Consider the following 56,187-nt stretch of genomic DNA (forward strand, 5'->3'; position numbering starts at 1 on the left):
CCACGGCGACTTCGACGAGTACTTCGCCCTGCGGGTCGCCATCGCCGACCGGGAGCGGGCCATCGCCCGGCAGGGGCAGAGTCAGCGCCGGGCGGCAGCGGTGACGGCCCTGGAGCGGCTGCGGGTGGGCGACGTGATCCGGGTGCCGTCCGGGCGTCGGGCCGGCCTGGCCGTGGTGCTCGACCCGGCGGCCGGAGGGTTCAGCGAGCCGCGCCCGCTGGTGCTCACCCAGGACCGCTGGGCCGGCCGGATCAGTCCCGCCGACTTCACCACGCCGGCCGAGGTGCTGGCCCGCATCCGGGTGCCCAAGCACTTCAACCACCGCAATCCGGCGGCCCGGCGTGACCTGGCGGCGCAGGTGAGCGGCACCGGACTGGACCGACACTCCCGCCGGGGGGCCCGGGGCCGGCAGTCCGGGGAGGACCACCAGCTCAGCCAGCTGCGTACCGAGCTGCGCCGGCATCCCTGCCACGCCTGCCCGGAGCGGGAGGAACACGCCCGCTGGGCCGAGCGTCGTCGCCGGCTGGAGCGCGACACCGAGGAGCTGCGGCAGCGGGTCGCCGGTCGGACGGGGTCGTTGGCGCGTACCTTCGACCGGATCGTCGCGCTGCTCACCGGGCGCGGCTACCTCGCCGCCGACGGCGCCGTCACCGACGCCGGCCGGATGCTCGGGCGGATCTGGACGGAGGCGGACCTGCTCGTGGCGGAATGCCTCCGGCGCGGCGTCTGGGACGGGCTGTCGCCCGCCGAACTGGCCGCCGCGGTCTCGGTGGTGGTCTTCGAGGCCCGCCGCGACGTCGACGAACGAGCCTCGCTGCCCCGCGGCGCGGTGGCCGAGGCGGTCGACGCGACCCTGAAGCTGTGGAGCGAGATCGAGGCTGAGGAGGCGTCACGCGGGCTGGCCGTCACCCGCGAGCCGGATCTCGGTTTCGCCTGGCCGGTCTACCGCTGGGCCCGGGGTGAGGCGCTGGCGAAGGTGCTGGCCAGCGGGCACGAGCTTGACGGCGAGATGCCCGCCGGGGACTTCGTCCGATGGGCCCGGCAGGTGGTGGATCTGCTCGGCCAGCTCGCCGACTCCGGTGGTGCCTCGACCGAGCTGCGGGCCACCGCACGGCAGGCGATCAGCGCCGTCAACCGGGGTGTGCTGGCGTACCATTCACCGGCCTGAATCGGTCCGGCGGGCGCCGGGCGACCGTCGGAATCGACGCATCGCTGTGTTACCGCAGCGGTACCCCGAGAATTGCCCGGGGGGCCTGTTGTGCCTGGTGAGAGCGTCCCCGATCATGTCATCGGCGCGTGCGCTACGCGCCGGTAACAGCTCTGGGGGGAGCCCACGTGGCGGACATCAATCACTTTGAGTACGGCTGGATCACACCGGCGCTGAGCTACGCGCTGTCGGTGCTCGGTTCCATCCTCGGCCTGGTCTGTGCCGGCCGCATCCGGACCGCCGCCAGCACCGGCCAGAAGCTCTGGTGGGGGACCCTGGCCGCCTGGGCGCTCGGTGGCACGGCGATCTGGACGATGCACTTCATGGCGATGCTGGGCTTCGCGGTGACCGGGTCGCGGATCCGCTACGACGTGCCGATCACCGTGGGCAGCGCGCTGCTCGCGGTGATCGCGGTCGGCATCGGGCTGGCGATCGTGGGCACCGGCCGGCTCTCGGCGGGACGGATCCTCGGTGGCGGCCTGTTCACCGGCGCCGGAGTGGCGGCGATGCACTACACGGGCATGGCGGCGATGCGGCTGGACGGTCGGCTGCTCTACGACAACCTCCGGGTGGGGTTGTCGGTGTTGATCGCCGTGGTCGCGGCCACCGTCGCGCTCTGGCTCGCGGTGACCGTACGCAAGGGGGTGGCGATCTTCGCCTCGGCGCTGGTGATGGGGGTGGCGGTCAACGGCATGCACTTCACCGGGATGAGCGCCCTGTCGGTGCACCTGCACGAGGAACGCGGCGAGATCAGCGGGGCCGGTGTCGGTACGTTGCTCATCCCGATCGTGCTGCTGGTCATCTTCGGCGTGGTCGGTCTGGTGTACGCGTTGCTCGCCGCACCCACCGACGAGGACCGCGCCGCGCTCGCCTACCTGGACGCGCGGCGACCGCAGCCGTCCACGGCCAGCGCGACGCCGGATGCCGACGCACCCGATCCGGTGGGGCTGCGCGCCCGGTCGACGCTGGCCCGCCCCGGCGCCCAGTTTCCGTCCCGCCGGGACCATCCGTCGCGCTGACCGTCGCGGAAAGTGTCGTACCCGGCACCGACCATGTATTCATGGCTGTCCCCGCCCTCACTCCGCGAAACGCCCCGGCGCGCTCGCTGCCCCTTCGCGAGGCGCGCACCCGACTCAGCCAACTCGTCGCCATGGCCGAACTGACCGACTCGGTCACGGTGGTCACCCGCGACGGCGATCCCCGGCCGGTCGCCGCGATCGTGCCGGCGGCGGCCGCCCGCACCGTCGCCGAGGCGCGCGCCGACGCCGGGCGCCTGGCCGAGGTCACCGCCGGCTGGTCCCGACGCCTGGACGCTCAGCGGCAGCAGAGCGGGCGCCGGCACGCCGCCGAGCTGCGGGCGGTGACCACGGCGCTCGCCGAGGTCTGGGCCGAACTGGATCGACGTTTCCCGCCGGGAAGTGATCCCGCGCTGACCCGGTTACGCGCGGCCCACGCCCAGCTGCTCGCCGACTGAGAGACGGTCGGGGACCGCTCCCGAGGTTCCCGACCGTCTCTCAGGTCGCGCCCGCTCCGGCGCGAACCGCCCCGAGGCAGCCACGGTTTCCGGGCTCAGCCTCGACCGGGGCGGCCCTTGAGCCGGCGGCCCAGCTCGCGGGCGATCTCCCGGTTCGCGTCGCGTTCGGCCAGCACCTGCCGTTTGTCGAACGACCGTCGCCCCTTGGCCAGCGCCAGCTCGACCTTTGCCCAGCCGCCGGAGAAGTACATCGACAGCGGCACCAGGGTGATCCCGCCCTCGCGGGTCCGGTCCAGGATCCGGGCGATCTCCACCCGGCGTAGCAGCAGCTTGCGGGTACGCCGGGGCGCGTGGTTGGTCCAGCTGCCGTAGCCGTATTCGGCGATGTGCAGGCCGTACAGCATGATCTCCCCGTCGCGTTCCTGCGCGAAGGCGTCCACCAGCGAGACGCGTCCCGCCCGCAGCGACTTGACCTCGGTGCCGGCGAGCACGATGCCGGCCTCGTACGTCTTGAGCACGGCATAGTCGTGGCGGGCCCGGCGGTTCGACGCGATCACAGTCCGTTCGGCGCTGGGGGAGGTGCCCATCCGGGAAGGATAGCCGCACCGCCGGTCGGCTCAGACCGGCTTGTCGTGGCCACGCAGCCGGCTCGCCAGCTCCGTCACTGCGGTCTCGAAGCGCGGATCGGATTCGCCGGGCCAGTGCCCGACGATCGGGTGCGGGACGCTGTCGCCGGGCGGCGGGACGACGCCGACCGGGTCGCGCAGCCGCCGGTCCACCGTGCCGGCGGCGCCGGACACCGTCGGCGGACGCTCCGGCCGGTGCGGCGAGAAGACCCAGCCCCCGATCGGGTCGGTGTCGCGCCACAGGTTGATCCACCGCCAGTTGACCCGGTCGCCCACGTCGCGGAGCACCTCGTCACTGACGTAGGCGGGGAACAGCCGGGCGTAGAGCCGGCGCAGCGGTGAGCCGTAGGTGAGCAGCGCCAACCGGCCGCACACCTCGGGTGGCAGTTGCAGGATCGTGGCCGCGAGCAGCACCGAACCGTGACTGTGCCCGGTGAGCAGCACTCCGTGACCCTGGTCGGTGAGGTGCGCGATCCGTCGACTCAGTTCCGGCACCGCGCGCTCGGCGTAGCAGGGTGGTGCGAAGGGGTGCGCCACCCGTGGCCAGAACGTCCCCAGGTCCCACAGCACGCCCACGTACCTGCGGAACCGGGACGTGCGGTACGCGAAGACGCCGCCGACGAGCAGCGCGAACACCACCGCCGCGATGAGGAAGCTGCCCATCTGGATACCGAAGTTGGTCGCCGCGGCCGGAATGCCGGTCAGCTGCTGCACCGTGGGGCCCGGCGCCAGCCCCAGCATGCCGAGCAGACTGCTGGGCATGCCCACCCCGACGACAGAGGCGTACACCACCGCGAGTGACTCCACCCGTTCGGTGAACCGCGCCCGGGCGATCATGCGCTCGACCTCGTGCAGGCGGTACCGGGCGGCCGGCGGTGCGTCGGGAAAGTCGTGCGCGACGGTGGCCCGGGCGGTGCGCATCCGGGGGATACGACTGGCCAGCACGATGATCAGCGCCGCCAGCAGGGTGGCTGCCGCCGCCACCAGGAACACGAAGATGGCCCACTTGTAGCCCAGCGGCGGGCTGATCGCCCGTTCCCCGTCGGCGTCGGCACGGCGGTTGAGGAAATCGGCAACCCGGTAGACCAGGTCCGCGGAGATCGCCACCGCCAGCCCGGTGGCGCTGGCCGCGATCACGGGAGCACCCAGCCCGCGTAGCGGTCCGGCGCCGAGCCCGTTACGGCCGAATCCGCGACGCGCCTCGTCGGGCTCGACACTTGGTGCGGGCGCCGCACCGCGGCCGGCGTCGCCACGGTCGAACGATTCGCCGCTGCCGGTGGTGTCGGCGGTGTTGTGCCGTCGTCGGCTCCGGGCGATCAGCGCGCCCGCGCCGAGCAGGAACAGCAGCACCGCCTGGGAGGAGATGACCAGCCCGACGGCGGTGGCGTAGCCGGGCAGCCCGTCCCGGATCCGCCACGGAGTGGGGTCGACCGACACCGCCACCAGCACCACAGCGATCAGCGCGAAGGCCAGGTTGCGCAGCCCGCGCGCTATCCGGTCCCCGTACGAGCCGGTTGGCAGCAGGTCGACGAACGGGTGCGCGCAGACCAGCACGATGCTGGCCAACAGCACCGCCCCGCTGACGACGGCCAGGATCACGCTGAGCGGCGACGGACCCGAGCCGATCCGGGCGGCCAGTAGACCGAGACCCAGGGTCATCAGGCCGGCGGCGCCGTGCAGTGAACAGAGCCGGTCCACGGTCGGCGCGCTGTCCCACTGGCCCACCGCGCTGAGCTGGTGGCCCCCCGAGGTGGTGATCGGGGTGTGGAAGGCGGCGAAGTTGCGGCCGGGGCGGACACCGAGCAGCCAGACCAGCATGAGCGCGCTGAAGGGCAGGAGCGCGAAGACGGCCAGGGTGAGCCCGGGAGGTCGGTCGCTGATCCAGGACAGCCACGGCCGCCCGGCCAGACAGGACGGGTTCGGCACGCACCGCCAGGCGATCAGGTCCAGCGCCACGCCCATCGCCGCCAGGACGTACAGCATGGTGAGGCTGAGGGCGAGCAGCCGGCACAACGCCTTCACCCCGGAATCGGACTTGTGGCCTGGGGGCGGTCGCATCCAGATCGCGACGTTGCACAGCATGAACGGCAGCAGGAACATCAGCGACAGCGTGCGGACGGTGGTGCCGGAGGGCAGTTCGCCCCAGCGATACGCCTCCAGCGTCACGCCCGACGGGCCCCTGGTGTCCGGATAGCCCGGGCGCGGCCGGTAGAACCCGCCGCTACGGTCCCCGGCGACCTGGTGACTGTGCGGGCGGTCGAGAATCTGCTCGGCGTCGGCACCGGACACCCCGTGCACCCGTAGCTCGATGACGTCGTCCGACGTCCCCGGTTCGCTGGTCATCGGCCCCCCGGAACGTGTGCACCGACCCGACCCGACCCGACCCGGCACGGGCCCGGCGTCCCGGTGCGGTCTCCCCGTCTACCCGCCGAGCCGTCGACCACGCCTGCTCGCGGCGTCCGGCTGGTCAGGCGACCCGGCTGGTCAGACGGCCCGGCTGGTCATGCGGGCCGGCGGTCAGGCGGGCCGGCGGGCGAGGAAGTCGGCCAGCACCTCGGTGTGGGTGGAGAAGGCCAGCTCGGCCGGCTCAGTCAGCACCAGCCACTCGGTGGCCTCGGCGGTCGGCACCGAGGGCGGAAGATCCTCGGCGGGTCGTACCGGCAGTTCCCCGAAGATCAGCATGGTGCCGCCGGCCGGCGCGCTCTGCACGGTGACCAGCCTGGCACCGGCCGCGTCGGCATGCAGGCCGGTCTCCTCGCGCAGCTCGCGGACCAGCGCGTCCTCCCACCGTTCGCCGTGCTCGATGAACCCACCGGGCAGCGCGAGCAGCCCTCGGGCGGGTTCGATGTCCCGCCGGACGACGACCACGCCGAGACCGGTGGCGGTCAGCACCGGCTGTACGGCAACCGCCACCGGCAGCGGGTTTCGCCAGACCTGTTGACCACAGCTCGCGCAGAGCCGGGGCCAGCCGACCGGCGGCGGGTAGGCCGCGCCGCAGTACGAACAATGCGAGTACGCCACGCCAGTCATGCCGCAGCACGTTACCTGGCATGCGGCCGGGCACCGCCGGCAGCGGAGCCTGGGGACGCCCCGCCACCGCCCGACCAGCTGCGCAGCGCGATCGACCTGGTCGTCGTCAGCGTGGTGCTGGCGGACCGTAGGTCCGGGCGTTGCCGATCGCGTCCTTACGACCCCAGCGTCCCGGGATGTTCAGCAGCTCGATCCGGCCGAAGCGCGGCGGGATCTCCGGATGCACCACCAGGTGGTCGCCGTACGGCTCCAGGCCGAGCAGGGCGCGCAGCAGCAGGAAGGTGGCACCCGTGGCGGATGCCTGGGGACTGTTCGCGGCCGGGTACGGCACCGGAAAGCGGGTCAGCTCGCGGTCGTAGCCGGCGAAGGCCTCCGGCATCCGCCCGGCGAAATGCTGGGACGCCTCGACGACGGATTCGGCGATGATCCCCGCCTCCTTGACGAACCCGTAGTGGCGCAGCCCGCAGGCGATCAGCGAGTTGTCGAACGGCCACACCGTACCGACGTGGTAGCCAAGCGGGTTGTAGCTGGCCTGCCCGGTGGCCAGCGTCCGCACCCCCCAGCCGGAGAAGAGTCGGGGCCCGAGCAGGTGATCGGCGACTGCGGCGGCCCGGGAGGGGTCCACGATGCCACTCCACAACAGGTGCCCCATGTTCGACGCCAGCGCGTCCACCCGGTCGCCGTCGGGGCCGAGCGCCAGCGCGAAGTACTCACCCCCATCGATCCAGAAGTCCCTGTTGAATCGCTGCTTGAGCTGCTCGGCCTGCCGTTCCAGGCGTTCGGCGTACGCCGGGTCGCCCCAGAACTCGCGAGCCAGCCGGGCCCCGCGCCGTTTGGCGTCGTACACGTATCCCTGCAACTCGCAGGTGGCGCGGGGCAGCCCCGGCAGCCGGCCGTCGCGGTAGCAGATCGCCTCCGGCGAGTCCTTCCAGCAGTGGTTCTGTGCCCCGCTCTCGTCGTTGCGCGGCTGGTACCAGAGGTAGCCGTCGCCGCGCAGGTCGCCGTACTCGTCGATCCAGTGCAACGCCGCGCGGGCGGCATCTTCCAGGTCCCGCACCAGCGCGGCGTCGCCGGTCCAGCGCTCGTACTCGTCGAGCAGCACGACGAACAGCGGCGTCACGTCCGCTCCGCCGTAGTACGGCGACTGGGGACGATGTTCGAAGGCGGCCATCTCCCCGTACCGGAACTCGTTGAGCATCTTGCCGGGTTCCTCGTCGCGGAAGTCGTCGAGCACCGTGCCCTGGTCGATGGCGAGCAGGCGCAGGGTGGTCGCCGCCATCCGGGGCACGAACGGCAGAGTCTGGTAGCAGGTGAGCAGGTTGTCGCGGCCGATGATGGTGGCCGACCAGGGCAACCCGGCGGCGAGCATGGTCTCGTGCGGCAGCGCCAGCGGAGAGAAGCGCAGGCCGGCCAGGTCCATCAGCCCGCGCTGGTAGGTGGTGCACAACGACTTCCAGTCGCAGTACAACTTAGGGGCTTCGGCGACCCAGTCGCTGAGGTCCTGGCGCAGTTCGGCGCCCACCTTGCCGCGCGGATGCCGCAGGCGTTCCCGCATGTCGGCTCCGTCCGGACGCAGCACCAGCCCTTGCACCCGCAGGGTCGTGGTCCACCGGCCCTGCGGGTCCACCCGGATCCGAAAGGTCAACCCACGCTCGTCGAACTCGGCCGGTTCGCTCGTCGAGACGTCGGTGACCCGATGGAACTTCTCCCGCCGGTAACCGAGCCGCAGACCGTCTCCCGACACCTCGCGGTAGCCGCGAAGTGTCGAGGCGTGCGGCCAGACCACGTTGTAGACCGGCGCGAAGTCGCTGTCGGCGTCGATGCGCAGCACGTAGTCCACGGGGCCGTTGGTGTGGTTGAGCACGGTGAGGTGCTCGATGAAGGCGCTGTCGGAGATCCACCGGTCGCGGATCACCGAGACCTTCGCGTCGACGTAGTGGGTCGGGTGACCGGGAACCAGGAAAAACCGGATCTTGTAGTAGCTCGGATCGTGCACGGCCAGCGGGTGCAGCCGTTCCCCGTCCAGACGCAGCCGCCAGGTGGACAGGAAGCGGGTGTCAAAGGCGAAGAACCCGCTCGGGTTGGTGGGGCTGAAGTCCATGTCGCCGTTGTCGTCGCTCAGCGCGAAGATGTTGCCGTCGAGGATGCGGACCAGCTTCCTCACCGCGGCTCCCCGTCGCCGGCCGGGGGCGCCGCCGCGTCCGGCGACGGCCGTCGGTACGCGGCCAGCGCCCGGGCGGCCACCTCACGGGGGTGGTGGGCGTCGGGCGGTGGTGCGAACAGCCGCTCCAACATGACGACGAAACGGAACTCGCCGTCGGCGGTGAAGTCGTTGCGCAGCCACGCCGGCAGGGGCTTGACCTCGCCGTGGGCCATCCGCAGGAAGAACTGCGCGTCGGTGTAGATCACCGTGTCCGCGTCCGTCATGTCGCCGCGCGACACCGTGATCCGGCCCTGGTCGATGCTGACCAGCCAGTGGTCGACCCGGTCGGGGTAACCCAGGTCGAATCGCACGGTGCCGCAGACCTGCCGAAGCATCCGCCCCCCACCCTCGGCGAGGCTGTCGAAGAAGTCGCGCACCGCCTCCGACATTCCGGCACCTCCTGGGGGGCGTTGCCGGCCGACGAGGGCTGGCGCCAGGGTGGCCCGAGCCGGCGGCGAAGCGCCGGTCAGACTCCTCCGCCATCGTCACCTTAACGGCTTTGGTCCGCTCTGGTGCTGGTCTTTGTTGGCTGGCCACCTTCAGGTAGATCCGGACGACCCGACCCGCGCCTGGGGAATCGGCATTGGTTTCCTGCTGGCCGCCGCCTATGGTGGTCCGATGCGAACCGCCGCGCCGCTCAACCGCGCCGCCGCCGTCACGGCGGCGGCGGTTGTGCTGCGCGTGCCCGGCGCGGCCACCCCCGCGCCCCGGGTCCGCGGGCGTGCCGGTCACGGCCAGCCGCGTCCCGCGGGTCGCAGCCCTCCGGAAACCGTGCACGGACACGTGACGGCCCAGGGGCGAAGCGCAGAGCTTCGGCCCTTTTTCTTTTCCGGAAGGACCCGACATGAGCGAACGAACCGGCACCTACGACCAGCAGTGGCGCACCGAACTCGAGGCGACGCTGAACCATGAGTTCGAGGCCCAGACGACTCGGCTGACCGAGTTGACGGCCGACACCGGGGATCCGGCGGAGGCACACACGAATGCCGCGCTGATCGCCGCCACCCGGCAGAGCCTCGACCAGATCGCCGGGGCGCTGCGACGCCTCGCCGCCGGTGGCTACGGCAGCTGCGAGCGGTGCGGAACGGACATCCCCCGGGAACGCCTGGAGATCCTGCCGCACGCGCGGTTCTGCGTGTCGTGCCAGCAGAAGCAGAACGGCTGACCAGGTGGACCGGCCGCCGCTCGTCTCACGGGTGCGGCGGCCGGTCCGTGGCCTCGGGCGACCCGGACGGCTCGTCGCGCAGGCTGGCGGTGACGGTCGCGGTCAGACCGTCGGGCCGGCGGGTAAGCGTCAACGCCCCGGTCAGGTGATGGGCGAGCCAGAGACCCCGGCCACCCGGGGTGTTCGTCGCGGGCAGGTTCACCGGCAGGTCGCCACCGCGCTCGTGGCCGTGATCGGTGACCTCGCAGATGAGCAGGTCGGCCCGCCGGAACAGGTCGAGTCGCCCCCGGCCCCCACCGTGCAGCACGGCGTTGGTGACCAGCTCGTGCACGGCCAGGACGAGATCCTCGGCCACATCGCCGGTGAGGCCGGCGGCGGCCACCCGGGCGGTGAGCAGATGCCGTAGCGCCGTCACGGTCTGCGCGGTGAACGACTCGGACAGCAGTGGGGTGGTCTCGCCGCCGCCGGGGGACGGGTCGCGGGAATCCCGGGCGTCCGGCGGGCCGAGGTAGTTCATGCAGGCAGGGTACGTCGTCCGCGAACATCCGCGACCTTTGCCGAGGGGCAACCATCCGGAAGCTACTGGCCACCCTCCACCGACGTCCGACCGAAGGATCGGCCGAGACGGTGTACCTCCGCCTCCAACCGCTCGGATAGTTCCGCGCCGCCGAAGCGGTCGATCAGCCGGTCGGCGAACCCGCTGAGCACCATCGGGCGCAGCGCCTGGACCAGGGCGATGGACCGTGGCACGTAGACCTTGCGTCGCCGACCTTCGATGCCGCGCAGCAGTGCCTCGGCGCACCGCTCGACACTGACCACGGTGTTCAGCGGCCAGGGCAGTTTGCGCTGCGCGGCGTGGAAGGAGGCGAGGTCGTCGCGGAAGTCGCGCACCAGGTCGGTGTCGATCCAGATCGGGTGCGCGGTGCCCACGGTGAGTCCCCGCCGACGGTTCTCCAGCCGCAGCACGTTGCCGAACTGCTCCACCCCGGCCTTCGACGCACAGTACGCGGCCATTCCGGGCATGGCGGCGAAGGCCGCCGCCGACGAGACGATCAGGACGTGGCCGCGGGCGGCGCGTACGTGCGGCAGCGCCGCGCTGACCGTGCGGACCACGCCGGTCAGGTTCACCTCGATGGTGCGTGCCAGGGCGTCGACCGGGCCGGTGGACACGGTGCCGATGTTGGCGATGCCGGCGTTGGCCACCACCACGTCGATGCCGCCGTAGCGCTGCACGGTCGAGGCGACGGCGTCGTCGAGGCCCGCCTGGTCGGTGACGTCGCACTCGTACCAGTGCCCGCCCACCTCGGCGGCGACCTGCCGCAACAGCACCGGTTCCAGGCCGACGACGGCGACCCGGGCGCCCCGGGCCGCGGCGGCCCGGGCCAGTTGAGCGCCGATACCCCGCGCCGCTCCGGTGATCAGGATGGTCCGGTCGCGTAGGTCTAGCCGCATGCTGCGCTCCTGGTCCCGGTCGCCGCCGGCGGCGACCCAGTGGTGGTCTGCCGAACGGTACCGGGCTTGCGTCGGCCGACCCACCCGGTGCCGTCCGCCCGCCGAACCCGACGTCCGCGCCGGCCGTTCGTGGTGAGCGGCGCGGACATCGGGAAGGATCTACCCCGAGGCGGTACCGCAGCGAGGACCAGGAGAAGGAGAACCGCATGGCTGACTTCGTCGGCGCCGTGGACCAGGGCACCACCAGCACCCGGTTCATGATCTTCGACCACGGTGGCAACGAGGTCGGCCGCCACCAGCTCGAACACCAGCAGATCCTGCCGCGCGCCGGCTGGGTCGAGCACAACCCGCTGGAGATCTGGGAACGGACCCAGACGGTCGTGCGTACGGCGCTGAACACGCACAGCCTGGCGGCGGGTGACCTGGCGGCCCTCGGTGTCACCAACCAGCGGGAGACGACTGTGGTGTGGGACCGGCGCACCGGTCGGCCGTACTACAACGCCATCGTCTGGCAGGACACCCGGACCGATCGGATCGCCTCGGCGTTGGAGCGCGACGGGCGCGGCGAGATCATTCGGCGCAAGGCCGGTCTACCGCCGGCGACCTACTTCTCCGGTGGCAAGATCCAGTGGATTCTGGAGCACGTCGACGGGGTGCGCGCGGCCGCGGAACGCGGTGAGGCGATCTTCGGCAACACCGACACCTGGCTGTTGTGGCACCTCACCGGCGGCCCGGACGGCGGCGCCCATGTCACCGACCCCACAAACGCCAGCCGGACCATGTTGATGAACCTGGAAACCCTGGACTGGGACGACGAACTGCTGTCCATCTTCGGCATTCCACGCGCCATGCTGCCCCGGATCGTTCCGTCGTCCGATCCGGACGCCTACGGCGTCACCCTGCCCAGCGGCCCGTTCGCCGGACCGGTTCCGATCACCGCGGATCTTGGTGACCAACAGGCGGCCACCGTCGGTCAGGTCTGCTTCGCCCCGGGCGAGGCGAAGAACACGTACGGTACGGGCAACTTCATGCTGTTGAACACCGGGTCGGAGATCGTCCGCTCCGAGGCCGGGCTGCTCACCACCGTGTGCTATCAGTTCGCCGGCCAGCCGCCGGTCTACGCGCTCGAAGGCTCCATCGCCGTCACCGGTTCGGCAGTGCAGTGGCTCCGCGACCAGCTGAAGATCATCAGCAGTGCGGCGCAGAGCGAGGACCTCGCCCGCCAGGTCGACGACAACGGCGGCGTCTACTTCGTACCGGCCTTCTCCGGCCTGTTCGCCCCGTACTGGCGATCCGACGCCCGGGGCGCGATCGTCGGCCTGTCCCGCTACAACACCGACGCGCACATCGCCCGGGCAACGCTGGAAGCCATCTGCTACCAGAGTCGCGACGTGGCCGAGGCCATGGCGCGGGACTCGGGCGTACCGCTGGAACGCCTCAAGGTCGACGGCGGCGTCACCGTCAACGACCTGTGCATGCAGTTGCAGGCGGACATCCTCGGCGTGCCGGTCAGCCGGCCGGTGGTCGCCGAGACCACTGCCCTCGGCGCGGCCTACGCCGCCGGCCTGGCCGTCGGATTCTGGCGGAACACCGAGGAACTGCGGGAGAACTGGAACGAGAGTCGGCGTTGGCAGCCGACCTGGTCGCCCGAGCAGCGCGCGGCCGGCTACGCCGACTGGCGCAAGGCGGTGCAGCGCACGCTGGACTGGGTCGACGTCGGCTGACGACGTCACCGTGCCCTGTGACGTTTCGGCCAAGTTAACGTCACTGCGTGTCAATGTCGCGGTGCCGGAATGTCCGGTGAGTCTGCCTTAGCATCCCGATGTCCGGCAGCTGCCGGGGGTGGGCACAGGGAGGACATCCATGCGGATCACGCGCGCGATCATGGCGGTCGTGGTCGTACTGTCGGCCGGCGTACTGGCTGGCGCGGCGCACGCGGCGTCACCGTTCACCGTGGTCAACGGCTCGATCCAACCGGCGACGGGCACGCCCCGGCCGCCGTCGGGCACCCACGCCACGCTGTGGCACAACGCCAGCTACGCCAGCATCCCGGTGCGGGGCGCCGGCCGGCTGGTCTTCGGGGCGATCGGCGATCACTGCGACGGCTGGCCGACCCTGCGGGTCAGGGTGGCCGGCGAGGTGATCGGCGAGGTCACCGTGACCAGCGCCACCGACTACGGCAGCTATCCGGTCGGTGAGCAGCTGCCGGAGGGGCGGCACGACGTTCGGATCGAGCTGGTCAACGACAGGTACACCGGCGCGTGCGACCGCAACGCACACCTGGCGTACGTGCGGGTGCAGCCGCCGCCGGCGGTCGACGCCACCTTCACCTTCGCCGTGGTCCCGGACACCCAGGAGGAGGTGCTGTCCGCGGGCGACACCCGGCTGCGTCAGCGCGTCGACTGGCTGGTCGCCCAGCGCGCCACCCTCGACCTGCGTTTCGTCACGCACTCCGGGGATGTGGTGAACTACGACTCTCCCGGCCACGTGCAGTACGAACGGGCCCGGGCCGCGTTGCGTCCACTGGAGACGGCCGGCATGCCGTACACCCTCGCCGTGGGCAACCACGACACCCAGGCCGCCGGGCCGGACGGGGAGTTGCGCAGCCCCGCCGGGCAACTGCTGCGTGACACGACGGTGTTCAACAGGTACTTCACGGCGGGCCGGTTCGGGGCGGTGCGTGGCCAGTTCGAGGCCGGCAAGGTGGACAACGCCTACGCCACCTACACCGCCGGCGGCGTGCGGTGGCTGGTGCTGAGTCTGGAGCTGTGGCCGCGCCGGGCGGCGGTCGCCTGGGCGAAGGCCGTCGTGGCCGCCCATCCCCGGCACAACGTCGTCATCGTCACTCATCACTACCTGGAGAGCGACGCCTCGATCGGCCAGTCGGCCGGCTACGGCTCGACCAGCCCACGGTACCTGTTCGACAACCTCGTGGCGCGATACCCCAACATCCGGTTCGTCTTCTCCGGCCACACCGGTACGGCGGCGTCCCGGGTGGACACCGGCGTGCACGGCAATCGGGTCCACTCCTTCCTACAGACGTTCCACTCGCGCCGGACCAACCCGGTGCGGCTGGTGGAGATCGACACGGCTGCCGACTCGCTGCGTACCTGGATCTACGCGCCGCACACCGACGAGGAGTTTCCGGCGCACGAGCGTACGTACGCCGGGCTCGGCCTGCTGCGGTGACGTGCCGGTGGCGGGGCGCGCCCCGCCACCGGCACCGGACCGGCCGGCCGAGGCTGTCTCGAAACTATCTTAGAACTGTCTCGTTATTGTCGTCCGCGTCGAGGTGGCGGTAGACGGTGGCGCGCGAGACGCCGAACTCGGCGGCGATCTCGTCGGCCGAGTGGGTGCCCGCCAGATGCATCCGCCGGGCGGACCGTACCTGTTCCGGGCTCATCGACCGGGGTCGCCCCGGCCGCCGCCGCCCCACCCGCTCGGGCGTCGCGGAAACGGTGCCGGAGGTCGCCTCGGTCACCGGTGTCGTCAGGTCGGTCGCCGGTGCGGACCGGTCCACCGGCTCCGCCACGTCGGGTGGCGTCTCGCCGAGCAGGCGACAGGCGCCGTCGAGCATGTCGCCGCGCAGCACCGACGCGGGCACGTCGATCATGAACACCACCGGATCGCTGCACATGGCGATGGCCTGGACCGCCCGGACCCGATCCCGGCGTCCGGCGTCCGGTCCGGCGACGATCTCGTTGGCGCGCATGGCGATCTGCATCAGCCGGTGGTACGTGCTGCCCCGGTCGACGAGCGCGAGGTCGTGAAAGAGCATGCCGAGCGGGCCGCGGTGCGCGAGCATGGTGTCCACCCAGCCCTCCAGCAGCGTCCATCTCGCCTGCTGGCCGGGCAGTGCCCCGGCCTTGTCCAGCAGCGCCTCCAGGTCGCGGATCAGCGGCTCGGCCAGTGCGGTGAGCAGATGCGCCTTGCTGGGGAAGTGGTAGAGGATGGCGGCCTTGGTCAGCCGCAACCGTTCGGCGATCTGCCGCAGCGAGGTGCGTTGGTATCCCTGCTCGGCGAAGAGGTCCGATGCGGTGCGCAGGATCCGGCTGCGGGTGCCGTCGGTCTCCTCCCAGCTCATGGGCCAAGCGTAGTGCCTCCTGACCGCCGGGCGGGACGCCTCGCGTCAACCCCTTACCATCGGTCAGTACAGTGGTTCGCTAGACACCGGTACGACGGGAGGCACCATGTCCGTGATCTCCATCGAGAACCTCGTCAAGACCTTCGGCGGCGTACGCGCGCTCGACGGGCTCGACCTGACGGTGGAACCGGGGGAGGTGCACGGATTCCTCGGACCCAACGGCTCGGGCAAGTCCACCACCATCCGGATCCTGCTCGGCCTGCTGCGCCGCGACTCGGGGCAGGTCCGCATCCTCGACGGCGACCCGTGGCGCGACGCGGTCACCCTGCACCGGCGCCTGGCGTACGTGCCGGGCGACGTCAACCTCTGGCCCAACCTCTCCGGCGGTGAGGCGATCGACCTGTTCGGCGCGCTGCGCGGCGGGCTGGACCGGCGTCGGCGCGACGAACTGCTGCGACGCTTCGATCTGGACCCGACGAAGAAGTGCCGCACCTACTCGAAGGGCAACCGGCAGAAGGTCGCCATCGTCGCCGCCTTCGCCTCCGACGTCGAGCTGTACGTGCTGGACGAGCCCACCTCCGGGTTGGACCCGCTGATGGAGGCGGTGTTCCAGGAGGAGGTCCGCCAGCTCACCCAGGCCGGCGCCAGCGTCCTGCTCTCCAGCCACGTGCTGGCCGAGGTCGAGGCGCTCTGCGACCGGGTCAGCATCATTCGGGAGGGCCGGATCGTCGAGTCCGGCACGCTGTCCGAGCTGCGGCACCTGGCGCGTACCACAGTCACCGTCGAGACCGGACGGCCGGTGACCGGCCTCACGGAGCTGCCTGGCGTGCACGAGGTCCGCCCGGTCGACGGTCGCGTCCGGCTGGAGGTCGAGCCCGAACACCTCGACGCGCTCCTGGCCCACCTGGTCCGCTTCGAGGTCCGCGCGCTGACCAGCACACCGCCCACCCTTGAGGAACTGTTCCTGCGGCACTACGGCGAGGCCGTCAACGGTGACCGGCAGGCGAAGACCGGAGGCACCCGATGAGCGCCTTCACCGGCACCGGCCGGCTCACCCGGCTGGCCCTGCGTCGCGACCGGGTCCGGCTGGCCATCTGGACGCTCGGCAGCCCGCTGATCGGCTACGCCCTCGCCGAGAGCGTGGCCAGCATCTACCCCGACGAGCAGAACCGCATCGGGTACGCCGAGGTGGCCAACACAAGTGTCGTCGCCCGCGCCTTCAACGGCCCGGTCGCCAGCACCGACCTCGGTGCCGTGGTGGTCACCGAGACGTACCTCACCCTGGCCGTGCTCGCCGCGCTGCTCAGCACCTTCGCCGTGGTCCGGCACACCCGACAGAACGAGGAGACCGGCCGCGCCGAACTGCTCGGCGCGGCCGCCGTCGGCAGGTACGCGCTGCTCACCGCGGCCCTGGTCGTCGTGGTCGGCGCCAACGTGCTGGCCGGTGCGCTGCTCGCGCTCGCCTTCGTCGGTGCCGGGCTGCCGGCCGCCGGCTCGGTGGCCGCCGCCGCCGCGATCGTCGGGGTCGGCCTCGCCTTCACCGGGGTGGCCGCCGTCACCGCCCAACTCTCGGTGACCTCCCGGGGTGCGAACGCGCTCGCCGCCGCCACGGTCGGGGTGGCGTTCCTGCTGCGGGCCACCGGTGACGTGCTCGGTGAGCGCGCCGCCGACGGGGTACGCCTGGACAGCGCCTGGCCGACCTGGTTGTCGCCGCTGGGCTGGGGCACCCAGATCCGTGCCTTCGGCGGCGAGCGGTGGTGGGTTCTCGCGCTGCCGGTCGCCCTGCTGGCCGTCGGGGTCGCCGGGGCGTACGCGCTCGCCGAACGGCGCGACCTCGGGGCCGGCCTGCTCGCCGCCCGCCGGGGGCCGGCCACCGCCGCCGCCGGCCTGCTCAGCCCGGCCGGACTCACCTGGCGGCTGCACCGCGGCGCGTTGACCGGCTGGGCGGTCGCGGTGGCGGTGCTCGGCCTCGCCATGGGCCTGGCCGGCAACGAGGTCGACGACATGATCGCCGACAACCCGGCCGCCGCCGAGGCGATCGCCCAACTCGGCGGCGGGGCCGAACTGGTCGACGCCTTCCTGGCGGCGATGCTCGCGCTGTTCGCCCTGACCCTCGGGGCGTACGTCGTGCAGGCCCTGCTGCGGGTGCGTGGCGACGAGTCCGACGGCATCCTCGAACCGTTGCTCGCCACCGCCGTCAGCCGCTACCGGTGGTTGGGCACTCAGGTGGCCGGCGCGGTGCTCGGTGCGCTGGCGCTGATGCTGCTGGCCGGCGCCACCACCGGCCTCGGGTACGGGCTGGCGGTCGGTGACCCGGTCGGCTGGACCGTCGAGCTGACCGGTGCGGCGCTGCTGTGGTTGCCGGCCCTGCTTGTCGTCGCCGGGGTGGTGACCGCCCTGTTCGGGGCGCTGCCGCGTCTGTCGGTCGCGTTGAGCTGGGCGGTGCTCATCGTGTTCCTGCTGCTCGGCCAGCTGGGTGCCGCGCTGGACCTGCCGCAGGCGGCGCTGAACCTCTCCCCGTACACCCATGTGCCGTCGGTGCCCGCCGTCGACGTCACCGTCCTGCCCCTGGTGGTGCTCACCGCCGTCGCCGCCGCGCTGCTCGCGCTCGGCCTAACCACCTTCCGCCGCCGCGACACCCCCACCTGAGCCCGCCTGAGCCCGCCTGATCCGTCTTGATCGTTTGCAGACGAGTGACTCGACACGCCGCTGCCACTGTCACTCGACTGCAAACGATCAAGACCCCCATCACAAGCAGCGCTGGGACGACGTGTTGTGCACAGCTTGTCGCGGCGTCCACAGGGGGCTGCGGGGTCGGCGTGGCCTGGGGCAGGCTCGGTCGCCGTGGATGCCGTGCTCCGATCGCTCGTCGAGGCTGGTGGTGGTGTGGTGACCCGCGCCCAGGCCCTTGAGGTGGTACCGCCGTGGACGTTGCGGCGGGCGTACCGCAGTGGCTGGCTGCGTCGCGTGCTGCCGGCGGTCTACGTCGACGGCTCGTTGCTCACCGGCCCGGAATCGCCCAGCGCACTCGCCAGGGTGAAACCCGAGGTCGCTCGGCGGGCGGCGCTCGCGTACGCCGATGGCCGGGCGGCCTTGAGCGCGTTGACCGCGCTTGACGGGTACGGCCTTCGGCCTCAACCGGCCGGCGAGCCCGTGTATCTCGATGTGCCGGCTGGTACCGGGCTGCGGAGCAAGGAGAGTCTGGCGGTGCGGCATCGGACGGCATTCACGGCGGAACCACCACACGTCGTGGTGCGACGGGGCCTGCCTCTCGTCCGGCTGGAGGAGGCGTTGGTGCGCTCGTGGCCGTTGTTGTCCGAGGAGAGCCGCATCGGGCCGGTTGTCCGCGCCGTGAACGACCGGATGACCACTGGGCACCGGCTCCGCAACGCGCTCGCTCCGAAGCTGACCGGGCGGGCGGCGCTGTCCGCACTCATCGACCGGCTCGACGCTGGCTGCCGCAGCCCGCTGGAGATCTGGGGTCATGACCGGGTCTTCACCGGTCCGGGGATGCCGGTGCTGATGCGACAGGTGCGTGTCCGGGTGAACAAGCGAACCATGTACCTGGACCTGTTCGCCGAGCAGGAGCGAGTCAACATCGAGCTGGACGGTGCCACCTCGCACGGCGACCCGCGCCAGCGTGAGATCGATCTGCGACGCGACGCGTTACTCGCCACGGTCGGCATCCTGGTGGTCAGGTTCAGCCACCGTCGCCTCGTGCGGGAGCCCGACGAGGTGCGCCGGGAGACCCTCGCGATCCTCGCCGGCCGCCGTCGCTGACCAACGACTGCCCGAGGTCACAGCACCTGGGACAGGAAGCGGCGTAGCCGGGGGTGCTGCGGCGACTCGAAGACGGACTCCGGCTCGCCGGCCTCCAGCACCACCCCGGCGTCCATGAAGGCGACCGTATCGGCGACCTGGCGGGCGAAGCCCATCTCGTGGGTCACCACCACCATCGTCATGCCCTGGGCGGACAGCTCCGCCATCAGCGCCAGCACCCCCTTGACCAGTTCCGGGTCGAGCGCGGAGGTGGCCTCGTCGAAGAGCATCACCTGAGGCTGCATGGCCAGGGCCCGTGCGATGGCGACCCGCTGCTGCTGCCCGCCGGACAGGTGAGCGGGCCGGGCGTCGGCCTTGGCGGCCAGGCCGACCCGGTCGAGTTCGGCCCGGGCCCGGGCCACCGCCTCGTCCTCGCCGAGCCTGCGGATGCGACGCAACGGCAGCGTGATGTTGCGCAGCACGCTCATGTGCGGGAAGAGGTTGAACTGCTGGAACACCATGCCGATCCGCTGCCGCAGGGCGTCCGGGTCGTCGCGCAGCACGCTGCGCCCGTCCAGCAGCACGTCGCCCCGGTCCGGTTCGAGGAGCCGGTTGACGGTACGCAGCAGGGTGGACTTGCCCGACCCGGACGGGCCGATGACGCACGCGGTGCCGCCGCGCGCCACGTCCAGGTCCACCCCGCGCAGTACCCGGTGACGCCCGAAGGCGAGGTGCACGTCGCGCAGGCTCAGGCTGACCGAGGTGTTCATCGTTGGTTGCCTCCGGCGGCGCCGGGCAGCGCCAGGTCCAGGTCGTCGGGGTCGTCGGTCGGTCCGGCCGCCGGCCGGCCGTGCCGCAGTCGCTTGTCGATCCAGTTGACGGCGTGGGTCAGCGGCACGGTCAGCGCGAGGTAGAACAGCCCAGCCAGCAGCAGCGCCGACTGGTTGCCGGTGTTGGCCGCGTAGTCCTGACCGATCCGGAACAGCTCGCGCTGACTGGCCAGCAGGCCGAGGAAGTAGACCAGGCTGGAGTCCTTGATCAGGGCGATGAGCTGGTTGACCCAGGCCGGCAGGATCCGCCGGATGCCCTGCGGGATGATCACCCTCCGCATCGCCTCGCGCCAGGAGAAGCCCAGCGCACGGGCCGCCTCCAACTGGGTGGCCTCCACCGACTGGATACCCGAGCGGAAGATCTCCCCGAGGTACGCCGACGCGATAAGCGACAGCGCCAGGATGCCCAACGGGTACGGGTTCGGCCCCCACACCTGCATGCCCAGCGGGGCCAGGCCGACCCCGATCAGCAGGATCGTCGCCGCCGCCGGCAGGCCCCGGAACACGTCGGTCCAGACCCGCGCCGGCCACCGCAGCCAGCGGGTACGCGAGATTCCCGCCACCGCCAGCAGGATGCCGAGTGCCGAGCCGAGCAGGGCGGCGGTGACCGCCAGGATCAGCGTGTTCGGCAACCCGACGGTGAGCATCTCGGGTAACGCCTCACGCATCGACTCCCAGTCGAAGAACGTCTCCCACAGGGTGTGCAACGGATCCACGGGTCAACCTCCGCCCTGCTCGCTCGTGCTCCTACCGTCAGGAAGCGGCCGGAGCCGACACCTCGCCACTGCCCGGGGTGAAGTCGACCGGGATCGGCCGGCCCGGGTAGTACTGCTCCTGAAGGCGGGTCCAGGTGCCGTCGGCGATCACCTCGTCGAGGGCCCGGTTCAGCGCCTCGCGCAGCGCGTCGTTGCCCTTGGCGAAGGCGTACGCCGTCGGTGCCGGGCTGAGTTCCTTCGCCGCCACCGTGATCTTGCCGCCGCTGTCCGCGGCGGTCTTCTCGCCGATCTCGGCGGGGGCGATCCAGGCGTCGGCGGTACCGGCCTTGAGCTGGTTGATCGCGCCGTTGTAGTCGGGCACCCGGACCGGGTCGAGGCCCTTGTTCGTGGCGTAGTCGTCCTGGACGGTGCCCTGCACGACCACCACCCGCTTGCCGGGCAGTTCGTCGAAGCTGCGCAGCGCCGATCCGGCGGGCACGTCGAGCCCGAAGTAGCCGAAGTCGTACCCGTTGCCGAAGTCCACCGTCTTCTTGCGTGCCTCGGTGATGGTGATCGAGGAGCTGCCGACGTCGAACTTGCGGTTGCCGACCTGGGCGAGCAGGGCGGAGAAGTCGGTGCCGACGAACTCCACAGTCAGGCCGAGCTTGTCGGCGGCGGCGACCAGCAGGTCGTTGTCGAAGCCGGTGAACTTGCCGTCCTTGAGGTACACGTTCGGTGGTGCGTCGGTGAGGGTGCCGGCCCGCAGCACGCCCGGCTGCACCAGGTTGTACGGGTTGTCGGCCGCGTTGCCGGCGGAGTTCGAGCCGCAGGCGGTGAGGGTGGCGGCGCCGAGGATGGCGGCGACGCCGACGGCGGCGGCCCGGGTCAGGGCAGGAAGGAATCGCACAGGTGTCTCCTGGTTGAGCTGCGGCGGGCACGGACGTGCCACACCGACGGTCCGCCGCAGGGCGGACCGCTGGGATGGGGATCGATGACAGATCGGTCAGCCGACCCGTCAGGGATCAGTGACCGGGGCGCTGCGGTCAGCTACACGCGGCGCTACAGACCCGCATCATGTCGACGTGCCGACGCCGGGTCAGGCCCGGGCGGGCCACAGATCGATCGCGGTACGACATGGTTCTCCTCAAGGTCGTGATGACCTGGGAACCCAGGCCACGCTTGCACCGGTGGTTGCACCGATGCCTGGTCCTCACCCGGGGCACCCCTGCGCGGTGGAGGGTTGCCGGCCAGCGAGCCGGGGCTTGGCGCTGGCACTCATGACCTGCGGCCGAGGCTAGCAGCCGCTGACCGCCCAGCGTCCACCCGTTATGACCACCCTCACCCCGACCCCCCGTACGCCGACCTCCCACCCGGGGCGTACGCCGGTTGGGGTGTTGCCGGGGAAGCGCGTGATCCCTTACGGTCTGCTGAGCGGTGGGCGGTGCGGTCCGCATCCGAGAAGCCACCGCCGGTGATCCGTCACGTGGGCCGGGAGGGTGGAACTCCCAGGCCCGATGCGCGTGGCGGGTCGGGCCGGCGGGCGAACCCCGAACCGTGCGGCGGCGCGTCGAGGCGCCGGGCCGGCGGCGTCGGGAGCGCGGACATCCACCGGGAGCACCCGTGTATCTCACCCCTCACGAGCAGGACCGCCTGCTCGTCCACGTGGCGGCCGACGTCGCCCGACGTCGCCGCGAGCGCGGCCTGCGTCTCAACTATCCGGAAGCCGTCGCGGTGATCACCGCCTTCCTGCTCGAAGGGGCCCGCGACGGTGCGTCCGTGGTCGACCTGATGGCCGCCGGACGCACCGTGCTCAGCCGGGACGACGTGCAGGACGGCATCCCCGAGTTGCTGGGGGAGGTGCAGGTGGAGGCGACGTTCCCGGACGGCACCAAACTGGTGACTGTGCACCACCCGATCCCGTGATCCCCGGGGAGATCCTGCCGGCGGACGGGCCTGTCGAGATCAACGCCGGGCGGCCGGTGACCACGCTGCTGGTGGTCAACACCGGTGACCGGCCGGTGCAGGTCGGGTCGCACTACCACTTCGCCGAGGCCAACCCGGCGCTGGATTTCGACCGGGACGCCGCCTGGGGGCAGCGGCTCGCGGTACCGGCCGGCACCTCGGTGCGGTTCGAGCCGGGCGTGAGCCGCCGGGTGGACCTGGTGCCGCTGGGTGGCGCGCGGATCGTGCCGGGCCTGCGCGGCGAGTGCGCCGGAGCGCTGGACGAAGGACGGAAGGCGTGAGCATCGTGGAGCGGAACCGCTACGTGGCCCTCTACGGGCCGACCACCGGAGACCGGATCCGGCTGGCCGACACGAACCTGCTGATCGAGGTCGAGCACGACCACTGTGCCGGCGGTGACGAGGCGGTCTTCGGCGGCGGCAAGGTGATTCGCGAGTCGATGGGTCAGTCCCGGGCCACCCGCGCCGAGGGCGCCCTGGACACCGTCATCACCGGTGCGGTCGTCCTCGACCACTGGGGGGTGGTGAAGGCCGACGTCGGGCTGCGCGACGGGCGGATCGTCGCGCTTGGCCGAGCCGGCAACCCGGACACCATGGACGGTGTCCATCCGGACCTGGTCATCGGCCCGGCCACCGAGGTGATCGCCGGCAACGGCCGGATTCTCACCGCCGGGGCGGTCGACACCCACGTGCACTTCATCTGCCCACAACTGGTCGCCGAGGCGCTCGCCAGCGGAGTCACCACCCTGGTCGGCGGCGGCACCGGCCCGGCGGAGGGCACCCGGGCCACCACCGTCACCCCGAACGCCTGGCACCTGGCCCGGATGCACGAGGCCCTCGACACGTTCCCGGTCAACGTGCTGCTGCTCGGCAAGGGCAACACCGTCTCGGAGGAGGCGCTGTGGGAGCAGTTGCGGGCCGGGGCCGGCGGGTTCAAGCTGCACGAGGACTGGGGCACCACCCCGGCGGCGATCGACGCCTGCCTGCGGGTCGCCGACGCCTCCGGCGTGCAGGTCTCCATCCACACCGACACGCTCAACGAGGCCGGATTCGTCGCCGACACCCTGCGCGCCATCGGCGGCCGGGCGATCCACTCGTACCACACCGAGGGCGCCGGCGGCGGGCACGCGCCGGACATCATCACCGTCGCCGGTGAGCCGAACGTGCTGCCGTCGTCGACCAACCCGACCCGCCCGTACACCCGCAACACCCTCGCCGAGCACCTCGACATGCTGATGGTCTGCCACCATCTCAACCCGGCCGTGCCGGAGGACCTGGCGTTCGCCGAGAGTCGGATCCGACCGTCCACGATGGCGGCCGAGGACCTGCTGCACGACCTCGGGGCGATCTCCATCATCGGCTCCGACTCGCAGGCGATGGGGCGGATCGGAGAGATCGTGCTGCGTACCTGGCAGAGCGCACACGTGATGAAGGCGCGGGTGGGCGCCCTGCCCGGCGACGGCGCCGCCGACAACCACCGGGCCCGTCGGTACGTCGCGAAGTACACCATCTGCGCGGCCATGGCCAACGGACTCGACCACGAGATCGGGTCGGTGGAGCCGGGCAAGCTCGCCGATCTGGTGCTGTGGGAGCCGGCTTTCTTCGGCGTACGACCGCACCTGGTCATCAAGGGCGGCATGATCGCGTACGCGCAGATGGGTGACGCGAACGCCTCGATCCCCACCCCGCAGCCGATGCTGCCCCGACCGATGTTCGGGGCGTACGGCGGCGCGGCTGCCGCCACCAGCCTGGCGTTCGTGGCACCCGCGGCGGTGGAGGCCGGGCTGCGGTTGGACGTGCGGCGTCGGGTGGTGCCGGTGGCCGGCGTACGGTCGCGCGGCAAGACCGACCTGCCGGAGAACAACGCCCTACCGCGCATCGAGGTCGACCCGGACACCTTCACCGTCCGGATCGACGGTGTGGTGGTGGAGCCGGATCCGGTGACCGAACTGCCCATGGCCCAGCGGTACTTCCTGTTCTGATGGCCACCCCGACGATGCTGCTGCTCCTCGCCGACGGGCGGTTCCCGGCCGGCGCGCACGCCCACTCGGCCGGATTGGAGGCGGCCGTCGCCGCCGGCCGGGTGACCGATCTGGACACCCTGGCGGAGTACCTGCGGGGTCGGCTGGCCACTGCGGGACTGGTCACGGCGGCGTTCGCGGCGGCGGCCCGTGGCGTGGCGTGGTCGGCCGGCCGCTCCGCCGCGCTGGCCCGACTCGACGCCGAACTGGACGCCCGGACCGCCTCGCCCGCGCAGCGGTCGGTGTCCCGCCGGCAGGGCCGCGCACTGCTGCGAGCCGGCCGCCGGATCTGGCCGCAGGCCACCTTCGACGACCTGCCCGCCGCGCCGGACGGGCCACACCAGCCGCTGGTGCTGGGGCTGGTCGGTGCCGCCGCCGGTCTCAACCCCGGACAGGTTGCCACGGTCGCCGCCCACGCGACGGTGACCGGCTCGGCCAGTGCCGCCGTACGCCTGCTCGGCCTCGACCCGTACCAGGTGCAGGCCCTGCTGGTGCGGCTCGCCGGCGCCTGCGACGCCACCGCGGCGCGGGCGGCCCGCGCCGCCGAGGAACCACCGGAGCGGCTGCCCGCCGCCGCCGCTCCACTCGCCGACATCCATGCCGAAGCTCACGTCACCTGGGAGGTGCGTCTCTTTGCGTCCTGAATTCGATCACGACGAGTCCGTTCCCCACACCCACCCCGAGCCGGGGGTCGACCCGCACGCCCCGCTACCGACTGCCGCGCGGGCGTTGCGGGTCGGCATCGGCGGCCCGGTCGGCTCCGGCAAGACCGCGCTGGTCGCGGCGCTGTGCCGGGCGTTCGCCGACGAGTTGCGCCTCGGCGTGGTGACAAACGACATCTACACCACCGAGGACGCCGACTTCCTCAAGCGCGCCGGGGTGCTCGATCCGACCCGGATCAGGGCGGTGGAGACGGGCTGCTGCCCGCACACCGCCATCCGCGACGACATCGGCGCCAACCTCGACGCCGTCGACGAGCTGACCGACGCGTTGGGCCCGTTGGACCTGGTGCTGGTGGAGAGCGGTGGCGACAACCTGACCGCCACGTTCAGCCGGGGCCTGGTGGACCGGCAGATCTTCGTGGTGGACGTGGCCGGCGGGGACAAGGTGCCCCGCAAGGGCGGCCCCGGGGTGACCGCGGCCGACCTGCTGGTCATCAACAAGACCGACCTGGCGCCGATGGTCGGTGCCGACCTGTCCGTGATGGACCGCGACGCCCGGGCCCGTCGAGGCGACCTGCCGACGGTGTTCCAGTCCATCAGCGAGGATCCCCTGGCGACCCAGGTCGCCGCCTGGATCCGTCACGAACTGGCCCACCACCGGGCCGCGCAGTCCACGCCGGCCGGCCCGGTACCCGCCGGGCAGGCCTGATGCGGGCCACCGCCCGGCTGGTGGCCCGCGTCGACCGGCGCGGCCAGACCGTGCTGGCCGAACTGCGCGGCGAGAGCCCGCTGCTGCTGCGCCAGGTACCGGCCCCCGGCGGTGGTGTCACGGTGTACGTCGTCGGCGGAGCGGCCGGTCCGCTCGCCGGTGACGACCTGCGGCTGGACGTCGAGGTCGGCCCCGGCGCGGTGGTCCGTGTGCACACGGTGGCCGCGTCCGTCGCGCTGCCGGGCCGCCCCGGCGCGGTGTCCCGGACGCTTCTCCGGGCCACCGTCGCCGAGCGGGCGGCCCTGTTCTGGCTGCCCGAGCAACTGGTCGCGGCGGCCGGCTGCGCGCACGTCGCGGACTCGCAGGTGGCCGTCGCGGCCGGGGGCACCCTGCACTGGCGGGACGAGCTGATCTGCGGGCGGCACGGCGAGCAGCCCGGCAACATCGAGATCAACACCTGGGTCGACCTGGACGATCGGCCGCTGCTGCGGCAGTCCCTGGCGGTCGGGCCGAACGCCGCCGGCTGGGCCGGACCGACGGTGTTGGCCGGCGCGTCCGCTACGGGTTCGCTGCTGATCGTGGACCCGGCCCGACCGGCGCAGTCGGCTGCGGTGTGCGGTACGCGGGCCCGACTGCCGCTGGCCGGCGGCCCGGCGACCCTGTGGAGCGCCACCGCGCCGGACGCGCACACCCTGCGGGAGTACCTCGAACCCGACACCGCGGCGGATACCATCGCTGCCTCGGCCGGGGGAGAGGAGCGTGAGGTTGTACGAGTTGGGTGAGGTCGTCGCCGAGCGGCGGATCGCGATGGTCCTTCCTGACGACGGCACGTCGGAGCTGGTCGTCCGTTTCGGCAAGCCGCACCCCGACCCGCTGCCGGGCGGTGACTGGTGCTGCCCGTTCCAGATCGAAGGGCTGGCCGACGGTGCGGTCGACGCCGCGTTCGGGGTGGACTCCCTGCAGGCGATGCTGCTGGCCGCGTACCGCGTGCGGCTGCTGCTGACCGAACACGCCGAGCGGACCTCGGCTCGACTGGACTGGCTGGGACAGCCGGACCTCGGCCTGCGCGTCGACCCGGGCCTGTTGTCCCAGGACGTCACCACCCGGAGCGCCTACCTCGCCGCCGCCGACGTCGCCGCCTCGCTGCTGCGTACGCCGGTGCTGGCGGAGCGCTGGACGACGCCGAGCGCCCTGCCGTACTACTCGACCGGCGGGCTGGCCCGGCACCTCGCCAACCAGATCACCCGGACTTCGGAGCTGCTCGACGCGCCGCCCGGGCAAACCGCGATCGACGTCCTGGCGCACTTCACCGGCAGCGGCTGGGTCACCACCGGCGCGGAGGAGGCGGACAACACCGACATCCGCGAACGGGGTGAACGGGCCGCCGCCGAGACCGACGCCGCCCAGCTCGCCGTGGAGGTGGACGGGGTTCTGGCGAAGCTGCGCCGTACAGTGCCGGCACAGCCGCCGTATCGGATCGTCGACCTCGGCGACTGGGGACTGGCCGTCGACGACTTCCTGCTGACCCGGCTGTTGGAGCTGGTGGTGCACACCGATGATCTGGCGGTCAGCCTGGGCCTGCCGACGCCCGAGATGCCGGCCGCCGCCACCGAACTGACAACTGACCTGCTCACCCGGATCGCGGCCTGGCGGCACGGTCCGCTCGCGGTGGTGCGGGCACTGTCCCGTCGGGAACGGGCCCCGGAGACGATAAGCGCACTCTGACCGGTCCGGTATCAGCAGTGTCCTTTGTGGTCATATGGCAGGGTGTGTCAGGTGCCGGTGCTCGCCGGCGCCAACGGAAACCCTGGGGAGAGGCAATGACCAAGCGGATCAGTCGTCGGGCCGCGATCGGGTTCGGTGCGGCAGCGGTGACGTTGGCGGCGACACCGTCCGGTGCGGTGGCCGCTCCGGGCGACGACGCCACAGCGCCCAACGGCAGGGTGTCGCCCCGAGAGGTGATCCGCCGGACGTACCGGCAGCAGAAGGCCCGGGCCGGCGGGGTGTGGCGTTCGCACGTCGCGATGCTCGACGCCACCGGGGCCCTCCGGACCGTGATCGCCGACGACGCCGACCGGGTGACCCACGGGTACAGCGTGCAGAAGTTGGCGGTCGCGGTCGCCGTCATGGACAAGATCGACCGTGGCGAGCTGCGGCTGGACCAGCGGCTCGACCTGAGCGCCGACATCATTCTCGGCGGCAGCGGGATCTACTTCCTCCAGACGGTCTGGGGCGACGAGGTCACTGTGGCGAACTTCCTCACCGCGATGCTGCTCGTCTCCGACAACACGGCCGTGCGGATGTGTGGCCGGGTGGTGCCGGCACTGGAGATCAACGAAATTCTGGCGACCAAGGGCTTCACGCACACTCGGGTCGAGCCGGTGGCCAACCCGAACCGATTCTTCCTCGGGGTGACGACCCCGCGCGAGACCCATGACCTGTTGTGGCGGCTGGCCAACAAGACCCTGCTCTCGACCCGGTCAAGTGACTTCCTGCTCGGCATCCTGCGCTGGATCAACGGTTACCACGACGGGATCCGCCGCGACATGTCCTCGGCCGAGCGCAGCCGGGTCGCCACCAAGTACGGTGCCGACTTCGACGCCTCCGGTGCCGCCCGGCACGAGGCCGGCGTCATCTTCGACGCGACCGGCGCACCCACCCTGACGTACGCCTTCTTCGCCGACTCTCTCGGCGACCTGGACAACTACGGCGGCACCCACCCGGCCGTCCGCGCCCACGCGGTCCTCGGCCGGACCATGTTCGACGCCGTCGCCCGCACCACAAACCCCACCCCCCGCGCCCGCCACACCGTCCCCCAATTCCGCCCCGTCAACGGCGGCTGACCCACCCCCGCGTTCGGCGATCTTGCACTTTTGGTCGGGTTGTAAGCCGCAGATAGTGCATATCGGCGACCGAAGGTGCAAGATCGCGGCGTGCGGGGCTGCGTGGGTGTGGGGTGCCCTCGGCACCGGGCAGTGAACCGGTCAGGCGGGGGTTGGGGTGCGGCGACCGGAGTCCAGGCGGGTGATCAGGGCGTCGAGGAGGCCGGCCAGATCGGTGTCGTCCGTCATGCTGAGCCCGGCCAGGTCGGCGCGGATCTCGGCGTCCACCCGCTCGTGCTCGCGACGCCCCCGTGCGGTCAGGTAGGCGCGGATGCGGCGACGGTCGACGGGGTCGATCCGGCGGAAGACGAGGTTGCGGTCGACGAGCTGGTCGACCAGCTTGGTCAGGGTGCCGGGCGGCAGCGACGCCTCGGCGGCGACCTCGCTCATCGGATGCCCGAGACCGTCGGCGAGCAGGCAGAGGACCCGCCACGCCTCGATGCTCAGGGACTCGGCGGCGAGCACCCCGCCGACCCGGCGCGAGAGCAGCCGCTCGGCGCGGGTGAGCAGGGGTAACAGGTCGGCTGCGGAACCGGGAAGGTCTGACATGGCACTCCCGCCTCGCGGTTGCGGTGTCATCGTAGCGAGATGTCCCGCTGACTGGGGAGGGCTGGTCTTCACCAGCAGCGGCGGCCACCATGTGTTCATGTCCGCGCCGGCACCGGGGTCCGGGCGCCCGCAGGCGGGGGAGAGCATCACCGCCGGGGCGTCCTGGCTGACCGTCGATCGCGGCGTGGTCAGTATCGCCTTGGTCTATCCGATGCGTGGGCCGGCGGGGATGTTCGGCCCGAGCTGTGAACTCTGCGCGCAGCTCGCGGTCGAGGAGCTGAACCGGCGCGGCGGCGTGCTCGGCCGGGAGTTGCGGCTGGTGCCGGTGGACGGCGGGGCACCGCCGGCCGAGGTGGCCGCCGAGGTGGAGGCGCTGGTGTCGGTGGGCGCGGTGCAGGGCGTCACCGGCTGGCACATTTCCTCGGTACGACAGGCGGTGGCGCCGCGCATCGCGCACCGGGTGCCGTACGTCTACACAGCCCTGTACGAGGGGGGCGAGCGCACCGAGGGTGTCTTCCTGACCAGCGAGACGCCGGACGCGCAGCTGTGGCCGGCGATGCGGGTGCTCGCCGGGGATCTCGGGGTGCGCCGCTGGTTCGTGGTCGGCAACGACTACGTCTGGCCGCGCCGGACGACCCGGGCGGCACACCGGTACGCGCTGCGCAGCGGCGGACGCGTGGTCGGCCAGCACTTCCTGCCGTTGGAGACCCACGACTACGCGGAGGTGCTGCGGCGCATCGAACGCAGCGACGCCGACGCGGTGCTCATGCTGCTCGTGGGCGCGGACGCGGTCCGGTTCAACCGGGCGTTCGCCCGCGCCGGGCTGGACCAGCGTTGTCTGCGCCTGAGCACCCTGATGGACGAGAACATGCTGCTCGCCAGCGGTGCCGCCAACACCCGGGGGTTGTTCAGCACGGCGGGTTTCTTCGCCGGCCTGGTGACCCAGGAGAATCTGGACTTCCACGGCAGCTTCGGTCGCCGCTTCGGCTTGGAGGCGCCACCGCTGGGCAGCCTGGGGGAGTCCTGCTACGAGGGTGTGATGTTGCTGGCCGCGCTGATCGCCAAGGCCGGCACGCTTGACGTACGGGCGGTGGAGGCATCCGCGGACGTGGTGTCGTACGACGGGCCGCGCGGCGAGCTGCGGTTGCGCCGCAGGCATGTCCGCCAGCGCATCTACCTGGCCGAGGCCGACGGCCTGGACTTCACCGTCCTGACTGAACTGTGATGCCAGCGGGGCGTGACCGGACCGTGCCTTGACAGCTCCGCCGGCCGGCGGCCAAGATACTTCCTACGTGAAGCATCCGACCGTCACGTCGGATATCGCCACCGTCCGACGAGGGACGGAAAAGCGCAGCCGAATGCGGCTGAAAATCGTGTGCCGGTGTCATTCTGCCGATTCTCCTCGGCGATGCACCGGCATTTTTCGTGCCCCCATCAGAGCGGCCGGGCCAGCGGAAACACTCTATTGAGGACTGGGAAACATCCGTGCAATGAAACGGATCGAAGCTTTCCCTGCCCGATATCCGAATCGCCGCCCGGGTCGGTGTCCACCCGCCGTACCGGGCAGCGCCAATGTTCCGACGGACCGCACCGCAGTTAGACAGATCCGCACTTCGACTCGGGGCCGACGACCGTTCCCGGGCACTGACTGACGTCACACGCGACGCAGGGAGATTTGATGACACTGATCCGGGGCCGCCGCATCCTGGCGGGTGCCATGACCCTGGTCGCCGCGGCCGCGCTGGCCGCGTGCGGCAGCAAGACCACCGATGGGAACACCTCGGCGGGAGTCGCCGCCGATGTCTCCGGCGACACCGTCAAGGTGGGCCTGCTCAACTCCCTCTCCGGCACGATGGCCATCAGCGAGGTCACCGTCCGAGACGCGATCATGCTGGCGATCGAGGAGATCAACGCCGCCGGGGGCGTGCTCGACAAGAAGATCGAACCCGTCGGCGAGGACGGCGCCTCGGACTGGCCGACCTTCGCCGAGAAGGCCGAGAAGCTGATCCGGGAGGACCGCGTGGCGGCCGTCTTCGGCTGCTGGACCTCGGCCAGCCGCAAGGCCGTGAAGCCTGTGTTCGAGAAGAACAAGGCGCTGCTGTTCTACCCGGTGCAGTACGAGGGCCTGGAGCAGTCGCCGTACATCTTCTACACCGGCGCCACGACCAACCAGCAGATCGTCCCCGGCCTGGACTACCTCAAGGCTCAGGGCGCCACCTCGCTCTACCTGGTCGGCTCCGACTACGTGTTCCCGCGCACCGCCAACAAGATCATCAAGGCGTACGCCGAAGCCAACGGGATGAAGGTGCTGGGGGAGGACTACGCCCCGCTGGGCTCCACCGAGTTCGGCACCATCACGAACAAGGTGAAGTCCTCCGGCGCGGACGCGGTCTTCAACACGCTCAACGGCGACAGCAACGTGGCGTTCTTCAAGGAGTACAAGTCCGCCGGGCTGACCGCCGCCACCATGCCTGTGGTGTCGGTGTCGATCGCCGAGGAGGAGGTCAAGAGCATCGGCACCCAGTACCTGGAGGGCCAGCTCACCGCCTGGAACTACTACCAGACCACTCCCGGCGCGGCGAACGAGAAGTTCGTCGCGGCGTACAAGGCCAAGTACGGGGCGGACAAGCCGACAAGTGACCCGATGGAGGCCGCGTACGTCTCGGTCTACCTGTGGAAGGCGATGGTTGAGAAGGCCGGCACCTTCGACGTGGAGAAGGTCCGGGAGGCCTCCGACGGCATCACCTTCGAGGCGCCCGAGGGCCTGGTCACCGTGGACGGTGCCACCCAGCACATCGCCAAGACGGCACGCGTCGGCAAGGTCGGTGCGGACGGTCTGATCACCGAGGTCTGGAACTCCGGACAACCGATCACCCCCGATCCGTACCTCAAGAGCTACCCGTGGGCCGGTGGCCTGAGCTGACCCGGTGGGCCCGGGCGGCGCGACCGCCCGGGCCCACCCCCACCAGCAGTTCGGAGTACGCACCGTGACAGTTCTCATCGGCCAACTCTTCACCGGCGTCAGCATCGGGGCGGTGCTGCTGCTCATCGCGCTCGGCCTGGCCCTCACCTTCGGCCAGATGGGCGTGATCAACATGGCCCACGGCGAGTTCATCATGGCCGGGGCCTACACCACCTACGTCCTGCAACAGGTCATCACCGCGGCCGGCTGGTCGCTGCTGATCGCCCTGCCGGTCGCCTTCGTGGTGGCCGGCGCGATGGGTGTGCTGCTGGAGTTCCTGCTGATCCGCCGCCTCTACGCCCGCCCGCTGGACACCCTGCTGGTCACCTGGGGGGTGTCGCTGATCCTGCAACAGCTCGCCCGGGACATCTTCGGCAGCCCCAACGTGCAGACCCGCGCACCGGAGCTGCTCACCGGCAACATCGCGCTGCCCGGCGGCATCACCGTGGCGAACAACCGGTTGTTCATCCTCGCCCTGGCCGGCGGCGCCGTCGTCGCGTTGACCCTGGCCCTGCGGGTCACCCCGCTGGGTCGCCGGATCCGGGCCGTCGTGCAGAACCGGGATCTGGCCGCCGTCTCCGGCATCCCCACCGCCCGGGTCGACCGGATGACCTTCTTCATCGGCTCCGGCCTGGCCGGCATCGCCGGCGTGGCCCTCACCCTGCTCGGGCCGATCGGCCCCACCATGGGCACCAACCTGATCATCGACGCCTTCCTGGTCGTCGTGGTCGGCGGGATCGGCCAGCTCAAGGGCACCGTCATCGTCGCCTTCGCCCTGGGCGTGCTCCAGGCCACCGGCGAATACCTCACCACCCTCAGCGTCGCCAAGGTGATGGTCTTCATCGCCATCGTCGCGTTCCTCCAGTGGCGACCCCAGGGCCTGTTCACCCTGCGCACCAGGAGTCTGGCATGACCACCGTCGCCCGAGATCCCGTCACCGCCGCCGACCCCGCGCCGGCACCACCGACCAGACCGGCGGCCGGACCGTCCCGCCACCGGTACCGGGCCGCCGTCGGATTCGCCTTCGGCGCGGCCCTGCTCTTCGCCGTCGCGCCGCTGGTGCTGTCGGACTTCCGGCTCTCCCTGCTGGCGAAGTACCTCTGCGTGGCCATGGTCGCGGTCGGCATCGGCCTGGCCTGGGGGCGCGGCGGCATGCTCACGCTCGGCCAGGGGGTCTTCTTCGGCCTCGGCGGCTACGCGATGGCCATGCATCTCAAGCTCGCCGACGCGGGCCCGGGCAACATGCCCGACTTCATGATGCTGTACGGGCAACTCGACGAGTTGCCCCTGTGGTGGCGACCGTTCGCCAGCCCATGGTTCGCCCTGCCCGCCACGGTGCTGCTGCCGATGGCTGTCGCCTTCGTACTCGGATCGTTGGTCTTCCGCCGCCGGGTGCGCGGTGCCTACTTCGCCATCCTCAGCCAGGCTCTCGCCGCCGCCATGGTGATCCTGCTGATCGGTCAGCAGGGCACCACCGGCGGCACCAACGGGCTCACCGACATCCAGGGCTTCTTCGGCTACGACCTGGACGACCCGGTCAACCAGCGGATGGTCTACTTCATCATCGCCGGCACCCTGCTGGCGCTGCTGGCCCTGGCCCGGCACCTGATGCAGAGCCGCTACGGCGAGCTGTTGGTGGCCGTCCGCGACTCGGAGGAACGGGTCCGCTTCCTCGGCTACGACCCGGCCACCGTGAAGCTTGTCGCGTACGTGGTCGCCGCAGGGATGGCCGGGTTGGCCGGCGCGCTTTTCGTGCCCGCGGTGGGCATCATCTCCCCGGCGCTGATCGGGATCGTGCCGTCCATCGAGTTCGTCATCGGCGTCGCCATCGGCGGGCGAGCCACGTTGCTCGGCCCGGTCCTCGGGGCGGTCGCGGTGGCGTGGGCGCGTACCGCCCTGTCGGAGCGCTTCCCGGGCACCTGGACGTACCTTCAGGGTCTGCTGTTCGTGGTGGTGGTGGCGTTCCTGCCCGGCGGCCTGGCGTCGCTGATCGGCCTGGCCCGCCGCCGCGACGACGGCGAACCTCGCCCGAGCCGACTCGGTCGATTTCGACCTCGGCGGCGGGAGGGGGCGGCATGACCGGGCAGTTGCACGGGCTCTACGTGCGTGACCTGCGGGTCAGCTTCGACGGGTTCACCGCCGTCGACGGGGTCACCCTCGACGTCGCCCCGGGCGACATCCGGTTCCTGATCGGGCCCAACGGCGCCGGCAAGACCACTCTGGTGGACGCCGTCACCGGCCTGGTCCGGGCCACCGGCTCGGTGCGCTTCGGCGACCGGGAACTGCTCGGCAGGCCGGTGCACCGGATCAGCCGGCTCGGCGTCGGCCGCACCTTCCAGACCTCGACGGTGTTCGAGGAGCTGACCGTGTTGCAGAACCTCGACATCGCCGCCGGGGCCCGACGCGGCTGGGCGACGTTGCTGCGCCGCCGCCACGGCGTTCCCGACGAGGTGGCCGAGGCCCTCGACGTGATCGGCCTGGCGAGCCGCGCCGACCAACTCGCCGGCACCCTCGCCCACGGGCAGAAGCAGTGGCTGGAGATCGGCATGCTGCTGGTGCAGGACACCCGGCTGCTGCTGCTCGACGAGCCGGTCGCCGGCATGAGCCACGAGGAACGCGACGCCACCGGGCAGCTGCTGGAGAGGGTGAGCCAGGACCGCACGGTGGTGGTGATCGAGCACGACATGGACTTCCTGCGCCGCTTCGCGCGTACCGTCACCGTGCTGCACGCCGGTCGGGTGCTCAGCGAGGGCACCGTCGCCCAGGTGCAGGCCGATCCGCGCGTGCAGGAGGTCTACCTCGGTCACCCGGTCGACGCCGGGTCGGCCCCGACGCCTACGGAGGCATGATGCTCGCGATGCGTGGCGTGCACGCCGGTTACGGGCGCAGCCGGGTGCTGCACGGTGTCGACGTGGCGGTGCCCGCCGACGGGGTCGCCACCGTGCTGGGCCACAACGGCGCCGGCAAGTCCACCCTGCTGCGGGTGGCCGCCGGCCTGCTGCGCCCCAGCGCCGGCCGGGTCGAGCTGGACGGTGCGGACATCACCCGGCTGGCGCCGCACGAGCGGGTCGCCCGGGGGATCGCGTACGTGCCGCAGGGGCAGCAGTGCTTCCCCCACCTGACCGCGGCGGAGAACCTGCGCCTGGTCGCCGACGGCCGTCGCGACGGGGCAACGGCCACCGCGGAGGTGCTGGACCTCTTCCCGGCGCTGCGTCCGCTGCTGCGTCGGCGGGCCGGGCTGCTCTCCGGCGGCCAGCGTCAGCAGTTGGCCATCGCCCGGGCGCTGATCACCCGGCCCCGGCTGCTGATGCTCGACGAGCCGACCGAGGGCATCCAGCCGTCGGTGGTGACCGAGATCCAGGACCGGATCGTGGCCCTGATCGCCCAGACCGGGTTCAGCGTGCTCCTGGTCGAGCAGCACCTCGGCTTCGCGCTGCGGGTGGCCGACCGCTACCACGTGCTGGAGTCCGGCCGCGTCACCTCCGTCGGCGACGGCGGCGCCACCGCCGAACACACCGTCCGCGAGGCCCTCGCGGTGTGACCCCTGCGATCTTGCACTTTCGGTCGGCCAGATGCCCTTCTCGCGGCTTTTGTGGCGACGGAAAGTGCAAGATCGCGGAGGTTGGGGGGTGGGTCTTCCGTTGTGGGGGTTGACCGCCTAGGGTGGGCGTGGAAGCGCTCCCACAGTCCCCTGGGCAGGACTGTTTCTCGACGTGCTCGCTCCCTCACCCACCACAGAGGAAGTCGCATGTCTGCACGTACAAAACTTCAGGCCGCCGCGACGGTGGCCGTGGCTCTGCTCGGCGTGGCCGCCGCCGCGCCCGCCGCGACGGCGGCGCCGACGGTCGGTGCTCCGGCCGTCGCCGCCGCACCCACCGCCGACTGGCTGCACACCGACGGCAACCGGATCGTCGACGAGGCCGGCAACCAGGTCTGGCTCACCGGGGCCAACTGGTTCGGCTTCAACGCCAGCGAGCGGGTCTTCCACGGCCTGTGGTCGGGCAACCTCGAATCGATCACCCGCCAGATGGCCCAGCGCGGCATCAACATCGTCCGGGTGCCCATCTCCACGCAACTGCTGCTGGAGTGGAAGGCCGGGCAGACGATCCGGCCGAACGTCAACACGTACGTCAACCCGGAGCTGGAGGGCCTGAACAACCTCCAGGTCTTCGACCACTGGCTCGCGCTGTGCGAGAAGTACGGTCTGAAGGTCATGCTCGACGTGCACAGCGCCGAGGCGGACAACTCCGGTCACGTCTATCCGGTGTGGTGGAAGGGCAGCATCACCCCGGAGCTGTTCTTCCAGGGCTGGGAATGGATCACCACCCGCTACCGGACCAACGACACCATCGTCGCGATGGACGTCAAGAACGAGCCGCACGGGACGCCGAACGATCCCGAGCGGGCCAAGTGGGACTCCAGCACCGACCAGGACAACTTCAAGTACGCGTGCGAGACGGCGGGCCGGCGGATCCTGGCGATCAACCCGAACCTGCTGATCCTCTGTGAGGGCATCGAGATCTATCCGCGGGCCGGCGCCACCTGGGACTCGCCCAACACCAACCCCGACCGCAGCCCCAACTACCACTACAACTGGTGGGGCGGCAACCTGCGCGGCGTCGCGGAGCACCCGGTCAACCTCGGTGCCCAGCAGGACCAACTCGTCTACTCGCCGCACGACTACGGACCGCTGGTGTACGAGCAGCCGTGGTTCGAGGGCGACTTCGACAAGGACTCGCTGACCAACGACGTGTGGCGACCGAACTGGTTCTACATCCACGAGCAGAACATCGCGCCGCTGCTGATCGGGGAGTGGGGCGGCCGGCTGGGGCAGGACGCCCGGCAGGACCGCTGGATGGCCGCGCTGCGCGACCTGATGATCGAGAACGGCATTCACCACACGTTCTGGTGTCTCAACCCCAACTCAGGTGACACCGGTGGCCTGCTGCTCGACGACTGGGCGAGCTGGGACGAGACGAAGTACAACCAGATGCTCAAGCCCGCGCTGTGGCAGCACAACGGCAAGTTCGTCGGCCTCGACCACCAGGTGCGCCTCGGCGGCACCGACTCCACCACCGGCATGAGCCTCGCCGAACGCTACGCCGGCGGCCCCGGCCCCGGTGACACCACCGCGCCGACCGCGCCGGGGCGGCCGACCGCCACCGACGTGACCGCCACCGCCGCCACGCTGAGCTGGGCGGCGGCCACGGACGACGTGGGCGTCACCGCGTACGAGGTGCTGCGGGCGACCGGATCCGGGGCGGCCACCGTGGTCGGCACGGTCTCCGGAACCACCTACCGGGCGACCGGGCTGAACGCCTCGACCAGCTACACCTTCACCGTGCGGGCGCGCGACGCGGCCGGCAACGTCTCGGCGGCCTCGCCGCCGTCGACCGTCACCACCCCGGCCGGCAACGACAACGGCGACGCCGGTTGCGCCGCCACGTACCGGGTCACCAGCTCCTGGCAGGGTGGCTACCAGGCGGAGGTGACCGTCCGGAACACCGGTACGGCGGCCATCTCCGGCTGGACGGTCAGTTGGACCGCCCCCGCCGGCACCACCATCTCGTCACTGTGGAACGGCCGGCTCACCACCTCCGGAACCACAGTGACGGTGCGCAACGAGCCCTACAACGGGCAACTCGCCGCCGGCACCAGCACCACGTTCGGGCTGACCGGCAGCGGATCGGGCACGCCTTCCGGGCTGACCTGCGCCGCGTCCTGACGATGGGTGTCCCTGCCCCACCCGGTGGACCGCGGGTGGGGCAGGGGCCGTCCGGGGGCGTGACGCCACCTCGGACGGCCCCGCGCGGCCCGGGCCTGGGTGGGCCGCGTCACCGCGTTCGCATCGCCGAGCGCCGGGTCAGGCCAACCGGATGGCGTCCCCGTCGACGGTGACGTTCGCGGCGGGCAGCGGCGCCCCCGCCGGGCCGCTGCGTACCGAGCCGTCGGCGATGTCGAACACACTGTTGTGGCAGGCGCAGACGATGGTGCCGTCGGAGACCGAGGTGACCGTGCAGCCCTGGTGGGTGCAGGTCGCCGAGTACGCCTTGATGATCCCGTCGGTCGGCTGGGTCACCACCACGCCGGCGTCGGCGAAGATCGCGCCGCCACCGACCGGGATGTCGGCCAGCGTGGCCAGTGCCGGCGTACCGGGATCCGCGCCGTCATCGCCCGGCGTGGCGGTGCCGGACGGGTCGACACCCGAGGTGTCCGACGGGTCGACGCCGGAGCTGCCGGCGGGCGGTGCGGCCGGCGGTGCCGCCGTGGGCTGACCGTACGTCGCACAGCCGGTCAACGCGGCCACGCCCACCGCGCCGGTACCGGCCAGCAGGGCGCGTCGTGACCGGCAGCAGCCAGCCTGCTCGTGGTTCATCCGAGGTGCCTTGCCTTTCCGGGGGATCAGAACTGGATGCCGAACGTGGTGAAGTACCAGACCGACGACGTCAGGAAGACACCGATCAGGGCGACGAACACGACCCCGCCGATGGTGGGGAGCACCCAACCGGCGAGGCCCCGCTTGGGCAGGGTCAGCATCTTGGTGGCGAAGGCGCCGAAGAAGAAGCAGCCCAGCAGGGAGTGCAGCAGCGTACGGGTGTCGTAGTCGGCGAAGCCGAGCGCGTAGAGGCAGTGCACCGCGACCGGCACGGTGAGCAGGAACGCGATCCGCCCTGACCAGCGGTGCGCAGAGCCGGCCCAGGACGGGGAGAAGCCGCCGAGCCGACCCCACATCGCCAACGCGGACAGCAACTGGATGACGGCGAAGAACGCCGCCCCGGTGCCCAGCCACACCTTCACCGTTAACGGCGAGGAGAAGCCGGCCACGTTCACCGCGATGCCGGTGGGGGTGTGGGTGCGTCCGTAGACACCGAGCGCCACCGCCACCCCGGCCCCGACCACCAGCGGCACCAGCAGCGAGGGCCGCCGTCTCGGTGCGCTCGGCGGCGGGGCACCGAAGTCACGCATCACCTCGACCGTGGGCTCCGGCGCCCGGCGGGGCACGGTGCGTGCCCCGCCGTGTCGGTGCTGGGACATCACCGCGCCCCGGGGACGACCGGCTCGGCGACGAGGGTCACTCCGTTGACCACGGTGCTGTTGAAGGCGGGGTCCAACGGCGGTGCCGGAATGGGCTTGCCGTTCCAGGTGACGATGCCGATCTGGGTGCCGTCGGGCCGCATGATCCAGCCGCCGTCGTAGCCGGCCCTGCGGGTCTCCCCGGTCACCCGGTAGATCGCCGGAGCGGTGCCCGAACCGGACTTCACCACCGCTTCGTCGGCCGACGTGTCGTCGGGTCGGGCGGTGAACTTCCAGCGCCGTACGCCGACGATCATCTCACCGCTGGCGCGGTCGCCCCGGATGACACCGGTCAGCTTCGCGTCCTTGCCGGTCAGCTCGATCTTGCCGTCGCGTACCGTGCCGGACAGCCACAGCTCCATGCTCCGGCCGTCGCAGACATACGCCTCGGCCTTGCCGTCCTTCACGGTGATGGCGATGGTGGCACCGTTTTCGAGTTCACCGATCCAGTTCTGCTCGACCGATGTCACCTCGGTCCCCGCCGACGGGGCGTCCGGATCCGTCGGCGGCGAGGTGCCGGCCGGTCGCCGGGCGTCGGCGTCGGCGTCGGTCGGTTCCTCACCGGGCGCGACCGCGTCGGGGTCCACCTCGGCGTCGGCGTCCGCCTCCACGTCGGCGGACGGGGCCGGCGCGGCGGCCGGTGCACCTCCGCCGGCCGCGGGTTGGGTGCCCGGCGGGGATGCCTGTGCACTCATTGTGAACAGCACAGCAGCCGTCACCGCCCCCGACAGGAGGGTGAGCAACGGGGTCAGGCGCTTCATGGGCCACTCCCTTCGCACTCAGGTACGGGCGGAGGTGGTGGATCGGTTCAACCGCGCGCCAGGAACCTCCTGCGGGAGTCGTCTGCGACGCCGTCAGTGACGCTTCCGTGCCGTTGACGCGCGAGTGGCCCGACGGATGCGCCCAGCTCCGGCCCGAACACCAGCAGCAGGACCGCAGCGACCAGACACAGCACGCCCAGCGCGATGGCCGGCAGCACGAGCCCGTTACCGAGGGAGAGGACCAGCAGCATGGTGGACGGTCCGAGGATGCCACCGACCTTGGTGGCCGCACCGGCGAAGCCGGAGCCGGTGGCCCGCATCGCGGTCGGGTAGATCTCGGCGCTGTACGGCAGCAGCATCGCGTTGACCGCGGACAGCGACAGCACCAGCAGGCCGATGGAAGCCAACAGCAGCGCCGTCCCGCCGCTGTCGGCGCTCCAGAGAGCCACTCCGCTGAGCCCGATCGCGGTGATCGCGATGAACAGCGCCAGCGCCCGGCGACCGCTCCAGGCCGCGTAGAGCAGCACGACGAGCGCCAGGGCCGGGGTCGAGTAGAGCGCCGAGTCGGCGAGCAGGCCACTCGCGACCCCGCCGGCCAGCCCGGCCTCCCGCAGTTGCGCGGGCAGCATGACCAGGAAGCCGAAGTTCACCAGCCCCCACACCACACCGACCACGCCGATCACCGACGTCACGACGGGATACGTCCGAAGCATCGCCCCCACGCCGAGCTGTGTCTCCGCGACCCCGGCTGCCGGTGGCGCGGCGCTCAGACGGGATCCGTAACGACGGAGCACCGCCTCCGCCTCGGTGCGCCGCCCGGCGCGCAGCAGGTACAGCGGCGACTCGGGGATCGACGGCGCCATCAGCAACAGCAGCAGCCCGGAGGGCAGCCCGATCAGCCAGAGCGCGCGCCAGGTCAGCGCCGGCTCGAGGTGGCGGGCCGCCTCACTGGCCGCCAGGTACCCGCCCAGACCACCGATCCCACCGACGGTCACCGCCACCCAGCCGCGGTGTCGGCGTGGGGTCAGCTCGGCGATCAGTGTGAACACCAGGGGCAGCAGGCCACCGGCGGAGGTGCCCATCGCGAAGCACATCACCAGGTTCCACTCGAAGCTGGGCATGGCCCCGCACGCCGAGGTCGCGATGAACAGCAGGGTGGCCAGGAGCAGGGCGGTCCGCCGACCGTACCGGTCGCCGAGCAGGCCCCAGAGGACCGACCCGACGGCGGTACCGGTGAGGGCGACCAGGGGAAGAATCGAGATCGATTCGAGTGACATGCCGTACTCGTCGCTCATGCCGGGCATGACGAAGCCGAGGGTGAGTGGCTTCATGATGTCGACCACCAAGGCGATGGTCAGCACCGCGCAGGTGATCCAGTAGGCCGGTCTCAGCCGACCATGCTCGATCGACTCCACGGTGACGCCTTCGGAGTCCGGTCGCTGGATGCCCGCGAACAGCGCCCGCCCAGCCAGCAGCAGGCCGGCGAGGAGCAGCAGCATGCCGAGGATCATCGTGGGCGTCCACATGTCCATCGGCTGGCCGGGGGGAACGCCTTCCATGCCGGGCATGGAGGGCTCCGCCTGTCGCATGCGGGCATGGTCGATCATCATCCGTACGTCAGGCAGTTGAAACAGGACGCCGGCCGTCACCAGCGCCACGCCGAGCAGGAATCCGAGCCGTCCGCGACGCTTCGTGGATATGACGCCGGCACTACGGGTTTCGGGCATGGATTACCGACCTCCGGGTTGTCCCGGTACGAGAAGAACGTCGGCGGATCGACGACTGCCGAAACCTACTGGGGCTTTATCAGACAATCATCAATGTTGTGCTCGGGTCGATCACGTTGCCCGTACGTGATCGGCGGCCTCTCGCCCTGGTCGGGTCGGACTTCAAGGGCAGCACCGGCACCCCGCCGAGGTCAGACGGTGACGCGGCTTGCCGGACGGCGGGCGGTGGGCAGCGAGGACACCTCGGCGGCGGGCCGTGGCACGTCGTTCGGCGTCACGTCGACCGACGAGATGCCGGCCGGAACGGCGTTCTGCACCGCTGCGGCACTCAGTTGATCGAGCGCAGCGTCGAGGCTGTCGAAGATCGGGAAGACCCCGTCGAGCTTCATGGTGTGCAGGACGGTACGGATGAACCTCGACGGGGCGGCGAGGCACAGCCGCCCACCCTGCTCGCGTACGTCCCGGTGGGCCCGGACGAGCATGCCCAGCCCGACTGAGTCGATGACCTGCACGTGGGTCAGGTCCACCACCACCGTCCCGGCCACGTCGAACGCGGCGCGCAGCGCGGTCCGCAGCGCGTCGCCGGTGCCCGGGTCGAGGTCGCTGTCGGCGGGAGCCGCCTCGGCGCTGCGGACCGACCCGCCGCGCTCGCTGTCACCGGGTGGGCTGCCCGGCGGCAGCGAACTGCACCGGGGGCAGCGGTGCGGACCGGTGGCGAACGGTGAACCGCTCCACCCGTGGTCGGAGACCAGCGTCCAGACAACCTCGGCGTCGGGCAGCACGCAGGCGGTGCCGGTGGTGGTGTCGCCACAGACGTCGCAGATCAGGGTCATCAGGTTGTCGTCCGGTACGACGGTCATCCTGCTTCCTCTCCGGTGCCGCGGCCGGTCGGCCGGGGTACGGAACTCGGGGCGGCGGGCGGAGCGCCGTCGCCGTGCGGACTACTCACCGGGAGTCGGAGCGTTCCTTGCCGGTCGTGGCGACCACGATCACCACCGCGATCGCGGCGAGCCCGGCCTGCACCACCAGGCCCAGCAGGCTGAACCCTTGAACGCCGGCGAGCCAGGCGGTGATGGCACCGAGCAGCGCGGCTACCGCGCCGATGGTCGTGGTGAGCCACAACGGCACGGCCGGGCGGCCGGGCAGGACCAGTCGGCCGAGGGCGCCGACGGCAAGGCCCACGGCGAGAGCCGCGACGATCCCGGCGCTGGTCATGCTGCTCCTCGTGCTCACGTTCTGCTGCGGTCGGCTGTGGTGGGGTCAGGTGCGCACGGTGACCGCGGCGCGGCCGTACGCGGCAGCGCGCGGCGCCGCACTCGGCGGCGGTGTCCCGCCGGCCGGTGGGCCAATACCCGCTCCGACGGAGGTAGCGGCGGCGGGGGCCGCTTCGGGGAGCGGGGCCGGGGCGGCTTCAGCGTCGGTGTGCACCGGCAGGATCTGGTCCAGCCGGGCGGTCTGCAGGATCCGGGTGATGCGCGGGTTCGGATTGCGCACCGCCAGCACACCTCCGGCGCGGACCATCCGGCGGTGCACGTCGAGCAGCAGGCCGATGGCGGCGGCGTCGATGTGTCGGCAGCCGGCCAGGTCGATCACGACCTGTTGGGGGCGCAGGGCCAGCAGCTGATCGAGGACCGCGCCGGTCTCGGGCAGGCAGCTCAGATCGAACTCGGTGATGGACACCTCCACCAGCGGCACCGAGCACTCGGGGCGTCGTGGTGCGGTCACGGCCAAGGCCCCCTCTCCTGCGGTCTCCAAGTGGCTCTCACCCTGCCCAGCGGGGTTGGCGGGCACCGCGCGGACGGATGACAGTTGCGTGACAAAACACCCTGTTGTCGATCGTGGTTGGCCCGGTGGTCAGGGCTTGGGGATGATTCCGGTATGACAGCGGTACTGGTGATCGAGGACGACGACCGGATCCGGCTGGCGTTGCTGCTCGCTCTGGAGGACGAGGGCTACGAGGCCCGGGGAGCGGCCACCGCCGAGGAGGGGCTGCGTACGCAGCGCCGGGATCCCGCCGACTACGTCCTGGTCGACCTGATGCTGCCCGGCATCGACGGCTTCGAGGGCATCCGCCAACTGCGCCGCGACGACGACGTCCCGATCGTCGTGGTCAGCGCCCGCGACGACACCCACGACATCGTCGCCGCGCTGGAGGCCGGTGCCGACGACTACGTGGTCAAGCCGGTGGCGATCAAGGAACTGACCGCCCGGCTGCGCGCCCTGCGCCGACGCGGTCGCGCGGTGACCGCGCCGGACGGCCCCGAGCCGGTACCGGTGCTCGCCTTCGGCGAGCTGGAGGTGAGCCCGGAGGCGGGGGAGGTGCGGCGGTCCGGCGAGCCGGTCGCGGTCACCCGTACGGAGTTCCGGTTGCTGTGCGAGCTGGCCGAACACGCCGGCCGGGTGCTGTCGCGTCAGCAGCTGCTCAGCCGGGTCTGGGGGTACGACAGCGGCGACGAACGGCTGGTCGACGTGCACGTCGGTCGGCTGCGCCAGAAGATCGAGGCCGACCCGGCCAACCCCCGGCATTTGGTGACGTTGCGCGGCCTCGGTTACAAACTGCAACGATGAGACGCCTCGGACTACGTGCCCGGGTCACCGCCGCGTTCGCGATCGGCGCGTTGCTGCTGTCCGCCTCGATGGCTCTGGTGTCGTACGAGCTGACCCGCCGCACCCTGCTCAACGAGCGGGAGCGCACCGTGCTGCGGGCGGCGTACTACGACGCGGCGGTGGTCCGCGCCGGCCTGAACACCGAGAACCCGGACGTCGCGGAGGCGCTGCGGGCGCTGGACACCGGCACCGGCCGACGACCCCTGGTGCTGCTCGACGGCGAGTGGTACGCCCGCAGCGCCGACACCGGGCTCACCACAATCGTTCCGGCCCAGCTCCAGGACCTGGTCTCGGCGGGGGAGCCGGCGGTGCAGCGGGTACGCCTCAACGACAGCCCGGTGATGTTGGTCGGGGTGCCGCTGTCCGAGTCGACCGCCTTCTACGAGATCGCCTCGCTGCGGGAGCTGGAGCAGACCTTCCAGGTGCTGGCGCTGGCGCTCACCGCGGTCGCAATCATGGTCGCCGGGTCGGGGGCGGCCCTCGGCTGGTACGCCACCCGGCACGGGTTGCGCCCGTTGACAGCCGTGGCCGACGCCGCCGAGCGGATCGCGGCCGGCGACTTCACCACCCGGCTCGCCCCGGACACCGACCCGGACCTGAACCGCCTTTCCACCTCCTTCAACCGGATGGTCGACGAGTTGGCCGGGCGGATCGACCGGGACCGGCGCTTCGCCGCCGACGTCAGCCATGAGCTGCGCTCGCCGTTGCAGACCCTTGCCGCGGCCGCGAGTGTGCTGTCCCGACGCCGGGAGAACCAGGACGAGCGGACCGCCACCGCCGCCCGGCTCGTCGCCGACGAGATCGAACGTTTTCAGCAACTCGTCAACGACCTGCTGGACCTGTCCCGTGGTGATCAGCCGGTGCACCGGGAGCCGGTGGACCTGCCCGAGCTGGCCCGCCAGGCGTGCCGGGACCGGGACCTGCCGGAGTCGATGGTGCAGCTGGCGGCGGGCACCCCGCCCAGTTGGCGGGTGGACCGCCGCCGCGTCACCCAGGTGTTGACCAACCTGCTGGACAACGCCGAGCGGTACGGTGCGGGGCCGATCGCGGTGCGGCTGTCGCACACCGCGGACACGGGCGTGATCGAGGTCGACGACGAGGGCCCGGGAGTGCCGATGGAAGACCGCGAGGTGATCTTCGACCGCTTCGTCCGGGGTCGGGCGGCCAACTACCGGGGCGGCGGCGACGGCACCGGCCTGGGGCTGGCCCTGGTGGCCCAGCACGCCGCCGCGCACGGCGGAGACGCCTCGGTCAGCGACCGCCCGGAGGGCGGCGCCCGGTTCCGCGTCACCCTGCCCGGGAGCGTCTCATGACCCGACCCGTCGCCGTCGGGCCCGCGTACGCCGGTCAACCTGCCCGGGCCGCGCGTACCGTTCGGGCCGGGTGGAAGGCCGGGGTAGCCCTGGTGGTGGCCACGGTGCTTGCCCTGCTCGGGGGGTGCGGGGTGCCCGCCGAGGACCAACCCCGCGCGGTCACCCCGCCACCCGTACCCTTTCCGTCCACCGCCACGGCGGCACCGACGGCGGCCGAGACCGGCGCGGTCACCGAGGTGCTCTACTTCTCCCGCGACGAACGCCTGGTGCCGGTGATCCGCCGCGCCGACCAGGTGCCCGCGCTCGACGCGCAGTTGCGGGCCCTGCTGGCCGGGCCGACCCCGGCCGAGCGCGACGACGGGCTGACCAGCGCCCTGCCGGGGGCCTTCACCAGCGCGGTGGTCGAGCTGGTCGACGGGTTGGCCCGGGTCACCGTCGGACTGACGGCGGTGGACACCGGCCGCATCGACGGTCGGCTGGCGTACGGTCAGATCGTCTGCACGCTCAGCGCCCGCACCGACGTCACGGCGGTGCTGTTCCTGGAGGGCGGCACGCCGTTGAGCGTCCCCCGGGCGGACGGTTCGCTGTCGTCGGGGCCGCTCACCGCGGCCGACTACGCCGTGTTGATCAATCCGCGTTGAGGAGAGGCGGACCACCCGACGCACGCGCAGCGCGACGACTCGTATCCTTTCCGCGAACCGTCGTGGCGACGACCGGAAAGGACTTGGTGTGAACGACCGGGCCGAGACGTTGGAGTTCCAGGCCGAGGCGCGTCAGCTGCTCCGGCTGATGGTCCACTCGATCTACTCGAACAAGGACGTGTTCCTCCGCGAGTTGATCTCGAACGCCTCCGACGCGCTGGACAAGCTGCGCCTGGCGTCGATGGTCGACAAGGATCTTGCCGTCGACACGGGCGACCTGCACATCGCCATCGAGGTCGACAAGGACGCCCGTACCCTCACCGTGCGCGACAACGGCATCGGCATGAGCCGCGACGAGGTGGTCTCCGTCATCGGCACGATCGCCAAGTCCGGCACCGCGGAGCTGCTGCGGCAGTTGCGCGAGGCCAAGGACGCGGGTGCCTCGCAGGAGCTGATCGGTCAGTTCGGCGTGGGCTTCTACGCCGCGTTCATGGTCGCCGAGCGGGTCGAGCTGGTCACCCGGCGGGCCGGCGAGAGCGGCGGTACCCGCTGGGAGTCCACCGGCGAGGGCACCTACACCATCACCGAGCTGGACGACGCTGCCCAGGGCACGGCGGTGACCCTGCACCTCAAGCCCGCCGACGCCGATGACAACCTGCACGACTACACGGCCGAGTGGACGATCCGGGAGATCGTGAAGCGCTACTCCGACTTCATCGCCCACCCGATCCGGATGACCGTCGAGCGGCCCGGCGCCGACGACGCCCCCGCCACCACCGAGACCGTGACCCTCAACTCGATGAAGGCGCTGTGGGCCCGCCCACGCGGCGAGGTCGAGCCCGCCGAGTACCACGAGTTCTACAAGCATGTCAGCCACGACTGGGCGGACCCGCTCGAAACCATCCACATGCGCGGGGAGGGGACCTTCGAGTATGAGGCGTTGCTGTTCATCCCCACCCACGCGCCGCTGGACCTGTTCTCCCCGCAGGGGCGCCGGGGGGTGCAGCTCTACGTCAAGCGCGTCTTCATCATGGACGACTGCGACGCGTTGATGCCCAACTACCTGCGGTTCATCAAGGGTGTGGTGGATGCCCACGACCTGTCGCTGAACATCTCCCGGGAGATCCTCCAGCAGGACCGGCAGATCCGCGCCGTACGCCGCCGCCTGGTCAAGAAGATCCTCGCCACGGTCAAGGAACTCAAGACCGACCAGCCGGAGCGGTACCGCACCTTCTGGACCGAGTTCGGGCCGGCGGTCAAGGAGGGCCTGCTGGAGGACACCGACAACCAGGAAACCCTGCTGGAGATCCTCTCGGTGGCCTCGACCCACGACCCGGCCGAGCAGACCGACCTGGCCGGCTACGTGGAACGCATGCGGGAGGGGCAGAGCGACATCTACTACGCGACCGGCGAGAACCGGGTCACCATCGAGAACTCCCCGCACATGGAGGCGTTCCGCGCCAAGGGCTACGAGGTGCTGCTGCTCACCGACCCGGTCGACGAGGTCTGGGTCGAGCGGGTGGGCAGCTACGCCGGCAAGGCGCTGCGCTCGGTCGCCAAGGGGCAGGTCGACCTGGACACCGAGCAGGAGCGTACCGAGGCCGAAGCCGAGCGGGAGCGGCAGCGCACCGAGTACGCCGACCTGCTCGGCTGGATGGGCACCGTGCTGGCGGACAACGTCAAGGAGGTCCGGCTGTCGTCGCGGCTGACCACCTCGCCCGCCTGCGTGGTCGGCGACGCCCACGACATCACGCCCACCCTGGAGAAGATGTACCGGGCGATGGGGCAGGAGGTGCCGAAGGTCAAGCGGATCCTGGAGATCAACCCGACTCACCCGCTGGTCACCGGCCTGCGCAAGGCACACGAACAGGGCGGCAGCGGCGACGCCCTGGCGGAGACCGCCGAGCTGCTCTACGGCACCGCGCTGCTCGCCGAGGGTGGCGACCTGGCCGACCCGTCGCGGTTCGCCCGGATCCTCGCCGACCGCCTCGCCCGCACCCTGTAGCCACCCTCGCTCCCGGGATCGAGTGGCGTCGCAGCCAACTCGATCCCGGGAGCGGGCCTGATCGTCGCGGTGTCGGCGGGCCCCCACATCATGGCGTCGAGACGCGGGGCGGCATGGGGTCTCGACGTCGGTCGGGGCGGCGGGTCAGCGGGTGAGGCCGGCGAGCGTGCTCAGCCGCGCCACGCCGGCCGGTGCGGGGCGGCCTCGGGCGATCTCCGCCAGCAGGGTACGCGCCGACGACCGCGACCGGACCTCGGCCGGCGCCACCGCGTCGGCGGCGACCAGCATCCGGCCGGCGCCGAGCAGGTCGCCCGCGAGCAGGTACGCCCGTGCGGCGTCCACCAGGTAGGCACCCCGGTACTCGGCCGGCAGCCGCCGCCACCCGTCGCGCCGGACCACCGCCTCGTGCCGGCACACCGCCTCGGCAGCCTCACCCCGTTCCACCGCCACCAGCACCCGCGCCAACTCCACCACGACCGGCCCGAAACACGTACGCTGCGCGTCCTCCCCGGCACTTCGCCCGCTACCAGCGCGTTCGGGTGACGCGTCCGCGAGAGCGGCGGCCCGGTCGAGCAGATGCCCGGCCTGTCGAGCCTCGCCGCAGGACGCGGCGGCGAGCGCGGCCTGGAGCAGCAGCGTGCCACCCACCGCGGTAGCGCCCGGCGTCGGATCCGGCGCTCCCGCCGCCGGAGACAGCGGCACCAGCCGTACGGCGCGAGGTCAACGCGAGCCGTTCCCGACCCGCGGCGCGTAACGCCTGCCCGACCGAGATGGCCGCCGCGCCGGCCAACAACGCGTCACCGCCCGCCACCGTCGCCGCCCGATCGGCGGCCAGCCAGGTGAGATCCGGCTCGCCCAGCTTCACCAGCACGGACGAGGCGATCCGGTACACCTGCATCAGCAGTTCGGCATCGGTCCGCGGGATGCCCCGCGCAGCGTCCAGCAGCCCCGGGAGCAACCGGACCACCTGCGGATACCGCGCATGCTGGTAGGTCAACCAGGCGTGCCCGACCTGTCGCCGCACCTGGACCACCGGCACCTGGCACTCCACCAGGGGAAACGTTCCGTACCGGGCCAGCGCGATCCGCACTCCGTCGAGCCCGTCCACCGGCACGGTGCCGACGAACGCCGCCGGTCGTTCGCCGATCAGTACCGCCGGCTCGACCCGCAGCACGTCGGCGATCTGCCGGATCACCGAGAACTTGTCCAGGGCACGGGCACCCCGTTCCACCTTGTCCACCCAGCTCTTTGACTTACCGAGCCGGTCGGCGAGCGCCTGCTGGGTCATCCGCCGTCGGGCCCGCCACTGGGCTACCCGCCGCCCGATCGGCACCTCGCTCCTACCGGTCACGTCGCCACCGCCGATCCGGTGCCGCCCGCGTGGTCTCGTCCACCGGAATCCGCTCCGCCTCGGCCTGCTCCAACAACCGCCGCCTGGCAGCGTCCCGCTCAGCGCCCTCGATCTGCTCGCCCCGGCTCACAGATTCCTCGTCCTGCGCGTTCATTGCACCTCCACCGATCTCTGCCGCGAGACCTCGGTCAGGAGGGGCTGACCACCGAATCCTTCGTCCGGGCTGCGTGGCGCGCACCGCCTCCTCCCGTGCGATCCGTCGGACAACACGGGCGGGTGAAGGGGTTTCTATCTCATCGGGCCGAAGAGGACGGCTGTCCTCTCCGAATCGGACAGTAGGAGGAAGTGGTGACTGAGCAATTACTGGCAGTTATGTGGCGAGCCTGATGCCCATTCGAACAGCCAGCAGCCGAAGATCATCTGGGACAGCCCGACGCCTTGCCCGCTGGGCGAGGGACACCACCGCGTCGCGCGCGAGGGGGTTCAGCGCGAACGGGATGGGTGCGGCTCGCTCGGCCTGTACGAATGCGCCCAGCGCTTCCGCGTCTCGACGGCCGGTTTCCGCCAAGGCGCGGCCAAGGTCGAGCCAGTAGGACAGTTGCCGGTTCGTCGCTGCGAGCACCTGCGGTCGGACAGTGCGGGAAAGTTCGATCACCCGGCCCATCTCGCCCTGCTCCGCCGCGATGGACATCTGCCAGAGCCCGACGTTGGTCGGCCCGAAGCCGCAGCCGTTGAAGCCGCCCCCGTCGACCGGATCGCCGAGACTGGCCGCCTCCCGGGTCGCCTCGGCAAGATGGTCGCGAGCGACGTCCAGGCGACCGTCCACGGTCGAGGTCAACGCGGCCGAGAGGTGCAGTTGGCCGAGCATCTGACGCACCCGCACGTCGCCGGCGTCGGCCTGCAACTCGGCAAGTGACCGGTCGGCGGCCTTGGCCGCGAGCGCCGCCGACTCGATCGGCAGGCTCTGCACGTAGGCGAAGCGCGCCGCTGCCATCCAGGCAGGATCCTCGACGTTCCCGGCCGCCGACACCGCAACCCGGGCTGCATTCAGCGCCAGGTGCCGGTATCCGAGATGCCGAAGACATGTCGACGCCTGGTAGGCGGCCTGCGCAAGTGTCGGACCGCCCACGGCGGCAGCCTCCACCAGCAGGTTGGGAAGCATCCGGGCCATGGCCGGGTAGTTGCAGCTCATGCGGAGCCGGTCGCTTCGTTCGATGTCGCCAGTCAGCTGTTCGCCGGCACGCGTCGGGGGCCGCCGCTCGCCGTCTTCGATTTCGATCAGCGCCGACCAGATCGCCGGCACGCACTCCGCCGCCCGCTCCCGGGCATTGGCCAAGTCGGGCACCGCCGTGGTTTCGGCGCGCAGAAGACACGGCGGTATCACTGCAGGAGTGGAGTTTCTGGTGGCTGGGTACCACTGGCCGGCATGAGTGCGAGTGTGCTTGTGGATCCGGACCGGCCTGCGCCCGCCGTGGCGGTCGGCACCGTCGCGGTCGTGGCCCACCGGAAGAAGAACCTCGGTGGCGGCCTGGACGAGCTGCGCGCCGCCCTCGTCGGCGCGGGCGTCGAACATCTGCTGTGGTACGAGGTGCCCAAGAGCCGTAAGGCACCGAAGAAGGTCCGCAAGGCGCTCGACAAGGGGGCCGAGCTGGTCTTCGTCTGGGGCGGCGACGGCATGGTCCAACGCTGCGCCGACACCCTCGCCGGATCCCGCGTACCGATGGCGATCCTGCCCGCCGGCACTGCCAACCTGTTCGCCACCAATCTGGGCGTTCCCGAGGATCTGCGCGAGGCGGTCCGGATCGGTCTGCACGGCCGGCGGCGGCGGCTCGACCTGGGCAAGCTCAACGGCGAGCACTTCGCGGTGATGGCCGGTGCCGGCTTCGACGGTGACCTCATCCGCGAGGCCGACCGGGAGATGAAGGGCCGCCTCGGCCGGCTCGCCTACGTGTGGACCGGGCTGCGTCACGTGCGCGGGGAGCTGACCCGGACCCGGATCACCGTCGACGGTGCCCTCTGGTTCGACGGTGAGGCAAGTTGCGTCCTGTTCGGCAACGTCGGCACCATCACCGGCGGCATTCCCGCCTTCGACGATGCCCGCCCCGACAGCGGCTCGCTGGAGATCGGTGTCTCCACCGCCAGCGGTGCCGTCGACTGGGCCCGGACCCTCGGCAAGATGGCCACCGGCCGTTCCGACGACTCCAAGTTCGTGCGGATCACCCGGGGACGAAAGGTCAAGGTCCGCTTCGCCGACCCCAAGACGTACGAGCTGGACGGCGGTGCCCGCAGCAAAGCCCGGAAGCTGAAGGTACGTGCCGTGCCCGCCGCCCTGACCGTATGCTGCCCCGACCGGGACGCCGAGGAGGCGGCCGAGTTGCCGCAAGGGGCGTGACGCGGCCGAGGCCGTTCCGCCCAGGCAGTTGGTCCGAAGGCGCTCATCTCGTCGTTACTGTGAACCACTGTGCCTGAGGGAGCTCCGCGGAATTTCGTCAGAGAATGCCGAGCGCAGGACGTCCCCGTCATCACCGGATTGGCATGGGCGTCGGCGAGGACAACGCGCGGGCGTTTGCGCTGTACCTCCGACTCGGGTACGAGGACACCGGCTTCCGCTACCTCGACCGGTACCACTACCTGGATGACCGTGGAACGCGTCACGAGGTTGCGGAGCCCTGCCGTTTCCTGGTCAAGTCGCTCCAGCGCGCCGCCGTACGGGAACGCGGCGTCCGATCACCGCCGGACAGTTGACCCTTGGTCGACCAGGCTTTGGGTCATGAACAACGCACTTGACGGCAAGGTGGCTCTGGTCACCGGAGGTAGTCGTGGGATTGGCGCCGCGGTGGCGTTGCGCCTGGCCGCAGAGGGCGCCGATGTGGCGCTGACGTTCCAGCGGAATCAGCAACGCGCCGAGGGCGTGGTGGATCAGATCAAGGCCGCGGGTCGGCGGGCGGTCGCCGTGCGGGCGGACAGCGCCGACCCGGCGGCCGTGGTCGGCGCGGTCGACCGGGTGGCCGACGAATGGGGTCGGTTCGACACCCTGGTCAACAACGCCGGCGCGTTCCTGCTCGGCCCGTTGGAGGATCTGAGCCTCGATGAGTTCGACCAGACGGTAGCGGTAAACGTCCGGGCGCCGTTCGTCGCCACCCAGGCGGCGGTGCGCCACATGCCGGCCGGTGGGCGGATCATCAACATCGGCAGCAACGTGGCCGAGCGGGCAGTCTTCCCGGGCTTCTCGCTGTACGCGATGAGCAAGACCGCCCTGATCGGACTGACCAAGGCACTTGGACGCGAACTCGGCGGCCGGGCGATCACCGTCAACCTGGTGAACCCAGGGGCCACGGACACCGAACTGAACCCGGCCGACGGCCCCAACGCCGAGACGATCAACGGGTTCACCGCCCTCGGTCACTACGCGGATCCCGGCGACGTGGCTGCCGCGGTGGCGTTCCTTGCCGGCCCGGACGGGCGCTACATCACCGGAGCGACGATCAACGTCGACGGCGGCTTCACCATCTGATCCCCGGTTCAACGCCGTCCTGTCCACCCTGGCTGGGCTGAGGCTCAGCCAGGGTGGGCGAGAGCTGCCAGCCGGGACAGCAGCTGCGTACGGATGTTCCGCTGGCCCTCGTCGTCGGTCCGCGACCACGGGCATGCCACGTCGAACGCCACCACGCGGTCAGTCGCGAACAGCCGCCCGCAGGCGGCCACAACAGCGTCTGCGGGCGGTCCGTTCGGTACCGGGAAACGGAGACCGGGCACCTCGCCCGAGTCGATGACATCCACATCGATATGCAGGACCAGCGGCCCGGACGGCACGGTGTCCGCGGAAACCTCGGAGACCGGGATCCGGCGGGTCGCGCTGACGGCCAGATACTCGACCTCGGCAGGATCCAGATCCCGCGCGTCGACCAACACGGTGCGCTCCGCCGGCACCGACCGCAACCCGATCACGTCGGCGTACCTGTCGGAATGCGCACCGTTCAGCAGCCGCAGCGAAAGACCTCCCAGGTAGCCCGATGTGCTCGTCTGCAAGGTGTGCACGTCACCATGGGCGTCAAACCAGACAACCGCCGGGTTGACTCCCGCTTGTTGCACCCCGGCGACGGTGCCGCCAGCAACCATGCAGTCGCCGGAGAGCACCACCGGTATGCCGCCGGCCGCAACCACCGGCGACACTGCCGCCGCAGTAGCGGAACACACCCCCGCCATGCGCTGCCAGGCATCTCCGTCGAGTACCTGCGACCGAACAGTGATATCCGCCGACACCGGGATCTCATCGTCCAGCAGTCGCTCATCTTGGTGGTAGGGCACCAGGATCGTCGTCACGCCTCACCCTAGCCAGGTGCGAGCCAGGACCGACACCGACATCGAAGCTCCTCGGTATGTCGTCTGCTTGACCTCAAGCGAGGTTGAGGTCCGAGGATCGTGCCATGGGTGAGATCGAGAAGTCGGTAGCCAGGGTCGCGGTCATCGGCACCGGAGCCATCGGTAGCGCGGTGGCCTATCGCCTACTGCGAAGCGGGCACGATGTCACGGTCTGGAACCGTACCGGAAGTCGGGCGACCGAACTGGTGGCCGCCGGGGCACTACCAGCGCGGTCCATTCGGGAGGCAGTGTCAGCAAGCTCCCTCGTCTTCCTGACCCTCAAGGATTTCGCAGCGGTGGAGCAGTGCCTTGCCCAGCTCGACATGGACCTGTCCGGGCGCACGCTTGTCGGGATGTACACGGGGACCGCCAGTGAGGCGCGGGTAGCGGCCCGGCGGGTAACCAGCCGAGGCGCACATTACCTCGACGCGGGGATCCAAGCCTCGCCCGAGATGATCGGCACCGATACCGCGACCATCCTCTACAGCGGATCTCCGTACGCCTTCGAGCAGCATCGGACGGTCCTCGGTCTGCTGAGCACGCCGCGCTTTGTCGGTGAAGCGCCGGATGCAGCTGCGGTCTGGGACCTCGCCCTGTTCGGCGTCTGGTACGACGCCCAACTGGGCCTGCTACGAGCCCTGGAAACGGCACGCGCGGCTGGTGTCGACGTGGTCGAATTCTCCCGCACGGCGAGTACTCAGCTCAGCCACGTCGTGGCGGCGGTTCCCAGCACCGTCTCGGAGATGCAGCGGGCCACCTACCCGCCAGGTCCCGCAGACCTCACTGAACATTTGACTGTCCTCCGTCATCTCAGCGCGCTGCGGGCCGACCGACGTCTCGGCGATGGCGGATTAGCAGCGGTGGCGGCGCGAGTCGAAGCGCTCATCGCAGACGGCCGCGGCGGCGAGGGCCTGACCGCAACTGTCGGGTAGCGAAAGTTCGAACCGCACGATCGGCTGGCCCGGTTCTCCTCCTGCGTCAGAGCGGCAACCTCATACAATCTGATCCTCGGATTCGGAACGACGGGGGTCGATGATGCGGGCAGGGAAGACCAGTTCGTTGGTGGCTGCTGCCCCGCTGGCCGTGCTGTTGCTCGGCTGCGCCGCCCCCGGCGCCGGGGGCGACGACGTGCAGGCGACACCTACGAGCACGTCGGCGTCGCCCACAGTGGTGGCGAAGCCGGCCGCTCCGCAGGCGGGCGTACCCAACAACCATGCCGACAACAACGGCTGGAAGCGACGGCACGAGCTCTCCACCGCGGACCAGCGCACCGGGCAGAAGCTCGCCGCGCGGATCCGGCCCAGGCTCGAGGCACTACGCGAGGCTGGGGACTTCGCACCGGAGTCCACCCAGCGAGTGCTGCTCGACCTGGGCATCGAGGCAGACGCGATCGAGGTCACCACCATGCGAACGCCGATCGGGCAGGAGACGACGCCCCCGCCGGGTGCCGTGTACGCGGTGCGCTTCGCGGACGTGGGCTGTGTGATCGGGTCCGTGCGGCCCGACCGGGTCATGGTCAGGGTCACCGGCTCGGCTGCCGAATTCGGGTGCCTGGAGCCCTTCTCGCATTGACGCCGTCCGGCGCAGCTCGCGACGTCAGCCCGGGACGACCGGCCGACGCGGGGGAGGGGCGCGACGGTGAACGGTCGCGCCGACGTCGCCAGGTCAGCGGGCATACGGTGAGGCAGACGGCGGCCGCGAGGACGAGCGGTGGGCGTGGGCCGAGCAGCACGGCGGCGGAGCCGAGCGGAGTCATCGCCGCGATCGGCCCGAACATGACCGTGTTGGCGGTGGCGGCGACCCGACCGAGCAGCGCGTCGGGACTATGTGTCTGGACGGCGGTGACGGCGGCGACCAGCGCCCACGGCAGTCCGAGGCCGCCCAGCACCGACGCGGTGACCACTCCCGGCCACCAGGGCAGGCACCGGACCAGGCAACTGAGCGCGAAGAGTCCGGTACCGGCCAGGGCCACGGCCGTGGGGCCGAGCCGGGAAATCAGCCGGCCGGCGACCAGTCCAGCCGCGACCGAGCCGGCGCCCTGGGCGCTGAGCAGGACACCCAGGAACGTCGCCGGT

The 56,187-nt window shown here is 71.2% G+C and carries 58 protein-coding genes and 1 riboswitch (2 of these 59 only partly in view); of the genes, 33 read left to right on the forward strand and 25 right to left on the reverse strand.

All coding sequences use genetic code 11. From position 1 onward, the window contains the following. The 3 genes from O7624_RS29905 to O7624_RS29915 all read left to right on the forward strand — a co-directional run. On the forward strand, positions 1–1,168 hold the 3' end of the coding sequence (locus O7624_RS29905) for a DEAD/DEAH box helicase (RefSeq protein ID WP_282238264.1). 1,613 nt of this gene lie to the left of the window's left edge; only the last 1,168 of its 2,781 coding nucleotides appear in the window; its start codon lies beyond the left edge, outside the window; it ends in the stop codon at positions 1,166–1,168. Positions 1,169–1,335: 167 nt separating this feature from the next. Next, positions 1,336–2,226, forward strand: coding sequence for an MHYT domain-containing protein (locus O7624_RS29910; RefSeq protein ID WP_282238265.1), 891 nt, complete (start codon positions 1,336–1,338; stop codon positions 2,224–2,226). A gap of 41 nt (positions 2,227–2,267) precedes the next feature. Continuing rightward, on the forward strand, positions 2,268–2,681 hold the full coding sequence (locus O7624_RS29915; RefSeq protein ID WP_093405922.1) for a hypothetical protein: 414 nt from the start codon (positions 2,268–2,270) through the stop codon (positions 2,679–2,681). Between the two features lie 95 nt (positions 2,682–2,776). Here the strand turns inward: O7624_RS29915 and smpB are convergent, their stop codons facing one another. The 5 genes from smpB to O7624_RS29940 form a co-directional block, all read right to left on the reverse strand. Then, complete coding sequence (smpB, locus tag O7624_RS29920; RefSeq protein ID WP_282238266.1) at positions 2,777–3,268, reverse strand: SsrA-binding protein SmpB; 492 nt, start codon at positions 3,266–3,268, stop codon at positions 2,777–2,779. 30 nt (positions 3,269–3,298) lie between these two features. Beyond that, positions 3,299–5,650: a hypothetical protein gene (locus tag O7624_RS29925; RefSeq protein ID WP_282238267.1), complete on the reverse strand. Its 2,352-nt coding sequence runs from the start codon at positions 5,648–5,650 to the stop codon at positions 3,299–3,301. Between the two features lie 174 nt (positions 5,651–5,824). Then, positions 5,825–6,337 (reverse strand): NUDIX domain-containing protein, encoded by a 513-nt coding sequence (locus tag O7624_RS29930; protein WP_282238268.1) that lies wholly within the window; start codon positions 6,335–6,337, stop codon positions 5,825–5,827. A gap of 106 nt (positions 6,338–6,443) precedes the next feature. Then, positions 6,444–8,501, reverse strand: a complete 2,058-nt coding sequence (locus tag O7624_RS29935) for a glycogen debranching N-terminal domain-containing protein (RefSeq protein ID WP_282238269.1) — start codon at positions 8,499–8,501, stop codon at positions 6,444–6,446. Further along, positions 8,498–8,929 carry an SCP2 sterol-binding domain-containing protein gene (locus O7624_RS29940; RefSeq protein ID WP_282238270.1) on the reverse strand — a complete coding sequence of 144 codons (432 nt, stop codon included), beginning with the start codon at positions 8,927–8,929 and terminating at the stop codon, positions 8,498–8,500. Before O7624_RS29940 ends, O7624_RS29935 begins: the two co-directional genes overlap by 4 nt. Positions 8,930–9,384: 455 nt before the next feature. On the opposite strand from O7624_RS29940, the gene O7624_RS29945 reads away from it, so the two are divergent. Continuing rightward, on the forward strand, positions 9,385–9,705 hold the full coding sequence (locus O7624_RS29945; RefSeq protein ID WP_282238271.1) for a TraR/DksA family transcriptional regulator: 321 nt from the start codon (positions 9,385–9,387) through the stop codon (positions 9,703–9,705). Between the two features lie 25 nt (positions 9,706–9,730). Here O7624_RS29945 and O7624_RS29950 read toward each other — a convergent pair whose 3' ends face one another. Then, entirely contained in the window at positions 9,731–10,222 is a 492-nt protein-coding gene (locus O7624_RS29950) for an ATP-binding protein (RefSeq protein ID WP_282238272.1), read from the reverse strand. A gap of 62 nt (positions 10,223–10,284) precedes the next feature. Then, complete coding sequence (locus tag O7624_RS29955) at positions 10,285–11,157, reverse strand: SDR family oxidoreductase (protein WP_282238273.1); 873 nt, start codon at positions 11,155–11,157, stop codon at positions 10,285–10,287. Between the two features lie 206 nt (positions 11,158–11,363). Between O7624_RS29955 and glpK the strand changes: the two genes are divergently transcribed. Both glpK and O7624_RS29965 read left to right on the forward strand, forming a co-directional pair. After that, positions 11,364–12,881, forward strand: a complete 1,518-nt coding sequence (glpK, locus tag O7624_RS29960) for a glycerol kinase GlpK (protein WP_282238274.1) — start codon at positions 11,364–11,366, stop codon at positions 12,879–12,881. Positions 12,882–13,020: 139 nt separating this feature from the next. Then, positions 13,021–14,346, forward strand: coding sequence for a metallophosphoesterase (locus tag O7624_RS29965; RefSeq protein ID WP_282238275.1), 1,326 nt, complete (start codon positions 13,021–13,023; stop codon positions 14,344–14,346). A 64-nt stretch (positions 14,347–14,410) separates the two neighbouring features. On the opposite strand, the gene O7624_RS29970 is transcribed toward O7624_RS29965, so the two are convergent. Continuing rightward, a complete protein-coding gene (locus tag O7624_RS29970) occupies positions 14,411–15,241 on the reverse strand; it encodes a TetR family transcriptional regulator (protein ID WP_282238276.1) in 831 nt (276 codons plus the stop codon). 106 nt (positions 15,242–15,347) lie between these two features. On the opposite strand from O7624_RS29970, the gene O7624_RS29975 reads away from it, so the two are divergent. From O7624_RS29975 to O7624_RS29985, 3 genes are all read left to right on the forward strand, one after another. Beyond that, a complete protein-coding gene (locus O7624_RS29975; protein ID WP_282238277.1) occupies positions 15,348–16,268 on the forward strand; it encodes an ABC transporter ATP-binding protein in 921 nt (306 codons plus the stop codon). Continuing rightward, positions 16,265–17,890: an anibiotic ABC transporter gene (locus tag O7624_RS29980; protein WP_282238278.1), complete on the forward strand. Its 1,626-nt coding sequence runs from the start codon at positions 16,265–16,267 to the stop codon at positions 17,888–17,890. Before O7624_RS29975 ends, O7624_RS29980 begins: the two co-directional genes overlap by 4 nt. 195 nt (positions 17,891–18,085) lie before the next feature. Continuing rightward, the gene (locus tag O7624_RS29985) at positions 18,086–19,021 is read left to right on the forward strand and encodes a DUF559 domain-containing protein (RefSeq protein WP_282238279.1); all 936 of its coding nucleotides are present in this window, start codon (positions 18,086–18,088) and stop codon (positions 19,019–19,021) included. Positions 19,022–19,038: 17 nt separating this feature from the next. Here O7624_RS29985 and O7624_RS29990 read toward each other — a convergent pair whose 3' ends face one another. The 3 genes from O7624_RS29990 to O7624_RS30000 are packed head-to-tail and all read right to left on the reverse strand — an operon-like array spanning position 19,039 to position 21,432. Then, complete coding sequence (locus O7624_RS29990; RefSeq protein WP_282238280.1) at positions 19,039–19,770, reverse strand: amino acid ABC transporter ATP-binding protein; 732 nt, start codon at positions 19,768–19,770, stop codon at positions 19,039–19,041. Next, positions 19,767–20,546 (reverse strand): amino acid ABC transporter permease, encoded by a 780-nt coding sequence (locus tag O7624_RS29995; protein ID WP_282238281.1) that lies wholly within the window; start codon positions 20,544–20,546, stop codon positions 19,767–19,769. The genes O7624_RS29990 and O7624_RS29995 overlap by 4 nt, the downstream gene beginning before the upstream one ends. Before the next feature lie 37 nt (positions 20,547–20,583). Next, entirely contained in the window at positions 20,584–21,432 is an 849-nt protein-coding gene (locus O7624_RS30000) for an ABC transporter substrate-binding protein (protein ID WP_282238282.1), read from the reverse strand. 263 nt (positions 21,433–21,695) lie between these two features. After that, a riboswitch (SAM riboswitch) is annotated at positions 21,696–21,808 on the reverse strand. Positions 21,809–22,145: 337 nt separating this feature from the next. Here O7624_RS30000 and O7624_RS30005 point away from each other — a divergent pair. From O7624_RS30005 to O7624_RS30040, 8 genes are all read left to right on the forward strand, one after another. Next, positions 22,146–22,448 (forward strand): urease subunit gamma, encoded by a 303-nt coding sequence (locus tag O7624_RS30005; protein WP_093405864.1) that lies wholly within the window; start codon positions 22,146–22,148, stop codon positions 22,446–22,448. Further along, entirely contained in the window at positions 22,445–22,768 is a 324-nt protein-coding gene (locus tag O7624_RS30010) for an urease subunit beta (RefSeq protein ID WP_282238283.1), read from the forward strand. The genes O7624_RS30005 and O7624_RS30010 overlap by 4 nt, the downstream gene beginning before the upstream one ends. Continuing rightward, a complete protein-coding gene (locus tag O7624_RS30015; protein ID WP_282238284.1) occupies positions 22,765–24,468 on the forward strand; it encodes an urease subunit alpha in 1,704 nt (567 codons plus the stop codon). The genes O7624_RS30010 and O7624_RS30015 overlap by 4 nt, the downstream gene beginning before the upstream one ends. Further along, positions 24,468–25,151 (forward strand): urease accessory UreF family protein, encoded by a 684-nt coding sequence (locus O7624_RS30020; protein ID WP_282238285.1) that lies wholly within the window; start codon positions 24,468–24,470, stop codon positions 25,149–25,151. Before O7624_RS30015 ends, O7624_RS30020 begins: the two co-directional genes overlap by 1 nt. Next, positions 25,141–25,878 (forward strand): urease accessory protein UreG, encoded by a 738-nt coding sequence (gene ureG / locus O7624_RS30025; RefSeq protein ID WP_170863470.1) that lies wholly within the window; start codon positions 25,141–25,143, stop codon positions 25,876–25,878. The genes O7624_RS30020 and ureG overlap by 11 nt, the downstream gene beginning before the upstream one ends. Then, on the forward strand, positions 25,878–26,660 hold the full coding sequence (locus O7624_RS30030) for an urease accessory protein UreD (RefSeq protein ID WP_282238286.1): 783 nt from the start codon (positions 25,878–25,880) through the stop codon (positions 26,658–26,660). Before ureG ends, O7624_RS30030 begins: the two co-directional genes overlap by 1 nt. Then, entirely contained in the window at positions 26,638–27,603 is a 966-nt protein-coding gene (locus O7624_RS30035) for a maleylpyruvate isomerase N-terminal domain-containing protein (protein WP_282238287.1), read from the forward strand. The genes O7624_RS30030 and O7624_RS30035 overlap by 23 nt, the downstream gene beginning before the upstream one ends. Positions 27,604–27,698: 95 nt before the next feature. Further along, on the forward strand, positions 27,699–28,721 hold the full coding sequence (locus O7624_RS30040) for a serine hydrolase (protein WP_282238288.1): 1,023 nt from the start codon (positions 27,699–27,701) through the stop codon (positions 28,719–28,721). A 141-nt stretch (positions 28,722–28,862) separates the two neighbouring features. Here the strand turns inward: O7624_RS30040 and O7624_RS30045 are convergent, their stop codons facing one another. Next, positions 28,863–29,309, reverse strand: a complete 447-nt coding sequence (locus O7624_RS30045; RefSeq protein ID WP_093405847.1) for a MarR family transcriptional regulator — start codon at positions 29,307–29,309, stop codon at positions 28,863–28,865. Positions 29,310–29,406: 97 nt separating this feature from the next. Between O7624_RS30045 and O7624_RS30050 the strand changes: the two genes are divergently transcribed. The 7 genes from O7624_RS30050 (at position 29,407) to O7624_RS30080 (ending at position 37,996) form a co-directional block, all read left to right on the forward strand. After that, a complete protein-coding gene (locus O7624_RS30050; RefSeq protein WP_232511288.1) occupies positions 29,407–30,534 on the forward strand; it encodes a substrate-binding domain-containing protein in 1,128 nt (375 codons plus the stop codon). Positions 30,535–30,987: 453 nt separating this feature from the next. Then, complete coding sequence (urtA, locus tag O7624_RS30055; protein WP_093405844.1) at positions 30,988–32,232, forward strand: urea ABC transporter substrate-binding protein; 1,245 nt, start codon at positions 30,988–30,990, stop codon at positions 32,230–32,232. 64 nt (positions 32,233–32,296) lie between these two features. Further along, on the forward strand, positions 32,297–33,184 hold the full coding sequence (urtB, locus tag O7624_RS30060) for an urea ABC transporter permease subunit UrtB (RefSeq protein WP_093406136.1): 888 nt from the start codon (positions 32,297–32,299) through the stop codon (positions 33,182–33,184). After that, complete coding sequence (gene urtC, locus O7624_RS30065; protein WP_093405840.1) at positions 33,181–34,350, forward strand: urea ABC transporter permease subunit UrtC; 1,170 nt, start codon at positions 33,181–33,183, stop codon at positions 34,348–34,350. The genes urtB and urtC overlap by 4 nt, the downstream gene beginning before the upstream one ends. Then, entirely contained in the window at positions 34,347–35,120 is a 774-nt protein-coding gene (gene urtD, locus O7624_RS30070; RefSeq protein ID WP_282238289.1) for an urea ABC transporter ATP-binding protein UrtD, read from the forward strand. Before urtC ends, urtD begins: the two co-directional genes overlap by 4 nt. Before the next feature lie 8 nt (positions 35,121–35,128). After that, a complete protein-coding gene (gene urtE, locus O7624_RS30075; RefSeq protein WP_282238290.1) occupies positions 35,129–35,812 on the forward strand; it encodes an urea ABC transporter ATP-binding subunit UrtE in 684 nt (227 codons plus the stop codon). Between the two features lie 207 nt (positions 35,813–36,019). Beyond that, on the forward strand, positions 36,020–37,996 hold the full coding sequence (locus O7624_RS30080; RefSeq protein ID WP_282238291.1) for a cellulase family glycosylhydrolase: 1,977 nt from the start codon (positions 36,020–36,022) through the stop codon (positions 37,994–37,996). Positions 37,997–38,134: 138 nt separating this feature from the next. Here the strand turns inward: O7624_RS30080 and O7624_RS30085 are convergent, their stop codons facing one another. From O7624_RS30085 to O7624_RS30115, 7 genes are all read right to left on the reverse strand, one after another. Continuing rightward, complete coding sequence (locus O7624_RS30085) at positions 38,135–38,647, reverse strand: Rieske (2Fe-2S) protein (RefSeq protein ID WP_093405829.1); 513 nt, start codon at positions 38,645–38,647, stop codon at positions 38,135–38,137. A gap of 26 nt (positions 38,648–38,673) precedes the next feature. Beyond that, positions 38,674–39,237 carry a DUF6529 family protein gene (locus tag O7624_RS30090; RefSeq protein ID WP_232511286.1) on the reverse strand — a complete coding sequence of 188 codons (564 nt, stop codon included), beginning with the start codon at positions 39,235–39,237 and terminating at the stop codon, positions 38,674–38,676. 68 nt (positions 39,238–39,305) lie between these two features. Next, complete coding sequence (locus O7624_RS30095; RefSeq protein WP_282238292.1) at positions 39,306–40,106, reverse strand: hypothetical protein; 801 nt, start codon at positions 40,104–40,106, stop codon at positions 39,306–39,308. Between the two features lie 47 nt (positions 40,107–40,153). Continuing rightward, positions 40,154–41,833, reverse strand: coding sequence for an MFS transporter (locus O7624_RS30100; protein ID WP_282238293.1), 1,680 nt, complete (start codon positions 41,831–41,833; stop codon positions 40,154–40,156). A 191-nt stretch (positions 41,834–42,024) separates the two neighbouring features. Then, positions 42,025–42,693 carry an STAS domain-containing protein gene (locus O7624_RS30105; RefSeq protein WP_282238294.1) on the reverse strand — a complete coding sequence of 223 codons (669 nt, stop codon included), beginning with the start codon at positions 42,691–42,693 and terminating at the stop codon, positions 42,025–42,027. 85 nt (positions 42,694–42,778) lie between these two features. Then, entirely contained in the window at positions 42,779–43,048 is a 270-nt protein-coding gene (locus tag O7624_RS30110; protein ID WP_093405816.1) for a GlsB/YeaQ/YmgE family stress response membrane protein, read from the reverse strand. Positions 43,049–43,093: 45 nt separating this feature from the next. Further along, entirely contained in the window at positions 43,094–43,558 is a 465-nt protein-coding gene (locus tag O7624_RS30115) for an STAS domain-containing protein (RefSeq protein WP_282238295.1), read from the reverse strand. Positions 43,559–43,711: 153 nt separating this feature from the next. Here O7624_RS30115 and O7624_RS30120 point away from each other — a divergent pair, with 153 nt between their 5' ends. The 4 genes from O7624_RS30120 to htpG all read left to right on the forward strand — a co-directional run bounded on the left by O7624_RS30120 (position 43,712) and on the right by htpG (position 48,399). Then, a complete protein-coding gene (locus O7624_RS30120) occupies positions 43,712–44,401 on the forward strand; it encodes a response regulator transcription factor (RefSeq protein ID WP_093405811.1) in 690 nt (229 codons plus the stop codon). Next, positions 44,398–45,753, forward strand: a complete 1,356-nt coding sequence (locus tag O7624_RS30125) for a HAMP domain-containing sensor histidine kinase (protein WP_093405809.1) — start codon at positions 44,398–44,400, stop codon at positions 45,751–45,753. The genes O7624_RS30120 and O7624_RS30125 overlap by 4 nt, the downstream gene beginning before the upstream one ends. Continuing rightward, the gene (locus O7624_RS30130) at positions 45,750–46,394 is read left to right on the forward strand and encodes a GerMN domain-containing protein (RefSeq protein ID WP_282238296.1); all 645 of its coding nucleotides are present in this window, start codon (positions 45,750–45,752) and stop codon (positions 46,392–46,394) included. The genes O7624_RS30125 and O7624_RS30130 overlap by 4 nt, the downstream gene beginning before the upstream one ends. A gap of 88 nt (positions 46,395–46,482) precedes the next feature. Then, positions 46,483–48,399 carry a molecular chaperone HtpG gene (gene htpG, locus O7624_RS30135; RefSeq protein WP_282238297.1) on the forward strand — a complete coding sequence of 639 codons (1,917 nt, stop codon included), beginning with the start codon at positions 46,483–46,485 and terminating at the stop codon, positions 48,397–48,399. A gap of 144 nt (positions 48,400–48,543) precedes the next feature. On the opposite strand, the gene O7624_RS30140 is transcribed toward htpG, so the two are convergent. The 4 genes from O7624_RS30140 to O7624_RS30155 form a co-directional block, all read right to left on the reverse strand. Further along, complete coding sequence (locus tag O7624_RS30140; protein ID WP_282238298.1) at positions 48,544–48,873, reverse strand: hypothetical protein; 330 nt, start codon at positions 48,871–48,873, stop codon at positions 48,544–48,546. Between the two features lie 49 nt (positions 48,874–48,922). After that, positions 48,923–49,750 carry a helix-turn-helix domain-containing protein gene (locus O7624_RS30145; RefSeq protein ID WP_282238299.1) on the reverse strand — a complete coding sequence of 276 codons (828 nt, stop codon included), beginning with the start codon at positions 49,748–49,750 and terminating at the stop codon, positions 48,923–48,925. After that, positions 49,740–49,904 carry a hypothetical protein gene (locus O7624_RS30150; RefSeq protein ID WP_282238300.1) on the reverse strand — a complete coding sequence of 55 codons (165 nt, stop codon included), beginning with the start codon at positions 49,902–49,904 and terminating at the stop codon, positions 49,740–49,742. Before O7624_RS30150 ends, O7624_RS30145 begins: the two co-directional genes overlap by 11 nt. A gap of 216 nt (positions 49,905–50,120) precedes the next feature. Next, positions 50,121–51,053 carry an XRE family transcriptional regulator gene (locus tag O7624_RS30155; RefSeq protein ID WP_282238301.1) on the reverse strand — a complete coding sequence of 311 codons (933 nt, stop codon included), beginning with the start codon at positions 51,051–51,053 and terminating at the stop codon, positions 50,121–50,123. Between the two features lie 123 nt (positions 51,054–51,176). Between O7624_RS30155 and O7624_RS30160 the strand changes: the two genes are divergently transcribed. The 3 genes from O7624_RS30160 to O7624_RS30170 all read left to right on the forward strand — a co-directional run bounded on the left by O7624_RS30160 (position 51,177) and on the right by O7624_RS30170 (position 53,264). Further along, on the forward strand, positions 51,177–52,142 hold the full coding sequence (locus tag O7624_RS30160) for a diacylglycerol kinase family protein (RefSeq protein ID WP_282238302.1): 966 nt from the start codon (positions 51,177–51,179) through the stop codon (positions 52,140–52,142). A gap of 143 nt (positions 52,143–52,285) precedes the next feature. After that, positions 52,286–52,495, forward strand: coding sequence for a hypothetical protein (locus tag O7624_RS30165; protein WP_282238303.1), 210 nt, complete (start codon positions 52,286–52,288; stop codon positions 52,493–52,495). Positions 52,496–52,520: 25 nt separating this feature from the next. Next, positions 52,521–53,264, forward strand: coding sequence for a 3-oxoacyl-ACP reductase family protein (locus O7624_RS30170; RefSeq protein ID WP_282238304.1), 744 nt, complete (start codon positions 52,521–52,523; stop codon positions 53,262–53,264). Positions 53,265–53,308: 44 nt separating this feature from the next. On the opposite strand, the gene O7624_RS30175 is transcribed toward O7624_RS30170, so the two are convergent. Continuing rightward, entirely contained in the window at positions 53,309–54,073 is a 765-nt protein-coding gene (locus tag O7624_RS30175) for an arginase family protein (protein WP_282238305.1), read from the reverse strand. Positions 54,074–54,177: 104 nt separating this feature from the next. On the opposite strand from O7624_RS30175, the gene O7624_RS30180 reads away from it, so the two are divergent. Both O7624_RS30180 and O7624_RS30185 read left to right on the forward strand, forming a co-directional pair. After that, positions 54,178–55,044 (forward strand): FAD-dependent oxidoreductase, encoded by an 867-nt coding sequence (locus O7624_RS30180; RefSeq protein ID WP_282238306.1) that lies wholly within the window; start codon positions 54,178–54,180, stop codon positions 55,042–55,044. A gap of 130 nt (positions 55,045–55,174) precedes the next feature. Next, positions 55,175–55,684, forward strand: a complete 510-nt coding sequence (locus tag O7624_RS30185; RefSeq protein WP_282238307.1) for a hypothetical protein — start codon at positions 55,175–55,177, stop codon at positions 55,682–55,684. Here the strand turns inward: O7624_RS30185 and O7624_RS30190 are convergent. Continuing rightward, positions 55,635–56,187, reverse strand: the end of a protein-coding gene (locus tag O7624_RS30190) for an MFS transporter (protein WP_282238308.1). Its footprint extends 716 nt past the window's final position; only the last 553 of its 1,269 coding nucleotides appear in the window; the start codon falls outside the window, past its right edge; its stop codon occupies positions 55,635–55,637. The genes O7624_RS30185 and O7624_RS30190 overlap by 50 nt on opposite strands.

This window comes from Verrucosispora sp. WMMD1129, from assembly GCF_029581255.1.
Classification (GTDB): domain Bacteria; phylum Actinomycetota; class Actinomycetes; order Mycobacteriales; family Micromonosporaceae; genus Micromonospora; species Micromonospora sediminimaris.

Excerpts from the sequence above, each read along its gene's own strand:
- glpK (WP_282238274.1), top strand. The coding sequence starts at position 11,364 with ATGGCTGACTTCGTCGGCGCCGTGGACCAGGGCACCACCAGCACCCGG.
- O7624_RS29925 (WP_282238267.1), bottom strand. The coding sequence starts at position 5,650 with ATGACCAGCGAACCGGGGACGTCGGACGACGTCATCGAGCTACGGGTG.
- O7624_RS30180 (WP_282238306.1), top strand. The coding sequence starts at position 54,178 with ATGGGTGAGATCGAGAAGTCGGTAGCCAGGGTCGCGGTCATCGGCACC.
- O7624_RS29975 (WP_282238277.1), top strand. The coding sequence starts at position 15,348 with ATGTCCGTGATCTCCATCGAGAACCTCGTCAAGACCTTCGGCGGCGTA.
- O7624_RS30170 (WP_282238304.1), top strand. The coding sequence starts at position 52,521 with ATGAACAACGCACTTGACGGCAAGGTGGCTCTGGTCACCGGAGGTAGT.
- O7624_RS29930 (WP_282238268.1), bottom strand. The coding sequence starts at position 6,337 with ATGACTGGCGTGGCGTACTCGCATTGTTCGTACTGCGGCGCGGCCTAC.
- O7624_RS30110 (WP_093405816.1), bottom strand. The coding sequence starts at position 43,048 with ATGACCAGCGCCGGGATCGTCGCGGCTCTCGCCGTGGGCCTTGCCGTC.
- O7624_RS30040 (WP_282238288.1), top strand. The coding sequence starts at position 27,699 with ATGACCAAGCGGATCAGTCGTCGGGCCGCGATCGGGTTCGGTGCGGCA.
- O7624_RS30165 (WP_282238303.1), top strand. The coding sequence starts at position 52,286 with ATGGGCGTCGGCGAGGACAACGCGCGGGCGTTTGCGCTGTACCTCCGA.
- O7624_RS29980 (WP_282238278.1), top strand. The coding sequence starts at position 16,265 with ATGAGCGCCTTCACCGGCACCGGCCGGCTCACCCGGCTGGCCCTGCGT.
- O7624_RS30130 (WP_282238296.1), top strand. The coding sequence starts at position 45,750 with ATGACCCGACCCGTCGCCGTCGGGCCCGCGTACGCCGGTCAACCTGCC.
- O7624_RS30080 (WP_282238291.1), top strand. The coding sequence starts at position 36,020 with ATGTCTGCACGTACAAAACTTCAGGCCGCCGCGACGGTGGCCGTGGCT.
- O7624_RS29950 (WP_282238272.1), bottom strand. The coding sequence starts at position 10,222 with ATGAACTACCTCGGCCCGCCGGACGCCCGGGATTCCCGCGACCCGTCC.
- O7624_RS29940 (WP_282238270.1), bottom strand. The coding sequence starts at position 8,929 with ATGTCGGAGGCGGTGCGCGACTTCTTCGACAGCCTCGCCGAGGGTGGG.
- O7624_RS29970 (WP_282238276.1), bottom strand. The coding sequence starts at position 15,241 with ATGAGCTGGGAGGAGACCGACGGCACCCGCAGCCGGATCCTGCGCACC.
- O7624_RS29990 (WP_282238280.1), bottom strand. The coding sequence starts at position 19,770 with ATGAACACCTCGGTCAGCCTGAGCCTGCGCGACGTGCACCTCGCCTTC.
- urtC (WP_093405840.1), top strand. The coding sequence starts at position 33,181 with ATGACCACCGTCGCCCGAGATCCCGTCACCGCCGCCGACCCCGCGCCG.
- O7624_RS29955 (WP_282238273.1), bottom strand. The coding sequence starts at position 11,157 with ATGCGGCTAGACCTACGCGACCGGACCATCCTGATCACCGGAGCGGCG.
- O7624_RS29965 (WP_282238275.1), top strand. The coding sequence starts at position 13,021 with ATGCGGATCACGCGCGCGATCATGGCGGTCGTGGTCGTACTGTCGGCC.
- O7624_RS29915 (WP_093405922.1), top strand. The coding sequence starts at position 2,268 with ATGGCTGTCCCCGCCCTCACTCCGCGAAACGCCCCGGCGCGCTCGCTG.
- O7624_RS30150 (WP_282238300.1), bottom strand. The coding sequence starts at position 49,904 with ATGAACGCGCAGGACGAGGAATCTGTGAGCCGGGGCGAGCAGATCGAG.
- O7624_RS30085 (WP_093405829.1), bottom strand. The coding sequence starts at position 38,647 with ATGAACCACGAGCAGGCTGGCTGCTGCCGGTCACGACGCGCCCTGCTG.
- urtA (WP_093405844.1), top strand. The coding sequence starts at position 30,988 with ATGACACTGATCCGGGGCCGCCGCATCCTGGCGGGTGCCATGACCCTG.
- O7624_RS30125 (WP_093405809.1), top strand. The coding sequence starts at position 44,398 with ATGAGACGCCTCGGACTACGTGCCCGGGTCACCGCCGCGTTCGCGATC.
- O7624_RS30050 (WP_232511288.1), top strand. The coding sequence starts at position 29,407 with ATGTCCGCGCCGGCACCGGGGTCCGGGCGCCCGCAGGCGGGGGAGAGC.
- O7624_RS30030 (WP_282238286.1), top strand. The coding sequence starts at position 25,878 with ATGCGGGCCACCGCCCGGCTGGTGGCCCGCGTCGACCGGCGCGGCCAG.
- O7624_RS30090 (WP_232511286.1), bottom strand. The coding sequence starts at position 39,237 with ATGCGTGACTTCGGTGCCCCGCCGCCGAGCGCACCGAGACGGCGGCCC.
- O7624_RS30100 (WP_282238293.1), bottom strand. The coding sequence starts at position 41,833 with ATGCCCGAAACCCGTAGTGCCGGCGTCATATCCACGAAGCGTCGCGGA.
- O7624_RS30120 (WP_093405811.1), top strand. The coding sequence starts at position 43,712 with ATGACAGCGGTACTGGTGATCGAGGACGACGACCGGATCCGGCTGGCG.
- smpB (WP_282238266.1), bottom strand. The coding sequence starts at position 3,268 with ATGGGCACCTCCCCCAGCGCCGAACGGACTGTGATCGCGTCGAACCGC.
- O7624_RS30160 (WP_282238302.1), top strand. The coding sequence starts at position 51,177 with ATGAGTGCGAGTGTGCTTGTGGATCCGGACCGGCCTGCGCCCGCCGTG.
- O7624_RS29945 (WP_282238271.1), top strand. The coding sequence starts at position 9,385 with ATGAGCGAACGAACCGGCACCTACGACCAGCAGTGGCGCACCGAACTC.
- O7624_RS30105 (WP_282238294.1), bottom strand. The coding sequence starts at position 42,693 with ATGACCGTCGTACCGGACGACAACCTGATGACCCTGATCTGCGACGTC.
- urtD (WP_282238289.1), top strand. The coding sequence starts at position 34,347 with ATGACCGGGCAGTTGCACGGGCTCTACGTGCGTGACCTGCGGGTCAGC.
- O7624_RS30045 (WP_093405847.1), bottom strand. The coding sequence starts at position 29,309 with ATGTCAGACCTTCCCGGTTCCGCAGCCGACCTGTTACCCCTGCTCACC.
- O7624_RS30020 (WP_282238285.1), top strand. The coding sequence starts at position 24,468 with ATGGCCACCCCGACGATGCTGCTGCTCCTCGCCGACGGGCGGTTCCCG.
- O7624_RS30095 (WP_282238292.1), bottom strand. The coding sequence starts at position 40,106 with ATGAAGCGCCTGACCCCGTTGCTCACCCTCCTGTCGGGGGCGGTGACG.
- urtE (WP_282238290.1), top strand. The coding sequence starts at position 35,129 with ATGCGTGGCGTGCACGCCGGTTACGGGCGCAGCCGGGTGCTGCACGGT.